This window comes from Bacteroidota bacterium (assembly GCA_016718825.1).
Lineage (GTDB): Bacteria > Bacteroidota > Bacteroidia > J057 > JADKCL01 > JADKCL01.
Genome location: JADKCL010000068.1, coordinates 1 through 57,671, shown reverse-complemented (window position 1 = coordinate 57,671; position 57,671 = coordinate 1). Strand labels below are relative to the sequence as shown.

Here is a 57,671-nt window from a genome sequence, read left to right as displayed (position 1 = left end):
GATCTCAGCCTGCAAGGCGCCTACAAGGACCTGCTCTTTTTGGGCATGACCTACCGCCACCAAGATGCCTTGGCTTGGATGGCAGGCTTTAGGTTCAATCAAAATTTCCGGTTGGACTATGCTTATGATTACACGACCACGAGCCTTGGCAAATTCAATTCAGGTAGCCACAGCATCGTCTTGTCAGTTTGCCCGGGCTATGGGAAAACAGGTGGAAGGAGGTATTTCTGGTGATGAATACAAACACGATGAATCCGCTTCGAATGATCAGAATAGGCCTCTTCCTTGCCTTCTGTTTGCCGATCCTTGGAATGGCGCAAGGCACGTTCAAGGGCACTGCCCTGCCGGCATCGGTCAATTCGGCCTACGATGAACTCGTTCCAAGGCTTTCTCCGGATGATCAGACGCTCTATTTTGTGCGCCATCAGCACCCCGGCAACCAAGGCGGCCGCGGGGGAGGACAAGATATTTGGTACACCCGACGCGACGCCAACGGGACTTGGGAACCCGCTCAAAATGCCGGCGCCCTCCTCAACAATGTACACCACAATTTTGTGGGTGGTGTTGCAAACGAAGGCAAAACGCTGGTTTTGGGGAACACTTATGGCACCACGCCACAAGAAATCAGTCCAGGATTTGCATTTAGCAAGTTTGTCGGTGGCAGTTGGAGTAAGCCGCTCACCATTGAATCCACGACCAATGACCCGATCGGAGGTCGCTATTTGGATTTTTACTGCACCATGGATATGCAATGGATGATCGTCTCCAAATTGGCAGACGATGGGCTACATGAAGACCTTTACGTTTGCCATCTTATCAAGAATTCAGTCTGGTCGGAGCCCAAATCCCTAGGCAGCATCATCAATACCAAGGGATTCGAAACCGGTCCGTTTCTTTCTGCGGATACGAAACGCTTGTTTTTTACCAGCAATGGCCATGGCGGACAAGGAGATGCGGATATTTTTATGTCCGAACGACTCGACGATTCCTGGACCAATTGGACCGATCCCGTCAATTTGGGAACCGAATTGAACACAGCAGGTTTTGACGGGCACCTGATCCTGGACAGCAAGGAAGATAAGGCCTATTTCGTCTCCGGACCGAGTCCGACGGCGCTCGGCGACATTTATGAGATTCCGGTTGCAGAGATTCCTGCCTTGCGGAAGCCCGCGCCTGACACGCTGCGCATCTTTGCACTCGCAGGCGTGCCTGTGAATTTGCAGCTTGATCCTTATGGCGTCAACACGGAGAATGCCACGTTTGTCTCCACCAAACCAATTGACGGGCCGGGAATCGTCACCAAAGAAAATGGCAAGCCCCAATTTGTCTATCAGCCGGATGTGAATTTCCAAGGCGTCGAACACCATCAATTTACCCTCTGCGATCCGCCGCAAAGCGACAATTGCCGCAAGGTGATTCTCGAGGCAACCGTCACGGCGCCCAACAAGCCGGTGGTGCAGCGATTCGAATTGCGCACGCCCAAAAACAAGCCGGTGGACTTCAACTACATGGTCGATGGCTTGTCGTTGCCGGAGACCAAGCGGAATTACAGGCTGCAACCCGGACCTAAAGGCGAAGTTGTCGTTCCAGAAGGAAGCAATGCCGTGTTCGTTTACCGCCCCGCAAAGGACTTCGTGGGCACTGATTCCATTCCGGTTTACGGCGTATGCCCCAATGGCGAGACCTCCAATTGCCTCAGGGCGGTGGTAAAAGTCATCGTTTATGACGAGCAGCCGGTGGTGGTGGCCGTTGACACCCCAAAAGTTGTGGTGGTTGTCGATACGCCCAAGGTCGTGGTCGTAGACATTCCGAAAGTCGTGGTCGCCGATACACCTAAAGTCAAGGACGTCGTCGTCTCCGGCATTGTCACGGACGAAAAGACCGGCAACCCGCTTGGAGCTGAGTTGACATTTTTCGTCAAAGGAAAAGAAGTCAAGAAGGTGGAAAGCGATCCCAAAACCGGAGCCTATTCCGTGACGCTCCCTGCCGGTGTTGAATATTCCTTCGAAGGGAAACAGCCTTATTACTTCCCGGTCAGCGATTTGGTCTCTACTGCTGGAAAGCCGACGATCACTGGCCAATTGACCAAAAACGTTGCCATGAGTCCGATTCCGATGGAAGCCGGACAGACATTCGTCTTGAAAAACATCTATTTTGACCTCGACAAGTCGATCTTGAAGCCTGAGAGCAAGGAAGAACTCACGCGATTGTATGACCTGCTCAAAAATTATCCGACGATGGAAATTGAGGTTCGTGGGCATACCGACAGTCAGGCGAGCGACGATTACAACCAAAAATTGTCGGAATCGCGGGCATTTGCCGTGGTCAATTATCTGAAATACAAAGGTGTGATGGGCTACAGGCTGGGTAGCAAAGGCTTCGGCGAAAAGGTCCCGGTTGCCACCAACGAAACAGAAGAAGGCCGCGCCCTCAACCGCCGCGTCGAATTTACCATCCTGAAAATGTAAGGCCAATAGCGAAGGGGGCGCTCACAACGCATTTTGTGAGCGCCCCCTTCGCGAATTTCTTCACACTCACACTCCGCACTCACACTGAAAAGGGGGGCAATTGCCCCCGATAAAACGGCTGTTGGAAGAAAAAATAGAAACTACTGGAATATCCTGGCAGACATGACCTTGTCGGTCCAATGTCGTTTATTCTTGTGTGAAGGAGAGTGCAACCATCGGTTCGCCCTGCCGATTGGGGATGAAAAACGCTTTCAACCGCGTTTTTACCGCCGTGTTGAGGTCGGCGGCCAAATCAAAAACGGGTGCCATGGCCTCCTCTAATCCGGCATCTTGGGTTGATTTGGAGACTTTTCCGCCTTCAGAATCCTTGAAAAAAGGATAAGACAGGCCATAAAAAGTACGCACCAAATAATCGTGATTGCGCTCAAGGCTCTCCTTGCTCAATTCGGCAAACATGGGGTGCAGGTGCAATTGCTTGGAATCTTGTTGGGTCATTTTCTGACCGCGAAAGAAATTGGGTTGGATCAAGGAGAGCTCATGCGCATCCAGTCCATTTTTGCCCAACCATTCCCGCAATTCCAAAATGCCTTGTGCATCCAAAGAAAGGATACTGCTCGCCTTACGTACTTTTTCTGCAAGTGCTGCGCTTGAGGTGCGTTCGAAGAGATAAACCAAATACTTGAATTCCAGAGCGGGATCCCAGTTTTTGGGCAAATCAGAACCGCCCTCCTGTGCCCGTTGCACATCAGGCAACAGGCACAGGACGCGTAACATGTCTAGCACAAACCGACGACCGCTCTTTTGGGTTTCAGAGAGGTGCTGCGGCTCATGCAGCCTCAAAAGCTGCTCCAGATAAACGATTTTGTTGTTTTCGGGTGAAAAGGATTCGGTATCAATCTCGGAAAAGCAGTCAATCGACGCCTCCAGATTCTGCGCAGCCAATGCCGATTCTAGTCCGCTTTCATTTTGGGGATGAGAAGCAGAGGCAAGGTGAGCGATCTCCGGGTGGCGAGAATTCATCTTGGGTTCAACAATCAATTAATTCGGTAAAACAACAAAGATCATTTTCAGAAGCGCTCCGGCTGCATGTGACCACGGTTGCGAAGGCATTCTAATTGGGTAGATACCTGTATGCTGCCATAGGTTGCAAGCGGGGAAAAAATAATCAAAAAGCTGAAGGGGTTTTGGTTCAGAATTGATCTGAAGGGGATGCTACAAGCTTCAGAAATGGTAGCTCAGACCGCTGAGCAGGCTCGTCGAAACTGGTCGACGCTGCGAAAATGCATATTCGTTGCGCATCACGCCATAGCGCAGACCTGGCTCAAGCTGCATGCTGAGGCGGTCATGCAGGCGATAGCGCAACCCCGTGCTCAGCAGCAGGCTTGCCTGCGAAGGCTTCAGAATATCATCTGTGCCGGAACTGCGGCGACCGGCGATGCTACCGTCTGCTGTCTGCAAATAATTGTCGTAGTGCAGGAAAAAGCTTCCCGAAACGCCAGTTGTGACGTAATAGTCATAGTTTTTGGCATGGATCACGTTGTACTTCAGCGAAACCGGAACCTCCAGCGAATAAAGGTCGAGATTACTCTGATAAGCAGTCGCATCCTTTCCAAAGGTGTTCACCGAAGCAAAGGTGGTGCTTTGACGGTTGATGCAAGAAAGTCCGGCACGCAACGAAAAACGTTCGTCAAATTCGTAGGAGGCACGCAAAACTCCAGCGTAGGCCACGACCGGCGAAAGGCGATTGGTTTGGGCTTGGGCAGGATCATCGGCCAAACCGCGTGTGCTTCTCGAGCCCTGACCGAGTGGCGTTGTGCTGGCAAATGCCATGTCGGGGGCAAAACCTGCACCAACTTCCCAGCGTCCCACAGGCTTTTCATCATCCTCGGACTCGAAAGCTGTGAAACTGTATTCCTTGTCCTTCTTTTTATCGGAAAGAAGGTTGCTCAGACCACCGTTTGATTCCGAAAAAGCACCAGCAGAAACATCTTGAACGCTGCGATGATCACGCAAAGACAATGGATCGGACAATGCAGGCTTCCGGGACATGATCGCAAACCGGATCATGTCCGTGTTTTTGGGAATTTGCTCCAGCACTTTCTTCAAGTCAGGAATAGCAATCGTATTACCGTCAGTGGTGGTCACCTTTTCGTTGGAGGAGGCGGCAAAATTCAAGTTCGAATTCAGCTTTGACCGCACGCGGGTCGGCTTGGTCAAACCATCCGTCATCAAAACGGGTGAATTGGATTCGATGCATTCGAGTTCTGCAAAAGTCGGCATTTGAACTTGCGACTTCAATTTGCGTGCAGACATCCAAACGCGATCTTGTGTTCCTTGGAAAACAAACATCCACGTGCTCAAACCAAAGAGGAGCAAGATGGAGGCCGCAGCGATACTTCTGTAAAAGAAGACCTTGCGACGGAGCTGATCCTTTTCCAACTCCGAATTGATACCTGCCCAGACTTTTGCCGAGACTGGCATTTCCGCGCCTTGAAGCCCTTCTTCAAACGCACGATCTACGATATGTTGGCCTAATTTACGCATGGCCAATCTCCCTTCTGATGAATATTTGCTCGGGTTCCAGCATGCGCTGAAGCGATTTGCGGGCCCTTGCAAGCTGTGATTTTGATGTTCCGATGGAAATGCCGAGTTGTTCGGCGATTTCTTCATGACTGTAACCTTCGATCGCATACAGGTTGAAAACCATCCTGTAGCCATCAGGAAGCGACTGAACCATTTTCATCAGGTCTTCGGCTTCGAAGTAGTGGTCCAACAAATCATCGCTGGGTTCTTCCTCGAGGTCATCAATTCCTGAAACGATATGGAGCCGCGAATTTTTCTGGTATTGGCGAATCGCAACGTTGGTAAACACCTTGCGAATCCAGCCTTCAAATGATCCTGTACCTTGATACGTCTCGATTTTCCTGAAAACGCGCAGAAAACCTTCTTGGAGAATGTCCTCCGCTTCTTCGCGGTTTTTGGCGTATCGGTAGCAAACAGCCATCATTTTGCCTGAATACAGATCAAATAGCTGTTGCTGGGCCTCCGGCTTTCCAGCCATGAGTCCTTTGAGCAATCGCTTCTCGTCGTTTTGAAATGTAAACAGCATTCAACTACGAAGATACGTCATTTACTGAAAAGGTTGCATCGGGGTGGAGAAACGAAGAATGTATAATGGAAAATGGAAAATTTAGAACTACGTAGTACATCACGAAGACCTTGGAAAATAGACAGCACTGAGCCCATCACGAAGACCTTTGAAGACGGACAAACCTAAGTACATCACGAAGGCCTTTGAAGGCGGACAAACATGAGTACATCAGCGAAGCGAATGGAAAGCTGTCTGCGCAGGTGTGGCGTCCTTAAAAAAAGCCTCAAATGTTTCAGATACACTCTGAATCGCTTTTCCAACCTTCAAAGTGCGACTTGAGCAGCGAAGAAACGCAAGACAGCGGAAAATAGGAATTTGCGCCGCTGCCACTGCGGTCAGTGGATGTCAGGTGATCGCAGCCTTGTCCACGGATCCAAAGCGAATTGAAGCTGTATAGTAAGGTGTCAGAAAAATCGCGTCTTTGCGGGTTTGGATTAGGTTTGGCCCGTTTTTTGATTAGATTCGCTTAGATTAAAATGTCTGAATTGATGCGAAAGTCACATATCCACTTCCTCTGGGCCCTCCTGATCTTCGCTTTGGGTACGGCAAAAACCTCCGCACAGGTGGCTTTTACCACGACAAATCCAGCCGAATACAGCAATTACATCGTCGCAGAACAGGAGAAAATCGGGGAGCAATTCATTGAATTCAGCAACTTGCTTCTCAGCTCCAATGATCTGAAAGTCAATGAAGACAAGCGCATGGAGGTCGTTCGGCAGATTGAGTTGAGCCTGCGACGCCTGCGCAACATGGCCCCCTTTAAGAATGGCGCCAAACTTCGGGACGAGTCGGTCGCCGTATTTGAAGCCTACAGGGATCTGCATATCAACGACTACGCCAAAATCGCCATCCTCGTCAGCAATAAAGAGAGTTCGTTAGCAGCATTGGAAGACTATTTCCAAATGCAGGTCAAAGCCGAAAAGAAGATGCTGGACTTTGCCGTGCGGCTGCGAACTGCCCAAAACGAATTTGCCAAGCTCAACAGCCTGACTTTGTTGCACAATGGCATGCAAGACCAATTTGACCGCATTCTAGAATGCAACATTTACAGCCGCGAAGTTTTCTTGCAATACATCGCCATTGCCAAAGTCAATGAAATGTGGTGGGATGCGATGGAAAAAAACGATTTCGAGGGAATGAAAAAGCAGCGCACGGCCTTGTTGGCTGCTGCTCAGACGAGCCAATTGGCTGGAATGAAGGATTTTCACGGAGATACTGGCTTTCGGGATGCTGCAAAAGGCCGTGTCGACTTTTTTGTGAACATGGCCAACAAGGAGTACCTGGAAATCACACGGATTTTGGAAAGCACGCAACGCACCCAAGAGGACGTCGACTACGTCAACAACACCATCGATGCCTACAACAGCAAAAATCTAGCACTCAACGACAGCTTCAACGCAGCCCACCGCGATTTGAAACTTAAATCACTCCCTGCCCCAAGCGGAGCGGGAAGTGAGAAGTGAAAAGTTATAAGTGAAAAGTGAAAAGTTCCCGTAGCGCGGTGAAACGATGTTTTCAGGCGACTGCAACCAACTTTTCACTTTTAGTTATTCACTTTTCACTTTTAGTTATTCACTTTTCACTTCCTCAGGATAACTGTGAGGATGATCACGCGATTCGAGCCATTCATTTCAAAATCCGTATGCGTGCTCACGATGTCGAAGCCGTCCATCAAGTGATTGGCAATGTCTTGTTCCGCCAGAAGCCGCTGATTGGTGTCGACGATGTTGTGGACCAGTATCTTGACCGTGTTTTTCATAAAAATCGCATTTGAATGCAAGTTAGGCAATTCAAAACAACACCTTTGCCTTTCGAAATCTTCCGTTCCCGATTTTTGTGATGAAATTTGGAAACTGAAAATCAATTGGTTACATTCAACCTTGGTAATTAAGTTTCTGTCCTATGAAATCAAGTTTCCTGCTTCTATTAGGCGTGCTCTGCATTTTTATCAGCATGCAAGCACAGGTAATCAATTCCTGTACTCCCAACTCGGCCGTCACCGGCCAAGTGTTGACGGTCAGCATCATGGGGCAGGGCACCAATTTTACAAGTGCCACCAACACCAGTCTCAGGTTTGGCCAAAATAGCATTAACGCCACTGCCTTTAATGCCAACAGCAATACGCAGATCACGGCCACTTTTGTCATTCCTCCAAATACCCTCCTAGGAAATTGGGACGTCGTCGTCGATGGTAACCCCAATTTGGTAACCCTCCCTGCCGGATTCACGATTGGAATCGGCAGCCCTAACGGGAACTATGGAAGGGTGATGGGAAGCATCTACCGAGACGATAATGTGGACTGCATTAAAAATGTCGGCGAACCGGGCACCGCCTACCGTTCCGTCACCATCACGCCGGGGCCCTTTCAAACATTGACGGATGCCAATGGGAATTATAGCATTTGGCTTCCCTTGGGAAACTACAATTTGGACTACCATCCCTCCTTCCCTTCCTCAAGCACCTGTCCGACAACAGGGCAACGCGCGATTTCCTTGACAACCAATGGGCAGGCGCTCTTCAACGAGGATTTCGCGACCGAGGTATTCCTGTACACAGATGCAAGGGTTTCCCTGTCAGGATTGCCCCTGCGGCCTGGTTTTTCGGCAAATTCCAGCGTTTTTGTTCGGAATGACGGGAATACTGTGATTCCCAATACCCTCCTCAAGGTCATCAAGCCGTCGTTTGCCAACTTCGGATCGGTATTTAGTCAAGCACCTGCCTATATTTCGGGCGACACCGTCGCTTGGAACCTCCCCAACATCTCCAATCCTGTTCAGATCAACTATCAACTTTATTGTCCGCCGGGAGTGACAATTGGCACGCCCTACACCTTATCCGCATCGGTGACGCCATCCCCCATGGACTACTTCACAGCCAACAATACTTTTGACAATCAACGGGTTGTCGTCGGAGCCTGGGACCCCAACGACAAACGTGTTTTTACCCCAAGTGGCGCAAATGCCGATGGTGACATCCTGCAAACCGACACCCTCCTCACTTACATTGTGCGATTTCAAAATACCGGTACAGACACCGCTTTCAATATTTATGTGCGGGATACGCTTGACCTCCCCAACCTGGACATGAATGGGTTTCGGATCCTTGGGGCCACACACCCCTATCAAGTGACCATGTCTCCCGGTGGTCAGTTGGAATTTGCATTCCCCAACATCCTACTGCCTGACAGTGGCGCCAACCAAGTGGGCAGCAACGGTGCTTTGACCTACGAAGTCAGGCCAAAAGCCGGATTGCCACTGGGGACGGTCATTCACAACAGTGCTTCGATCTACTTCGATTTCAACCCGCCGGTCAAGACCAATATCACCCAATCGCGCCTCTGTGACGTGCTCAACGCGGACTTTGTTACGGTTCCCAACGGCCTTACCGTTCAATTTAACGATCTCTCTACGGGCACCATCCAGAGTTACGCTTGGGATTTTGGCGATGGCAACACCTCTACACTTCAAAATCCGATCCATACCTATGCCAATGCTGGCAGCTATACGGCTTGTTTGGTCACCAACGGCATTTGCAGGTCCGATACCAATTGCCAAAACGCCACCTTGGTTGCAATTTCGGAAGCGCTCCCCGGATTTTCGATTTCGGTGATCCCGAATCCGATGGGCCAAGAAGCAACGATTTTGGTGACCAATCCGGGACAAAACGATGCATTTGAATTGGTCTTGTACAATGCCTCCGGGCAACAAATCCGTCAGTTGGAGGGCAGGATGAATACCCGGCTTTCGCTCCAAAGGGAGGGCTTGGCCCAAGGCTTGTACCTCTACCGCATTCGCCAAGGAAGCCTCAACATCGGTACGGGTCACTTGCTCGTTGCTGGAGAATAGCCATTCCAACTTTCGGTCCAATGACGCCTTATCTGCAGCGATCAGCATCGGAAACAAGGTGTAGGATTCATTGCCTTTGAAAGCTTTGAGTTACACAAAGCTTCGATAACACAGCGAAAACTTCGACGGAAATCCGCCAAAAATCATCCTCACTCCTGCTGCAAGATTTTCTATCTTTGGGAGAATCCCATCGTGGATGTAATTTAAAGGATGTTCAACATGGCAGAGCCAGTATTCCGAAACCCCGAATTGCAGCAACAATTTGATGCTGACGGGTATATTTTTTTGAAGCATTTTCTGAGCAAAAACGAGGTCGAGCAGCTCAAACAAGCCTATTTTGACCTTTTGCCGGAAAGCGGCGGGGCGATGTCGGGCGATGAAACGGATTTCAAAAGTGAAAGTGAAATCACGTATGACTTCACATTCATAGATCGCAATTCGGCATATAAGCAAAAGGTGTTTGACGTGATCCATGCGGCCTTTGCGCAGCATTACGAGCCGATTTTGGCCGATTACACGCCGATCATTGCCAATTTCATCCGCAAGGGTGAAGACGGCGGCGAAGTGCCATTGCATCAAAATTGGGCCTTTGCCGACGAAATCAAGTATTCGACGGTGTCGATTTGGGTGCCCTTGGTCGACAGCAGCCGCATCAATGGAACCCTGGAAATCACGCCGGGATCGCACAAACGTTTCGGACAATTCCGCGGGCCGATGGTGCCTTGGGAATGCGAAAAAATCAAGGAGGAGATCATCCGCGACTACATGGTGCCAATGGACGCTGAGGCCGGTGACTGCGTGATCCTCGACGACAGCGTGGTGCATTACAGCAACATCAACCGCACGAGCGGATTGCGCCTCACGATCCAATTGATCTTGGTTCCGAAGGCGACGAAGAGCATTCACTACCACCTCGACCGCACCGAAGCGCCCGATGAGGTGCGCATTCTGGAGGTGGACCGCGATTTTTACATGAAATTCCATCCTTGGAAACGCCCCGAAGGCAAGGAAATCGGTCGGCAAAAAGTGGATTTGCGCTACATCGACCTCGCGGAATGGAATGCCCGCTTGAAAGGCCCTGAATTCGGGGATCCGAACTACGCTGCCTTCATGCGCGACTTGCGTGCAACGCAGGAAGCTGCTGCCAAGGTGCAGGTTCCCGAGCCGGCCGTGGCGGTACAGGCAAGTACCCAAGTGGCAAATCCGGGCGAATCCGGATTTTTCTCCCGCCTCAAGAAGATATTTTCCTGATGTTCAGCATCTTTCGCGATCCCGAATTATGCGCGCAATTTGCCCGTGACGGCTATGTGACGATGCCTTTTCTTGGTGAATCGGCTTTGATCGAATTGCGAAGGCTGTTTGCCGAAATCAAGCCGAAAGTGACTTTGCAGGGTTTTGCGACCACCACGACTTCGCCCGACTTGGCGCTCAAGCAGGAGATGTTTGCACGCATCGCCCCGCTGTATGCCGACAAGGTCAACCACATTTTCCAAGACTTCAAAAACCTCGGCGTCAGCTTTTTACAGAAGGATTCCGGGCAACCCGGCAGCCTTCCCTTGCACCAAGATTGGACGGTGACCGAAGAAGACCATTTCCGAACGATTACGATTTGGATTCCGCTAGAAGACAACAACATCGAAAACGGTGCAATCCAAATGTTGCCTGGCAGTCATCGCTGGACCAACCTCTTGCGCGGTCCAAACCTGCCGATTGCCATCAAGGACATTGCCGCTGAATTAATGGAAGGCTTGGTCACATTGCCCTTGAAAGCTGGCGAGGCCATCATTTTTGATCACAGCATCCTGCACACGTCCACGCTCAACACCAGCGGACGCCCACGCGTGGCGCTCACCTACGGGCTCACGCACAAGGACACGCCCCTGCGCTTTTGGTACGCGCACCCGGGTGACGCCGTGGACCGTTTTGAGCAGCTTGCCGTCCCCGACGACTTCTTTTTGCAGTACCATGAAATCGGCAAACGGCCTTCTATGGGCAAAAGCCTGGGCTTTTACCGTCACGATTTGAGCCGACTCAATTCGGCCGATGCTACGGATTTAAAGGCTGGAAAAGCCATTCGCAGACCGATTTACCGGGATTTGAGCGCAAAAAACTGCCTGCTGAATGCGCCCGAATATTCGATTACCCGCAATCCTTCGTGGAACAAGGAGCTTGCTGAAAAGGGATTTGTGCTGATTCCGTTGTTGGATGCAGCGAAGGTGGCGCATCTGAAGGCTTTTTTCGAGGCGCATCAAGCGGCCAAAGTCGAGCGGTTTTATGCGAGCGTCCACAATCCGGATGTTGATTTCCGGCTGCGGATGGACGCTGAGATTCAGCGGGTTTTGTCGCCTTTGTTGGCGGAATTGCTGGAGGAGGCCGAGGCTTTGGGCGGATCGTTTATTGCAAAACCCAAGGGAAATTCGGGGATTTTGCCGCCGCATGCGGACTGGAACATTGTGGACGAGCGTATTTGGCGAAGCTACAACCTGTGGATTCCGCTGGTGGATACGACAGTTGCCAATGGCGCGGTGCATGTCATTCCGGGGAGCCACAATTGGTTGGATTTTTACCGTGGTCCGGGCATTGGAAATCCATTCGAAGGCGTCAAAAACGAGATTTGGTCAGCCATGCAAGCCCTTGAAATGCAAGCTGGAACGGCCTTGTTGTATGACCATCGACTGCTGCATGCTTCGCCGGTCAATACGACGGAAACCTTGCGGCTTGCTTGCGTGACGGGCATCAAACCCAAGGCGGCCGCGATGCGGTATTACCATGGAAAGGAAGGTATTGTGAATGAATATGCGGCCAATCCGGCGTTTTTCATGACGCAAAATCCGGAAAATGGGCCGGCGGATTTGCCGTTTTTGGGCGGGGTGACGGATCAGTTTCCGGTGATTTCCGGGGAGGATTTGCGGAAGTTTTTGGGGATTGTGGAAGAGCCGGTTTTGGAAGCGGCGGTACCAGCAAAAGGATTTTGGGAGACTTATACGCCGGTGAATGTCTGGCGGGAAATCAAGTGGCGGATTTTGGGGAAGGGGTAGGTTTGCCGGATCTTGGCGCTTTTGAAATTCTGGGTCGGGGTAAGCTTGAAACATGGGTTCCTTGAGGAGGGTTTGCACTGGTCTGGAACTTTCGATATGGATAAGGCTGACAAGGCTGAACCGCCGGAGGCGGGCTGTCGATCGGCGTGTGGCGGGACGCCACCGCCTCTTCATCGCCACCGCCTCGAAAATTTTCGCTAACTTCGGGTCAATGGTCGCCAAAGCCGTTGTTCAAATTCATGCGTTGATTATCAAGCCAATTTTGGCCCTAGGATGGCTTTTGATGTTGTTTTTTGCTTCGAATGCATCCTTTGCGCAGATCCAAATGCCACGGTATGATTGGGTGTATACAGCAGGGCTAGACTCCAATTGCAATGTCAATGCGATCACCGTCGATCCAGACGACAATGGATATGTCGTCAGCTTTTTTCAAGGTACGATCGATGCCGATCCCGGTCCTGGAACCTTAAATTTTACCGCTGCGAATGGCGGTTCGGCCTTGCTTCAAAAGATCAGTGCCTACGGCAATTTGATCTGGGCCAAACAATATGGCGGGCTTGGCAAAACCGGGACGAATGCCATTGCGCTCGATGGGCAACGCAACGTCTATATTTCAGGCGCTTACGAAGGAATTACAGATTTTGACCCGGGTCTTGCGGTACAAAACCGAAGTCCGGCTGGCGCTTGGGATGCGTATGTGCTGAAATTGGATACCGCGGGAAATTTCCTTTGGGTGGCCACCGCGGGCGCGCCCGCAGGCGACGAATGGGCATTCGCGCTCGAAGTCGATGCCGCAGGAAATGCTGTCGCGACGGGAATTCTGAACGGTCCGACGGATTTTGATCCGGGACCGGGCACGGCGGTGCTGACGCCCAGCGGATTGCAAAGTGCTTTTGTCTGGAAGCTGAATGCAAATGGCAGCCTCGGATGGATTCGGCAAATCGACGGCAGTGGCAGCGCTGCGGGCAGGGGAATCGACTTGGATGCTGCCGGCAACGTTTGGGCCTGCGGCTTTTTTGAAGGGACAATGGACTTCGATCCCGGTTCGGCGGTGTTGCAGCAGACCTCAGCAGGCTTGCAGGACGGATATTTGGTGAAGCTGGATGCCGGCGGGAATCTGCTTTGGGCGCAATATTATGGCGGCAACAGCAGCGACCGTGTTGAGAATGTGGAAGTTGGCCCCTTGGGGAATGTATTTTTGGCAGGTAATTTTCAGGATACCGTTGATTTTGACCCTTCGCCAGGGAGTAGCTTTCCGTTGGCTTCTCCCTTGTACGAAAGTGCCTTTCTTGCACAAATTGATGTCAATGGTGCCTTTCGTTGGGCCGTGAACATTCCTCAAAGCAATGTCGCGGATGGCAAAATCTTAGCGGTGGATTCAATGGGTGGCGCCTACGTTACTGGAACCTATTGGGGTGCGATTGATTTCGATCCTTCTTCGAATGGGTTTTTTAATTCGGTGACGGCCGGCACTCCTGACGCTTATGTCCTCAAAATCAATGCCAACGGCGGATTTGAATGGGCGGGAACCATTGACGGTTCGGCCAATGAAAACCCGCATGCGATCGCATTGGATCCCAATGCGGCAATCTGGATTGGCGGAAACTTTGCAGCTGTCACGGATTTTCAGCCCGGGCCGGGCGTTCATTCGCTCGGTCCCAATGACGGAAGGTTGTTTCTCGTGCAATGGAGTCAATGTGCGCCGCCGGTCATCAGCATTGTCGATACTCCCTGCGTCAATTATTCCAATCACGGCTACAATTTCTACCAAACAGGCCATTATCTCGTGCGAATTCCCGGACTTCCCGGCCTCTGCGACAGCTTGTTGAACTTGAACCTGACCTTCAACTACGACGTCACCCATATTTATCAGACATTTTGCACACCTGACACCATCAACGGGCAGATCTACAACCACCCGGGCACGTTTGTGCAAGTGATGCAAAACATTCATCAATGCGACAGCGTGCTGTATTACCATTACACGGGAAATCCCTACTACCGCTACCTTGTGCCGGTAATCGCCTGTGATCAATTTACCCATCGCAATGTCAACCACGCGAGTTCCGGAACCTATTATTATTCCTTGCCGGGGCCATTTTCGAGCTGCGATACGGTGGAAGTTCTGCTGCTCACGATTCACCGAAATTCGCATACCACGCTCAATGTCAGCAGTTGCGGGGCCATTGTCATCAATGACAGCACCTATTCATCCACAGGAGCTTATACACAAACACTTACCAATGCTGAAGGATGTGATTCGATCGTTCACTTGAACTTTACGCTTCTGCCTGCCACTTCCCAATTGCTGATCGACACCGCTTGCAACAGCCTTTCGCTCAATGGTCAAACGTACACGGCAAGCGGGACGTATTCGCAACAACTGACCAACGCCAATGGATGCGATTCCACGCTCACACTTTCCCTGACGCTGCGTTCCTCGACCTTGGATTTGTACCAAAATGCCTGCGACAGCTTTACGCTGAATGGCACCACGTATTTCGGAAGCGGACATTACCTTCAACAACTGACGAATGTCCAGGGTTGCGATTCAACGATACAACTACATCTCACTGTAAATCAACCGAGTTCGTCGGCCATGACGGTCTCGACCTGCCAAAGTTATTCCCTGAATTCGCAGGTGTATCTCAGTTCGGGGACCTATACGCAAGTCCTTGCCAATGCAGCAGGCTGCGATTCGATTCTTTCTTTGTTTTTGACTTTGTGGCCCAATACGAGTGCCTATGTGATCGACAGCGCATGTGACAGCTTCAGCCTCAATGGCTTTACTTATTATGCGAGCGGGGTGTTCACGCAATCAATGGTGAATGCACAGGGTTGCGACAGCATTCTGAACATCTATCTGACGATCGATTCCTTGAATCCGGCCATCGCACAAAACGGAAATTCGTTGAGTGCAGTACAATCAGGCGGCACCTATCAATGGTTCCGCTGTGACAATGGATTTGTGCCGATTCAAGGTGCGACCGGGCAATCGATTCTTGCTCCTTCGAATGGATTTTATGCCGTCGTCGTGAGCTTCGACGGTTGTCAAGATACCAGCGAATGCGTACAAGTCACGGGGGTTTTCCAAGAACTTCAGCACGAAAATGGGCAAATGCAGGCTTATCCCAATCCGACGGATGGCCCAATTTGGATCTCGGCGACGAATGACCTTGGACCTGGAGAATTACAGGCATACGACGCTTATGGGCGAATGATTTTGGCGCAAGATTGGGATGGCGCAACCTTGCAGCAGCTCAATTTCGACAAATTCTCAGCCGGTGTATATCATTTGCGCTTGGACCGCGCCGGATTTCCGTTGCAAGTCTTGCGCATTGTCAAGTGGTAGTTCCCTACCTGACCATCAACCGCTGCACGTGCCTACGGCCTGCAGTTTCAAACACCAACAAATAGACCCCTGCAACAAGGTTTTGCGTGTCTATAAAGTAATTTTTTTCGCCAGCAGGCATCCATCCGTCCGCGATCATAGCCACTTTCCGACCCACAACGTCGGTCAGCTCCAATTGCCCATGGCCTTCCTCACCGACTGCAACAGGAATGCAAGTGATGCCTTTGCTCGGATTGGGAAAAGCAGGTTTCATTGCCGATTCAGCAAGCACCGCAGGTTCTGTTCCGACAAATTGCAGGACTTCAAAACTCCAATAACCCGCCGGAGCAGGCATCGGCCGCACTTGGGCCTTCCCCGAATTGGCTACGGCGGAAACATAGTAGTCGATTTTGGTACCGGGCGCTTGCGCGGGAATCGCGGCCGTCCAAGTATGTGTCAACGCATTCGAAAGCGTCATGGGCAGGGCTTGATAGGGCAACAGGGTGTCGGTGCGGTAGTACAATTCGGCGACGGCGATGCCTGACCGGTGTTGGATGCGGGCATCGACCGGATAGGGATTTTGCGCGTCGTAAGTATCTGCCAAGGGCTGATGTGAAATGAGCAACGGATCGCGCGTAGCGACCTCCTTGGTAATGCAATGCAAAGCTCCCAAGGCCGTGATGATGCTGTTGCAATTGATGAATTGCACGTTGTAGCCGGGCATGGCCTCCTCCCAAATACGTTGGGCGGTAGTGTCGTAGCGGGTTTCATATCCCGGGACAAGAATGGTCTTGTTCACAAAAACGGCGTTGGTATAGGTGCGGTAATCGCCATTGTTGTTGGGGTAGCGCCCAGCAGCGTCGGGGGGCATTGGGATGCGCACCACTTTGTAAGGCGTGCCATAAATCGAATTGTAATTGCTCAGAATGTACTGCAAATTGGCCTCGATTTGGGGACCATCTGCGACGCCCTGCGGATATTCGCCGACCAGCAAAGTCTCCTCGTCCAACAATTTCAGGTGCATGTCGATGTGGTGGATCACATCAAAAGGCAGCGTGGACATCTTCACAAAGCGGTTGATGCCCATGAACTTGGCCAAAATCGTATCGATTTCGGCGGCGGTATGGCTGGGATTTTCATTCAGGACAAGATTCGAAGAAAAGCCTGTCCCGAAGCCATCGGTCATGAAATTGCCACCGGTATGGATGAGGTCATAGGGTGCTTGGATGGTTTGGTACATGGGCAAGAGCTCGTTACGGGCAATCGAACTCGGCACGGTATCGTCTTTGGGACGGGGCCGATTGTAGATCCAGTCGATCAATGCGAGGGAATCAACATCGTGGGTGTAGATGTTCCATTGCCCATAATCGCGGCACCAAATCGAATTGTAGGGGGCCACAAGAAAGTCGATGTTGGTGAGGGGAATGCCATTGTTCGTGAGATAGGACTGTACGGAGAGCGAATCGGCGCAAACGATGATGACCTTGGTTTCTAGGCTCGCAAACCGCACAATTTCCTTGAGTACGGCGGTGTAGCCGGTCCATGTAATGTTCAAGGCATCGATTTCTTCCCATTCCGCGGGGGCCCGCACGGGCGATACGGGCGGGCTCGTGATGCCGGTGCTCGTACGCGCCTGCAGGTAGGACGGCATTGCAGCCTGCTCTGCAGGAGACATGCGATGGTCATCTACCTGCCCCAATGCCACCGAAATGGTTACAAAGCCAAATGAAAGAAATGCCATCAATCGCTTGATCCCGAAAACGCTAGAAACTGCACTCATAGGGAGCAAGTTAGCAGTTTCACCGAATTTCCGGCACAACAAAAGCAGGAAAGGTCACCGAGGAGTCTCGGAATTGTGCATCCGATACTCCCAGGTGACCTCACCTGCCGCTGATGGAATGAAATCCAGTCTTATTCGCCGTCTGGCGCTGGCTCGCAATCGACTTGCTTCAGCGTTTGGCGACCGTTGTCGAGGGTTTTACCGTCCCAAGTCCATTCGGCTGCTTCTTCTTGGACATCGCCTTCGATTTCCGTTTTTGATTTGACTTTCAAGACATTGCCGTCTTTGGTCCCATCAAATGAAGTGGTATAGGAGGTAAAATAGCCTTCTGCTTTGTCGTGAATATCTCCATAGAGATTCCCGACGACCTTGGCAGCTCCGTCATATTCCATGACGGCAGTGAGGTGCAGCGTTTCGTCTTCGTAGTCGTAGCACCATTGTCCTGCGATCAAGGCATCGCCGGGCTTGGGCTTGGATGCAGGCGCGTCGCCGAGGCCGATTTCACCATTGGTCGCAGGGGCTGCGGTTTTGTCGGCACAACCGGCAAAAAAGCCAAACGCCATCACTAGGCCTGAAAACACAAATTTTGTTGCGTTCATCTTAAAAATCAGAATGAGATTAAAGTTGCCAAAATTGAAGTGCGCAAGGTAGGGAGAATTTCCTATTCCCTTATTCTTTGCTGAGAATCTCCAATTGGCTCGCCATGTCGGCGATCTTCTTGTTTTGGGCATCGATTTGTGCCTGCTGCTCCTGAATGGCGTTGATGAGTACAGGTACCAAGCTGCTGTAATCCAGACCCAAGCAAAGTCCGTCTTCTACAGCGACGGCCTCAGGCACAAGCTTCAAAACTTCTTCTGCGATAAGGCCGATATGTTTCTTCTGGGTATCGTCTTTCTCAAAATTGTAGTGATACGACATCGGCTGCATTTGCTTTACCTGCTCCAATCCATAGGAAAGGGGGGCAATATTGTGTTTGTACCTCTGTGAACTCACATTGACGAAGCCCGTCGCGTGGATGGGCAGTGTTCCCGCTGCGCCACCGCAAACGATTTTGTTGGTATTGCTGTAAAATGCGGATGGATTGTTCACGTTGTATCCTCCCAAAAATACCGCGCCTTGATCCCAACCCATGTAGGTTCCGATCATTTGGTGGGAACGTGCCTGGGCAGTACTTCTACTGACAAGCACGTTGTCAAATGCATCCATGATTTCAATGGAGCCTTGGACGGAGAGCCTTTGGTTGGGTGCACTCGTTCCCATTCCCGTCAAACCCGCGATGATGGCCCCACTCGCTGGAGGAGTTGCACCTGCATAACCGATGGTCAATCCGCCTTGTGCACCCAAAAGTCCGGTATTGGTCCAGATATTTTTATCATTGTAGGTGCGAATCCAAGTGGCATCGGACATGTAAAATCCTCCGCCCCAGGTTTCCCAATACAAGCCTTGATTGCCTGAAACCCGAAACCATCCGCCATTTGCATAGATGTCTCCCACGGTATGAAGCTTGTAAACGGGCGCGGCTGTACCGATTCCGACGTTTTGACTGATTGCCGTGAGTGACATTCCCAAAACAAAGGCAAATACAAACCCTGCTTTTTGAAGTAGATTCCTGAATTCCATTACCTTGACCGAATTAATTTAACGCTTACCAACGCGGTGCAACGATTCATCGCCCACTCTGAGTCCAATTTAGTGAATTTAACCCGACTGACAAGCTTCGATACGGAATACAAACCAACCGTACATGGAAATGGGGCATAATGTAATCGGTATTTGCCAACGAATCCGGTTGAAGCGGGCGAAAATCAAGCGTCCCGCAACCCGAAAGACCTTGAAAAATCATCGCTTCAAAACGCTCTTCAGACGACCTAAGGTACGAGCATGCGTATCTACCGCCAAAAGTTGTGACAGGGCCCCAAGGAAAAGGCGATCCATTGACCAGTACCGTTGCTGATTCATCTTGCTCGGAATTGGAAAAATTCAATCGGAATGCTAGCTTGCTGATCTTTCTATAAACATCAATGATACAATAGCTTGCAAAAAATCAGAGCAATCATCTTCTTGCTTCTTTGTTGTGTTCCGTTTTGGATTGTTGGGCAGAATGTCATCGTTTCCGGTGCCTTGACGGGGAATGGATCGTACCCTACAGTCGGAGCGGCATTTTCAGCGATCAATGCCGGAGCGCAGAATGGCGCCAATATCGTCGTTGAAGTTTCCGCGAATACAACTGAACCATCTTCGGCTGTATTGAATCAAGGCACATGGCTGCATTTAGCGTTGAGACCTTCTGGCGGGGTGGCCCGCAGTATCACAGGTAACCTCGCCGGCCCGTTGGTCGATCTGAATGGCGCTGATCGTGTGACCATTGACGGTTTGAACAGTGGCGGAAACGCGCTGACGATTGAGAACCAAAATACGACAACTGCCTCTACCCTTCGTTTTATCAACGATGCCCGGAATGTCCTTGTTCAGAATTGCTCCTTGTTGGGTGCCAATACAGATGCGAACATGGGTACAGTGTTTTTGTCGACAAGTGCAGGCAATGGAGGCAATGACAGCATCACCGTGAGCAATTGCATCATCAGCGCAAGTGGAGCCAACTTTCCCATCAACGGCATCCTTTCCATCGGCACGGCAACCGCGGGACAGGAAAACAGCGCCGTGAGTATCCTCAACACACAAATCCGCGATTTTTTTCATCCCAGCCTCGGCACAAATGGGCTTTGGGCAGCGGATGGGAATACAAGGTGGACCGTGTCGGGCTGTCGCTTTTTCCAATCTGCCTACCGCACCTATACCATTGGGGAACAGCATCGTGCCATCCGGATCACGGCGGGTGACGGGCACCTCATCTCCGCAAATGTTATTGGATACCGCACTGCTACAGGAACTGGCTCCTACCGCATGTACGGGAATGTTTCCACAGAATTTCGGGCGATCGACCTTGCCGTAGGGAGTAATGTAGCGACGAGCGTGCAAGGGAATCAAATCAAATCCTTCCAGATGACGACAGCAAGCTTGGACTCTTCGCAGGTAGGAGCTTTTTGCGGGATCAACTTAGCAGTAGGAAAATTTCTCGTGGGCACGATTACTGGGAATACAATTGGCACACCCGCCGTGGCTCCCATTGGCATCCCAGACACGATTCATGTATCCTCTGTGGCTGGCCCTACCCTGACAACCGGAATTCATTGTGCGTCTGAAGACAGTGTGATCCTGCAGAACAACCGCATTACGGGTATCATGAGCTTCACCTTCACGCCCCATATTGGTGGCGCATTCACTGGCATCGCGGTGGACAGCACTGCACCTTATCTGAAGATCCAAGGCAATATGATCGGTGATACCGTAATCTACAATACATTTGCAGGAGGGAATGGCCCTACGATCGCCAGCACATATACTTACGGAATCCACCTTCGGACCATGCCCGAGGAATTGCTGATTGACAACAATAACATTCGAGGTCTTGGTTCATTTGGGATAGGGGCAAAATCCTTCTTGTACGGAATTTCCACGCCTTTGTCTGCTGACACCAGTACTGTGACTATTTCTAACAATCAAGTCCAGAACCTATATTCCACGAGTGGAAACGATTCCTATTTGAATGGTTTGGCCTCGCTTGTTGCCATTTACCTTGGCACGGGGAACAATCCCATCGTGCGCAACAACCGGATACGTTGGTTGCAATGTGGCGGGTCTGGCAACGGAAACTCGGGCTCGGCGATAGGTATCGCAGTAGCAGGGGGCATTCAACCTCAGATTTATAGCAACGTGATCGACTATTTCCGCAACGATGCTGCAATCGGACTCAGCTGGTCTCCTTCGGTAGTTGCAGGAATCATGGTGGGCGCCAATACGGTCGATCCTTCCATCTTGAACAATATGATTTGCTTCGGCTATTTTGGATGGAATGACATGCACCATGTTGGAATTTGGATGCCTCAAAATTTCGTCCAAGGAAATTCGACCGCTCATATTCTACACAATACCGTTTACATCACACAGTTTACCAATTTTGTTGCGACACTCCCTTCTTTTGGTTTTTTGAGAGGGAATTTGATCCCGGGCAACACCATCACAGCGCGCGTCGATTTCCGAAACAACCTCATCCACAATACCCGTAACGCAGGATCCACCTCCAACTATGCCATCGCTGACAATTTTGACGGAACTTCCTCTGCAATAGGCTGGATTTCAAGCGCATCAGACAACAATGTACTGAACGTCACGAATCCCACACAGGTTGGCTGGTGGAATGGGGATCGAACCTTGGCTGACTGGCGAGGTTACTCCAACGGGGATTTCCATAGCGTTTCTGCCACTCCCGTAAATTTTGTGAGTCTCACAGGTAATTGGCACTTGAATATGGGCACCACACCCACCCCCATTGAATCTGGCGGCCAATTGATCTCCAGCGTTTTGGTCGATATCGACACGCAAACACGGCCGGGCCCATCAGTCTCAGTCAACGGAGGAGGATTGTTTCCAGACATTGGAGCTGACGAAATCGATGGTGTATATTCTGACGCAAGCCCGCCTTCCATCAGCCACACTCCCATCACGCGTATCTGCAATACGGCCGACTACACCTTTCAAGCCACGATTTCAGATGTAACTGGCGTGCCAACTGCCGGAGGATTGCGCCCAAAAGTTTACTTCAGAAAAAATGCTGGTGCTTATGTTTCCGCTCCCGGAACTTTGGTTAGTGGCAATGGCATCAATGGTACTTGGAGTTTTACGATTTCCAATTCCGCAATGGGCGGTGTCGTCATTGCGGACAGTATTTCCTACTTTGTCATCGCCCAAGACCTTGCGACGATACCCAATCTGATCGCAAAACCAGCGCTCGGCTTCGTTGCAACCAACGTCAATACCGTGTCTTCGCCACCCTCCTCACCTTACAAATACGTCATCGGCGACAATCTGAGTGGCACCTACTCGATAGGCGTCGGGGGAGATTTTACGACGCTCACAGCGGCAGTGAATCGTTACAATATCAGTTGTCTTAACGGGCCCATCCTATTCAGCCTCATTGATGCGAGCTATCCTGCAGAAACTTTCCCCATAACCGTTCTAAACAATGTGGATGCAAGTACGATGAACACGCTCACGATTAAGCCCGCGACAGGGGTGTCTCCGAGTATTGTAGGAAGCAACGCGCAAGCCATCCTCAGATTCCACTTGGCCAGATATGTCACGCTAGATGGTAGCAATTCTCCCAATGGCAGTACCCGCGACCTTACCGTCCGCAATAACAGTACTGGCCTGTCCAATGCTGTCATTTGGCTTTCATCTCCTGAACCCGTGGACGGTACTGACCATATTACGATCAAAAACTGCACCGTCAGAGGAAGTAGTCCAACCACCTCTAGGGTATGCATTGTGAGTTCGGGAATCTACGTTGGAAGTCTAGGGGGACGGCACATCAATACCGTCATTGAAAACAACCATTTGTTTGCTGCACAGTTTGGGGTCACTACTGGCCAAATCAATATTGGCAACCCAGGCGTGGTGATCACAAGAAATCAAATCGGTTCGACCAATTTGGCTGAATCGATCTCAGGCACAGGCATCAATGTGTATGATCTAGATGGAGGTCTTGTCACCGACAATAACATCTTCAATATCGGAGGCCCAACATCCTATCCACCGAAAGGTATCGACATCAATGGGAGAATGATGAATACGCGTATTGAACGCAATCGCATCAGTGGTATTAAAAGTACCCAAGTCAATGGACCTGGAGCAATCGGAATACTTGTAAATAACAATCTTGACGTGCCAAATTTTGTCATTGCCAACAATTTTATTTCCGACATTACCTGCTTTGGAAAGACCACAATGGGCTATCAGGACAATAGCTATGGAATTTGTAGTTATGGCGGAAGAAGCGCCGACATTGTGCACAATACCATCTTAATGAATACGAATCAGACGTCGCCAACTTCCAATTCTGCGGGAATTTGGAATTTCACTACCTTTGGTTCTCAGCCCGTAAACATTCACAACAATATCATTGTATCCACGCAAACAGTTGGTGCACAGCGGTATGCCTTATACTCCTTTTCCCCCGTTCCTCCTGCATTCGGCACCATGGACAACAATTGTCTTTCAACCTTGGGACCCAATCTTGCACGCAAAAACAGTACCAACTATGTGGATCTTGCAGCGACGCAAATAGGATTTGGGGGAAATGCGAATTCGATTACAGCGGTCCCAGTGTTCCTCAACAGTCCACCCGACCTTCACCTCCTTCAAGGTTCTAATCCTGGCATCACCAATGGGGGCGCCTATCTGCCCGCAGTGCCGTACGATATCGATGGGGAAACGAGAAACACACTTGCCCCCAATATCGGTGCCGATGAATTTCCCATTTTAGGCCCAGAGATCAATATTTTGGGGAATAACATCAGCATCCTTGATGGCGACAACAGCCCGAGCTTGAGTGACTCCACGGATTTTGGAGACATTTTGACCTGCACGCCATTTGCAACGCGCACCTTTACCGTTCAAAATTTAAGTAACAATGTGCTGAATATCAGCAGCACCAACATCACTGGTCCACATGCCAGTGACTTTGGGCTCATCGTTCCACTGCCCAGCAGCATCGCCAGCAACGCGAGCGCAAACTTCTCGATTCGATTTACCCCTTCAGCATTAGGCATTCGCACCGCAACCATTACCGTATCTTCGGACGATGTAGATGAAGGCAGCTATGATTTTGCAATCCAAGGCACCCAGATTGCCGACACCACCGCACCTACCGCAATCTGCCAAGCTGTTACCGTCAATCTCGACTCTTCTGGCAATGGTGCCACCACGGCTGCAGCAGTCAACAATGGCAGCACTGACGATTGTGCAATATCCAGCACCAGCCTCAGTCAGACCAGCTTTTCTTGTTCCCAAGTCGGTCCCAATACGGTAACGCTCATCGTCACTGACGCTACTGGCAACAGCAGCTCTTGCTCAGCGATAGTCCACGTCGTGGCGGCAGCGGTCACCGGGAGCATTCAGGCAGACACCGCCCAATGCGGCTACAACATCTCTTGCGCAGGTGCCAACGATGGTGTTGCACATGCGACAGGCATTGGCGGATGCCCCGGCTATACTTACCTGTGGAGTACAGGCGCGACGACAAGTACGGCAACGGGTTTGGGGCCGGGGACGGTGACGGTGACCATTACCGATGCCGCAGGTGGCACAAGTGTCCAAACCGTCAATTTGACAACGCCATCCACTTTGCAGGCCGGAGCCAACACTTGGATGAGCTGCTTTACAAATCCAACTGGCGAAATCGACATTACCCCGCAAGGAGGAAACAGTTGCCAGCCGTATGGTTACCTTTGGAGCAATGGCGATACCACTGAAGATCTATTCAATGTTGCGGCAGGAAATTACACGCTTACGATCTCAGATGCTGCAGGCTGTTTTTTCACCAGCACGGTAACAGTAGCTGCATTTCCAGCCCTCAACCCGATGGTCTCACAGGCCGGCAATACATTGACCGCTGTGCTCACTTGGACCACCTACCAGTGGCTCCTCAACGGCAACACGATCCTTGGCGCCACCGCGAATTCCTTCACCCCAACGGTATCGGGCAGCTACAGCCTCCAAGTCACCGACACCAATGGTTGCAGTGGCGTGAGTGATACGACCAATATCACGATCGTCGGCATTGCAGACCACATGGGCGATTGGGAGGAACTCACGATTTTCCCTAACCCCACGAGAAACGAATTCAGGTTACTCACCATGACACCGATTGGTGGCGCCATCACCTTGGACATCCAAGACATGTATGGCAGGCACATCTTTAGTCGGGCCCTATCTGGTTTGGCAAGCGAGGTGGCCTTCGACATCAAAGCCTTATCTGCTGGCACCTACATGGTCCAAGTGACTTCCGAGACCGGACAACGCAAGTTGTTCAGGTTAGTGGTACAGTAGGTGCAGGTTTGAGTGCGAATGATAAGTACGTAAAGGTTTTTGAATTGAGGTTGACTAAACCAGGCGGCTCTTTGAAATATCATCGGAACAAATCCGCCTCAAGGCAACGAGCAAGGCCCTTTTCTCCATGAACAACCCATTTTTGCGGAGAAAGCGCCAAGTAATGGAACATCAAAAGGTCTCCCGTTGCTGCGATTACGTGACTATAGTCAGTTTGCCACGTCAACAATTTCCGTACCTTGCTCCCATTACCGCTTTTACCACCTTATCAATGAAATTTGTTTTATGAAAACAGTTTACAATGCCAAATTGGGGCGTTTGCTTAGGAACTTCGGACTTGCATTCGTCCTGACGGCGTCGGCAAACCTTGGCCTTCAAGCGCAAGGAAATCACGCAGCAGAGGCCAACCCTGACTATGCAGGCCCTACCAATGAGCCCTTCGCACAGCCTGATGCGCAGTGGTCGATTCAGTTGGACGTCAATGCTACCGCGCCAACGAGCAGCGTAGGAATGGCAGGTGCACATTTTGTAAAAAACAGTCAAATCACTGCAGGTGAATTCTGGACCTCTAAATGGGCATCCGACACCTTGCTCCTCTGGGATGCCGCCGGGGTATTTCAGCAGAAGTTCACCATCGCCGGCTTGACCGGCGTGCGTTCGTTGGCATTTGACGGCACCTACATTTATGCCGGAACCAATACGACGACGATCTACCGAATCGATCCTGTAACCAGGCTGTTGGCTCCTCCTCACATCAACTCTGGCAGCGTAAACAACGTGCGTCATTGCTCTTATGACGCCACCCTTGACGGCGGCAACGGCGGATTTTGGGTCGGCAACTTTGGTACGGACGTGGATGCCATCAGCATGTCTGGAGCAGTGCTGAGCAGTATTCCTGCCGCCACGCACGGTCTACTCGGCATGTATGGTTCTGCCTATGATGGCTTTACCGCCGGTGGCCCATATCTTTGGATCTTTGACCAAAGCGGTGCCAACACCACGCAAATCGAACGCATTACCCTTGCGACCGGCGCCACGTACGGGCTGGCAAGCCACGATGTATTTACCGATTTTTCCGGAACCAATGGCCTCACAAGCGGCTTGGCAGGTGGTCTTTTCATCACCGATCAACTCGTCAGTGGTCAGTTTTCGATCGGCGGCATGATTCAGGGCACACCCAACAACGTGCTGTTCTCCTACGAATTGGCCGATATCGCCCTTCGTTTTGAAGAAGGCATTTCGGGCGTGAAAGTGTTCCCAAATCCGAGCCAAGGAAAATTCACCGTCCAATTGACCGACAATACTGCTGCAGCATCGACCATTACGGTGCGCAATGCTGTCGGACAGGAAATTCGCAAAATCGAGGTGAACCCAAGTGCACAGCCGATGACCGAGATCGATCTCGGTGATGCAGGTCAAGGCATCTACTTCATCCACATCCAAAACGGAGAGAAGTCCACCACCCGCAAAATGGTTGTGGCCAACTAATTCGTTTTGTATTGCTTGAAAAGCGGGGCTACCTTTCAAAGTGGTCCCGCTTTTTTTGTGGACGAAGGATCGTGGCGCTGATGCGTTGGACTCAGTGAAACAAATTCTTCCCTGCCGGATCACACCACACCGTTGATGGTGATGCGGTTTTTGGGATCTGCGGGATCGTATTTCAACGTCACTCTCCGGCCAATGCTGTATTTGGCCAGGTTGTTGGACGCCACCACGCCTTTGATTTCTGTCTTGAAGGGGAGTTCTCCAGGAATTTCGACTTCGACCAAGAACTCCATCCCGACAGCATCATTGTTCACGGTCACATCCAAAGGCCATGAACTCACGATGGTGCCGACTGCGCTTTTGGAAGTTGGCGAATCGAGCACTTCGGTGCGGATCTTATTGGCCTCTGCGATCAATTCAGACATGGCTTCGTTGCGTCTGCTATCGACATGCTGTCCGGAAAATCCGCTCGCGCCACCGGCGATACCCATGGCTGTTGCTTGGGGGTCAATCACGATCTGCATGGAATCCCTCGGATCAATTTTGACCGCAACGATGGTACCGGGGCCATACATCATGGGATTCAAGCGCGAAACGAGTACGCGTGTCGTGGTGACATAGGTCGAGCCGCGCTGTGGCGTGACTTCGACTTCAAGTTTAACCATGGGACTGTCATTGACCGTCACGCCTGTTTCAAACATTTGCAATACCCGCGCAGAGGCCGATTCGCCAGTTTTCAAAATCCGACGGTTGCGCAACATCGGCCCGAAAATGGTTACCCAAAGAATGGAAAATGTCAGCGATGTAATGCCGATCGGTAGCCAAAATGCATCGTTGGGGTTTTGCGTGATCGCAAAAATCCCGTAGCCCAGCAAACCAACGGAAATGACAATGGGGATGATCCAAGCTTTCTTTTGCATTTGATTCCTTTTGGGTGAAGATACGAAGGGAATGGAGAATTGAGAATTGAGAATCGAAGATCGGCGCAGCCAATTGCGAAGCAACTGCGAAGCACATCACGAAACGGTGTCTCTTGGACGTAGTTCGCGCAAGCAATGCCTTTGAAAAAGGAACGCCAATGAGTAATCAGCGAAGCTAATGGAGAATCGCCGCAGGTTTCAGCCTAACTAATTGGAACCTGAATACGGGATGATGCAAGAGGATCGCAACGACGGGTTGAATATTCCGTTTGCATTTTCCAAGTCCGGATGGATTGGCTATCTTGGTAGGAATCTTGATCTGCATTTTTCACGAGGCACTTTCAAAATTAGCAACATCATGGCGGAATTTTCATACAAAGTCACATTCGTCGGGCGCAACATGGCGCTGAGTTTCTCGGAAGTCAGCGGCTTGACGGCTGAGTACCTGATCACTGCACCGCGATCCGGCAACCCGCCAAAGCCCGGCTTCCCCAATGTGACCTTCCGCAGCGGTTCGGTTTTGTGCAACAATGAAGTGCTGGATAGCATCAAAGCTGCGAAAGCCAATGCCGCCTTGCCCGGCACGGTTCAAATCCAGCAGCTCAACGAAAAAGGCGCGGTCGTGCAAGAATGGAAATTGCAGGATGCCCAAATCGCAAAATTCGTCCATACGGGCGTACCGACCGTCGGCAAAGCACTCACCGTCAACGAATTGGGACTTGTCTTCAAAGGCGTTGGCAGTGAAGCCCGCAAAGGCGGCGGCTCGCATTGGTGAGGGATTTGGAGATGCCCTTCTAATCAGATTCCCTCTATTGCAGCTGAGAAAATAGCGTCATTGGCGCTCAAATCGCGCTTTGGGTAGCGCCAACGACGCTTGTACCGCATTTTCTCGCTCTCACGCTCCTACTCACGCTGTTCATTGACGCTCCCACTCACACTCTTCTCGGGTCGCCTAAGTAGCCCATTCTTCTGATTTCCTCCACTTCCAGTGTGGCCACCCCAAAATCGTCGCTGACTTTGCCGGTCATGCGGTAGACGCCGATTCCGAGAATCGGGTATTTCATAAAGGTGTCGGGGAACATCGTGGCATCAAAACAGTCACCTTTTACGTCGATAAAATCCACAAATCCCATCATATCGCCCTTGCTCGTACGCACTTGTTTGGTGCTGATGAGATAGCCGGTAATGGTCACCCTTTGTCCATGGCGCACTGTGGTTCCATTGCGGCCCTCCAAGTCGGCGGCAAATACTTCGTCGGAACGCATTTTTTCGCTGAGCATTTCGAAAGGGGAACAAATCGGAAAACCCAGGATTTCGATTTGGTCGTAGGCATCCTCGACAGGGTCATCGGGCAGGTCGGGCAAAGCCCATTCCTTGGTTTCGATCGCAAACAAAGTGGTCTTCTGCTTGTGTTCGGGGGCCTTGGCGAAATGCATATTCGCCTCCCAGAGCAGCTTTTTCTTGCTTCTGCCCGTAAATCGCAACGCGCCGATGCGAATGAGCAGCGTGATTTGCTCCAAGCCCATGGGAACGCGCCGCAAGAGGTCGGCGAGGTGCAAAAAAGGTCCATTCTCCTGCCTTGATGCACACAATTCCTCCGCAATATCCCGCGACAAGCCCGCCATGTGCACAAATCCCATCCACAAATTTTGCCCGTCGATGCGGGTCATGAACGTCGAATGGTTCACGCAAGGCGCAAGCACATTTGCCCCCGCCATCCGCGCCTCGTGCAAATACACCTCCGTGCGGTAAAATCCGCCGAAGTTATTGATCACCCCGACCATAAATTCCAGCGGATAATGGGCCTTGAAAAACAGGCTTTGGTAGCTTTCGACGGCATAACTCGCACTGTGGGCCTTGCAAAACGAATAGCCGGAAAAGCTTTCCATCTGCCGCCAAACCTCACCTGTCAGAAATTCGGAAATGCCCTTTCCCGTGCAATTCGCAAAGAATTTCTCCCGCAACAAGTTGAATTGGTTGGCCGAGCGGTATTTGCCGCTCATGGCACGGCGCAGAATGTCGGCTTCACCCAAATCAACCCCGCCAAAATAATGCGCGACCTTGATCACATCCTCCTGATAGACCATTACGCCATAAGTTTCGCCCAGATAATCGGCCATGCTGGGGTGGAGGTACCATTGCGAAGCCTTTAGGCGCAGCTCCTCCTCGGTCGCCTGCGGCGAAGTGTGAGCAACAGTGTGAGTGTGCGAAGCCTTTAGGCGCAGCTCCTCCTCACTCACACTCGAACTCACACTGGAACTCAAACTTGCCCAAACCGTTTCCGCTCAAACCACTGCTCGCACCGTTCTTGCTCGCTCCGGTTTTCCGCACGGCCGTTCCGCGTGTTGTAATCAAATGCCGCTCAATGTATTGCCGCATCATCCCGCTTTTGGCGACACCCGGTCTGATTACCGAACTTGCCGCAACGAGGATGACATAGTCGTCGCAACGCAACTTCCTGAGCAACTGACGCATGGCGGGCGATTCGACGTAAAAACAGCCGATGGTTTTGCCTGTGCGCAGCAACTCCGCAATCTTCGGATCCTTTTTGAAGGCCTTGACATCGTGTACATCGACGGAGATGCCGCGATTTTGCCGCACGACTTCGGCCGAGGTTTTGATATGCCCCAATCCCCGCTGACTCAGGACATCATATTTATAGAGTCCCGCTTCTTCGGCCACAAACATATCAAATTGCACGATCGGGAAGCCCTTGGGCGGCACCGAGGTCGCGCTGAAACAATGCACAGGATCCTCGGTGATCAAAATCCCGCCGGGGTGGATGCCGAGGTGATTGGGAAGGCCCTCCAATTCGCGGCCATAACGGTAGATGTGTTGCACGATGCGGTCGTCGAGATTCGGAGAATGCCGGTTGGCCACCAAATGGTCGATTTCCTCCTTGGGCAAACCAAAAACCTTCCCCAATTCCCGCAAAATGGAGCGCCCCTTGAAGGTATTGTAGGTGGCCATCAGCGAAGTATGGGCATGGCCGTAGCGCTTGAATACATAATCAATCACTTCGTCGCGGTCGGTCCAACTGAAGTCAATGTCAAAATCCGGCGGCGATGTGCGGTGCGGATTGAGAAAGCGTTCGAAATAAAGGTCCAGGTCAATCGGATCGACGTCCGTAATTCCCATGCAATAAGCGACGATGCTGTTGGCTCCCGAACCGCGGCCGACATGGAAAAAGCCGCGCAATTGTCCGTAGCGGATGAAGTCCCAAGTAATGAGAAAATACGCGCTGAATCCCAACCTGTCAATCACTTGCAGCTCATTCTCAACACGTTCCCGCGCCTTCTTATTGCCGGATCCGTAGCGGTAATGCAGGCCGTCGTAAGCCAATTTTTCGAGCAGGTGGCGGTCATCGCTCTTTGAACCCGTGAAATGGAGCTTGTTTTTGGGCCGATCGAACGTCATTTCGAATCCGCATTGCTCGAGCAGGCGCATCGTGTTGGTGACCATGTAGGAATGGTCTTTGTAGAATCCCAAAAAGTCGGTCATGCTGTACATCATTTCGTCGGCAGCGGCCACGTCGGCGGGGTCTTGACGGCTCAGGAGAATGTTGCGGTCGATGGCCCTGAGCAGGCGATGGGTATTGTAGCCCACGCGATTGGGGAAGGTGACGGGCAAAAAAGTGAGCAGCTTCTGCGGATGGTGCTTGAGCGGCGATGAAAAAAGGCGGTTGAGCTGGGCGGGTTTGATCCCTACGAATTCATTTTCACGCAGGTCCTCGGGGCCGGACAATTTTCAAACGGGTAAATGAAAAAGTGTCGGGCAATTGCGGGGCGCGCTGGGGGAAATTCAAGTTGCGGAGGTTGCTCAGCAATACCGAACCCGGACCGTCCGGGATCAATTCGTCGCTGCGCTCGGTGGGGCCACTGTGTTCGGCGCGCATCGCAACTTTGCGTTTGTCACTTTGCATGCCATTTTGGCCCGGTTCGGCCAATGCTGCGCGGTGCAGATGCTCGGAGAGGAAGGTGTTGAGCTGAAAAAAGCCATTCGCATTGCGGGCCAATCCGATGTAATTCAGATGATTGTCGGTTCTGAATTCGATTCCGACGACAGGGCGCAGCCCTTTTTCGCGCGCTTTCATCACAAAATCCAAGGCGGCCGAAGTGTTGTTGATATCGGTCACAGCGAGGGTGTCGTGGCCCTTGTCGAGGGCCTCGGCGATGAGCTTTTCGACGGTGAAAACACCGTAACGTAAGCTGAAGCATGTGTGGCAGTTGGAATTGGGAATGGAGAATTGAGAGTTGAGAGTTGAGAGTTGAGAACTGCGAAGCACATCACGTAAGTAAACCCGAAGGGTTCGCGCAAGAATTGAGAGTTGAGAGTCACTAGATAACAAATGCGCAATTATCTATAAATGAACATCTTGCAAGCATTGGTTTTCCGCCCGCTGTGGCGGGGCCGTCTATCGGTACTGCGTTCCGCGCAGCGGAAGCCCGAGGCGGCCGTGTGCCGCGCAACGGTGTAGCCTCGGGTGTTGCGGATCCTCCAAAGTTTGCGGCTCGCCTTGGCGGGGCGCTTATGAAATAGGCTAACCCATGGATTGTTAGCTGCCCCGAAGCTGAAGCGCGAGATGCCCAATGCTATCGGGATGAGAGTTCAGAGCTGATTGGGCCCGAAAGCCACGCAGACAAAGCCGACAACCGTTGCATCAGCGCAAGCGCTGCCCATTTGGCGGGAAAGCCACGCCACCCAGTCAAAAGCCCGCAATCCAAAGAACAAGCCGCAACCATGTCAGCTCCAGCAAAAGCCTCGTCCAAGCCGCCTCCGGCGGCGGGCAAGTACTCAAGTACCGTCAAAGACAGCCTGACCGCCTACCCGCTCCACCATCGACTCAGTTGATTGACTTTTCACTTTTCGTCTTTCACTTTTCACTTCACAAGACAGCCTGACACCTACCCTTCCACCATCAAATCAGTTGATCGACTTTTCACTTTTCACTTTTAGTTTTTCACTTTTCACTTCAAAAGCCATCGTTGGTAGGTTGCCAAAGACTGCCATGCGGTACATGCTCGGGCAATTCGCGGCGCGAGGCCCGTACTTGTGGTTGGATACGGTTCCCGTGGCCGGACTTTGCCGCCGATTCATTGCCATGGCTTTCGCGCTGCTCGCGGCCGCGACTGATGCCCCCGAATGCGCCCGCACTCATGAGGGCATCCGCGCCAAAGCGGAACTTGATCTTGTCAATCGCCTCGTAGAGCCGCAGTTGCTTTTGCGTGTCTTCAAACAAATTAATCTGATAGCCGCCAGAAATCAAGTGCGAAAACCGCAATCCGATCAGTCGAAGGCGCTGCCGACGGTCATACAACTGCTCAAAAAGATCCTGCGCCTTCTGCCCCAGCTCCCGGTCGCTCGCCGTGTAGGCAATCCGTGCCTGCTTGGTGACCGTGTTGAAGTCGGCATAACGGATCTTGACCGTGATGCAAGCCGTGAGCTTTTCGGTTTCCCGCAACGAAAACGCGAGCCGCTCCGTCATCCTTGCCAATGTCGCCCGCAAACCCACGATGTCGATCGTATCCTCGGCAAATGTCTGCTCCGAAGAGATGCTTTTGCGTTCACTATAAGGCTCCACCGGCGTATCGTCGATGCCATGGGCACGCTGCCAGAGCGTGATGCCGGGCTTTCCCATGATGCGCTGCAGGAATTCCTGCGGGATTTCCCGCAAGGTGCGCACCTGTCGCACGCCCAGATTGCTCAGAAACTGCGACGTCTTCTCCCCCACCATCGGAATCTTGCCCACCGGCAGCGGATCGAGAAATGGCTGTTCGGTGCCCCTTGACACCTCCATTTGGCCGTTGGGCTTGATCTCGCCCGTCGCAACCTTGGCGACCATCTTATTGCCAGCCAATCCCATCGACATCGGGAGCCCCGTCTCCTTTGCAATGCGGCTCCGCAAGTCCGCCGCCCAGCGATAAGCCCCAAAAAAGCGCTCCATGCCCGTCATGTCCACATAAAATTCATCAATCGAGGCCTTTTCAAAGACTGGCGAATGGGTCCGCACAATCTCCGTGACATCGTCGGAGTACTTGCTGTAGAGTTCGAAGTCACCCGAGATCACGGTCGCCGCCGGACAAAGCCGCCGCGCCAATTTCATGGGCATTCCGCTCCGCACACCAAACGTGCGGGTTTCATAACTACAGCTCGAGACCACACCGCGCCCGCCGGTGCCGCCGATGATCAGCGGACGCGCTTGTAACCGCGTATCACGCAGGCGCTCCACACTCACAAAAAAGGTATCCAAGTCCATATGCACCACTGCACGTCTGTCGTCAAGAAACATACTCCCTCCTTGCGGCCCGCATTTTACACGACCGCCATTTCTATGGTTGATTCCGTAAAAAACCAGCCCCCGCCGGGTATGCAGGGTTCGGCCGCGCATGCATTCGCGACCTTTATTGGTACATTAATTTCCGTAGCGGCTCTAGAAACCGCACCCGTATATTCACTCCACGCCAGCCTTTGTCAAGCCTACAAAACCCAACTTCTTGCCAGACTACTACAAAAACTAGCGTGGAAATTCAAAAAAACTTGTATCAAACTGACAATCTTCTTAGCTTTACGCTAATTCCACGGAGCAAATATGCTCACAACTTTGGCTATTTCAAAATATATTTGCAAAAATAATTAGCTTATGAGTCTCATTAATTCGAATATCAAGTATTTGCGCAAGCAAAAAGGCCTTACACAGGATTCTTTTGCCAACGAAATTGGTGTTACGCGTTCGGTGATTGGTGCCTACGAGGAGGGTCGTGCAGAGCCGAAGATCAAAACAATGCAGGTCATGGCCGATTATTTTGGCATTTCGATGGATCAGCTCATCGGCGTGGATTTGGCAGAGGCGGCTGCGAGCCATATCCGTGGCAATGACAACGAAAAACCCGATACCAGTGGCAAGCGCTTGCGCGTACTTTCGATCACCGTGGATCCGCAAGACCGTGAAAACATCGAATTGGTTCGCCAAAAAGCCGCTGCCGGCTACCTCAACGGTTATGCTGATCCTGAATACATCGAGGAATTGCCCCGTTTTCAGTTGCCCAACCTGACCCAAGGCACCTACCGCGCCTTCGAAATCAGCGGCGACTCCATGTTGCCCCTCGAACCCGGCACCATCGTCGTCGGCGAATACATTGAAAATTGGGAAGTCCTGAAGGACGGACATTGTTATGTGCTCGTGACCGCCACCGAAGGTGTGGTCTATAAAAGGGTGTACAACAAGCTCGACGAAAGCAAAACCCTTCGCCTGCACAGCGACAACACCGCTTATCCCGACTACAGCGTCAACATTTCCGACGTCGTCGAAGTCTGGAAAGCCAAATGCTTCATCAGCTCCGCCTTCCCCGATCCTGAAATGAGCATCACCAAACTCGCGAGCATCGTCATGGACCTGCAAAGCCAGGTGATGAAGCTGAGGGGGTGAGATTTTGAGTTTGAGGCGGGAGTTAGTAGTACGAATCCCCACCTTGCACTTCTCCCCACAATTCCCTATATTACAGACAGTTTCACCTTCTAAAACTGCTGTGTATGCGGAAATTGCCAGTCCTTTTTCTATTGCTCTTCTTGTTTGCACAAGCTCAAACGCAAAATGTCGGCATTGGGCAAGCCACCCCGGTGAGTAAGCTGGACATCAACGGTGGACTCGCAGTGGGATCCGCCTATTCGGGGGTCAGTGCTGCACCCGCAAACGGGGCCATCGTGCAAGGGAATGTTGGCATCGGAACTGCGACGCCTGGCTACCGACTGCATGTGGTCGGAGATGTGCGCTTTGAAGGCGATTTCATCAACCAAGAAGTCGCCGGTGTGCATGCGAATGCCGTACAAAATGTGCCCTTCACCAATGGTGTCTTCAATCCCATCAATGGTTCGGTGGTCTCCATCACCATTCCCGATGGCAACGGAGTCAACAACAGCGGTCTGCTCGTTACTGGATTTGCCAGAATTTTTGGCGGCGCCCTCAATGGCGGCAGTTCGTCGATGGGTGGCTATTTTGTGATTTTGCAACGCGACGTTTCGCCTGCATTTGCCGCGCCTACCAACCTCACCTTACACATCCGGCAGTTGTTATCTCAAGACCCCCAATGGATTGTCCACTGCAGCAATCGGTTTTGGCGGCGGCGGAGCAGTGAGTTTTGTCGACAACGCCTTGACCGCGGGCACCACATATTATTACCGATTGGTCCTTTATCCCAACGGCGTGGGCATCACGAGTGGTACGTATGATGTCTATGAACGGGATTTGGCTGTGATTCAAATTAAACGCTGAGGAAATGCGCTACCTGATTGTCTCTCTTTTACTTTTCTCTTGCGGAATAGGAACCTTGTTGGGGCAGCAATTGAGCACTGCACAGCAGACTGCGCTCGGTTTGGGCGAACCCGTACAGGCACTGCCCGCAGTTCCGGCAGCGGCAGGCACGCATTCGGTAACCGCAACAAAGCTTGGCGAACAAGTGGTCGAGGCACCCTCATCGCCAGCTACCAACGAAATCCGACAGAACACAGCCCCTAGCTTGGCTCCAACATCCACAAAGGCAGAGGAGGAAGATGCAAAAGATCGGAAATAGGGCCGCATTACGTTTATTCCTCGTTTTTCTGGGACTGTGGTTCTTTGGACTTCAGACGAAGGCCCAATCGTCGGATTCGACCGTGACGATACTGCGGCCCCTTACGATAGACGAACTCAACGCAGAACAATATCGGCAATTGAGCCCCGACGGCATCGTGTACGCACGCGCAAGCGCATTGGGCGACGATCCAACGGCGATTGTGGCACTCCATTATCTGTTGGCAGCGGACCCTGGGAATCCCTTTTTACAAGACAGCTTAGCCGCACTTTATTGGCGTGTCGGGAACCTTACCGCCTGCCATCGTTGGTGCCTGGAACTGCTCAAAACGCGGCCGAATGCGGGCTTTGTCTTGCAATTGGCGGCAGGAATCGAAGAGCAGCGGGGAGATTTTGCTGCCGCACTGGAACATTTTGAACACGTCTATCAGCTTGCAGGCGGATATTTCTGGCGTTACAAAGTAGCAGGATTGCAATTTCAGCTCGGACGTTACGGCGAATGCGGCAGCAACATCGAATCCATGTTGACCGACACTGCCATTGACGACGAATTGGTGCATATCGACTGGGGAACCGGCAATGGGGATGTTCCGTTGCGAAGTGCCTTGCTAAACCTGCGCGGCAACCTTGAATTGGCCCTCAACAAGGAAGGACTTGCTCGTAAAAGCTTCAAAGAAGCCCTGAAACTCGCACCTGGATTTGGCCTAGCCCGTCAGAATTTGGATGCACTCATCGCCAAAAACCAACCGCAGCCGCACGAAGGTGGCGGAGGATAAGCGTGCTTGCTTGGTCCTCGAAGCCCTACAACGTCCGCCATAAGGACCGAAAACCATTCGTCCGAGCGGCTTAAATCCGATTATTTTTCGTAGCTTGAATCTTCATCCGTTACGGAATCGGATATGAAACTAAGATTTTTGCTTGTCTTGACCCTTTTGGGACTCTTTTCTGCTGCCTGCTTTGGGCAAGTGGAAAAGGGGAAGGCATCCTATTATTCCGAGCATTTCAAGGGGCGAAAAACTGCAAGTGGGGAACGCTATCATCCTGACAGTCTGACTTGTGCCCATCGTACGCAACCCTTTGGAACGCTTTTATTGGTGAGTTGCGCTTCCAAAGGAACTTCGGTGGTGGTGCGCGTGAATGACCGTGGCCCATTTGGCAAAGGGCGTGTCGTGGACCTTTCCACGGAAGCTGCCCGCAAGCTGGGGATCATCTTGGCCGGCGTGGCCGAGGTCGAAGTGCAAGTCTATCTCCCTCAAATGATGGCCCCCCTGTTTCCGCAGCCGTCTGTGCCTGATCCGCTGACCCGACGAGAAGTCGTCAACATTACCGAATTGAATCCCAAGCCTTGGTCGCCCAACCCATATTTCCCTCAACAACAGCCTGCTCCCACCGATAAGGGATTGGCAAAAGGGAAACCCAAGGCAAAAACAGCCAAAAGAAGCCATTCGTCTTCTCAGCGGTGACGGGAAAAGCTCCATCGCCGGCTCCTGAATCCGCATTGTAGGAAAATCACCTCTTCCTGAATTCTTTAAAAGCCCTGCTAACGTGCTTTTGCCGGCACTGTAGCGACCTTTTTCCCGGAGATTCGGCCACTGATTTCCTTTCCGATTCCTATGAAGCTCTGATGATTGAGCGGGAATTCGAGCATGACGTGGAGGAAGCTGAGGAGGAACAGCCAACGGAAACCAATGTTGTATTCGGTGAGGTAGAGCGCGACGGAAGCGATCCAGGCCACGATCACGATGGCAAACCGCAGCTTTGGAACTTGATGCCAACGAATCACGGAAGTTTTGCTGAACCAGTTGAGGTAGTGATAGGTATAGGCAAATGCGATAAAACGCGCAAACATGATGGCGAGCGAAGAATCGATAGTGGTGGTTTGCCCAAAGACAGCCTGCTTGGCGATTGCTACAGTTTCAGGCTGATAAAAATTGGAGAAGGTACTGTGAACCAACAACGAATCATGGGCCTTGCTTCCAAAATCCTGCATCAAGTGCATGCTCAGCTGCGAAAATGTATCAGCGTAATTGTCTTTTGCCCAATTGCTCGGCAAAATGCCCGTGTAGTTTGGGAGGATCAAAAAGCAGGCAGCAGCACAGAGGAAAAATACGCCAAAGGAAATGTAACCGGATTTACTGCGACTTTTAAGGGCGCCAAACAGGATGAATGCTCCGGTAAAAAGGTAGACGTGGATCAAAGTCGGCACATAAACACCAAAAATTTTGAAGACTGGATTCCCCCACTTGGCGTCGTAGTTGCTGATGATTTTCCGCTCGTACATATTCGCGGAAATCGATTCCCCGCCATATACCGGGTCGGGCAAATGAAACAAATAAGCACCAAAAAGGAGCACAACGATGGCGGCGCCCCGGTAGCCCCAATCCTTGAATACGACAAATATCAGCGCCAATCCAAAGGCCACAAATGTGATGTCATAGCCATAGTCACCGAGGAATCGCACGACTTTTTCCATGCCCAAGTTCTCCATCACCCCATAGAGATCATCGCCCATGATGCTGCGTGCGCCAAGCAAAATCAGCAATCCAAGCACCGCCAAAGGGATCCAATCCAGTTTTTTGGGAGAAAAATACTGCCGGTCATGGAGCCACGAAATTTCGGTGAGGTAATGCAACGGTCCCAAAATCGCATAGGACAGCAAAAAAACCTCAAAAGGCAGAATAAAGGCTGCGATCAAAGAGATCAGCATGAGCCCGATATTCAGATAGTTGATGCGGTCTAAAGTCACTCTTTACCCATTATTTAGGGGTGAAATTTCCTCAATTCCGAGGAAGGTTGCAAATCCAATTCTGCCCGAGATAAAGATTCAATGATGTGCCCGAGGTGTTTTGGTGAATCCAAAACGGAAAAAAAGTGAAAAACGTCCACCGTTTGAAACATATCCGGGTACATCTCGTAAGCAGCGCTGTGGAAAGCTCCGATTTTCATTGAGCGTTATTCTTCGTTGATTCGCAAACCATCCCCATTAGATACATGGCTTCTGAAAGCAAAGCGGTAAAACCCAACTCCAAGCGTAAGAAATACCTGCGTTGGGCCATTTTAGGTTTATTCGGTATCTTTTTCGTAAGCGTTGTCGTCACCATTCTCTTGGTGGTCAACAACTTGCCTCCGATGAACGACATCGAGAATCCGAAGCTGGACATCTCCACGCAGATTTATTCGGCAGATGGACAGAAGCTTGGCAGCCTCCACAACGGCGAGGACCGTGATTACATGGCGACTGACAGCATGTCGCATTGGATCAAGGATGCCCTGCTGGCGACGGAGGATGTGCGGTTTTACAAACATTCGGGCATCGACCCACGTTCGCCGTTCACGATCGTCAAAGACATGTTCATTCACTTCCGACTCCGGGGGGGCAGTTCGATCAGTCAGCAATTGGCGAGAAATCTCTATGACCAGGTTGGTCGAGAAAATTCAGTGGTACGCAAGATCAAGGAGGCGATCGTCGCGGTGGTTTTGGAATCACGGTTTACCAAAGACGAAATTATTGCCGCCTATTTGAACACGACCACATTCCACGGAAACTCATTCGGCATCGAAAACGGCACACAGACACTGTTTTCAAAGTCTTGCCGCGATTTGGAGCTGCACGAGGCGGCCTTGATGATCGGTTTGCTCAAGGGCCCTGGTTATTACAACCCGCGTCGTCATCCTGAGCGTGCCCTTTCGCGTCGCAACACGGTCCTCGATCAAATGGAGAAGTACGACTTCATCACCTCTGAGGAAGCCGAGGACGCAAAAGCGAAGGATTTGGGCATCAAATACCGCTCCGGAGGCACCTCCACCGCCATGGCAGGCTACTTCAAGGACCAAGTCAAAGCCGAATTGATCGCCTGGAAATCAGAGTCCGGCAAGGATGTCGACCTCTACCGCGACGGCTTGAAAGTGCATACGACTTTGGATGGCCGCATGCAAAAGTATGCCGAGCGTGCCGTCAAAGAGCACTTGCAGCAATTGCAGGTGACATTCGATAAGGAAATGAAAAAGGGCAAGGATCCCTTCAAAGAAAATCCGACGATTCTGACGACGGAAATGAAGCGGTCTTGGCGTTGGAAATCTTCGGAGGAGGCTGGAATGAGCGATGCCGAGATCAAGTCCTCCTTTAATGTGCCGGTCGAAATGGATGTTTTCACTTGGGACCGAGGAATGGTCGATACGGTGATGTCGCCTATGGATTCGATCAAACATTCGATCAGGCATTTGCAGACGGGTTTCATGAGCATGGATCCGCATACCGGCGAAGTGAAGGCGTGGGTCGGCGGCATTGGTTATGATGCATTTAAGTACGATCACGTCAAACAAGGCAAACGTCAGGTGGGTTCGACCTTCAAGCCATTTGTTTACACCGCGTTGTTTGAAAGTGGATTGGCTGGACCTTGTGACAAGGTTTTGGATGCAGACATCGCGATCGACTTGCCCGATGGTCAGCAATGGCGTCCACAGAACTCGGGTGGCGCTGATATGGGCTTGATTACCTACTACGAAGGCCTTGCGCGCTCCATCAACAAGGCAACCGCTGCCGCGATGAAAAAGTGGGTCCTGAGGCAGTTTGCCGTGTCGCAAAACGTTTGGGGATCGACAGCCCGCTTGAATGTGTATACGCACTTGCGCTAGGTACAAGTGATGTGAGTGTGTACGAGATGGTCGGTGCCTACAGCGCCCTCGCCAACAACGGCACCTATACCAAACCCTACGTCATCAGCCGCATCGAAGACAAAAATGGCAACATCCTCTTTGAAAACAAGCCGCAGTCCCGTGAAGCAGTGAGTGCGAATACCGCCTTTACCGTGATCAGGATGATGCAAGGTGTGGTGGACCATTATGGTGGTACGGCAGGCCGTTTGCGTGGTACCTATCAATTCCGCGGTCAAATCGCAGGAAAAACGGGAACGACCCAAAACAATAGTGATGGTTGGTTTATCGGGATCACGCCGAATCTCGTTTCAGGGGTTTGGGTAGGATGTGATGACCGCCGCCTACGCTTTACACGCACACTTTATGGTCAAGGCGCCAACATGGCGTTGCCGATTTGGGCGATTTACATGAAGTATGTCTATGCCGACAAAAATATCGATCTCCCCGAAGGCGCTTTTATCCCACCGGCTGGATACGTCGAATTTTCATGCCCTTCCAAGGATCAGCTGGTAAACAGTGACAGTACAAGCACAGGGAGCAGCATTTTTGGCCTTGATGATTGATGTCAAGCGAAATGCACCCCTTAAAATCGACCAAAGCCACTGTCGTTTGACAGCGGCCTGGTCTTCAAGCTGGGTGGTGGAAAACATTTTCAGAGCACAATCCTGAATCCGAGGCCACTTTCGATGCCTGGGACGTAGTTGTTGTGCGGTTCGTTGAAATATTTCACGTGCAAGTCTGCAAACAGCTCCACGGATTCAGAAAATTCGATTTGGATACCGATTCCGCCCAGGACCTCCGGCGTGATTTTGGGCCCAAACTCCCGTGAGCTGATCAAGCGATAGTGGTGATAATTGAGCCTGGCACCGATATCAGCGGTCAAAGCCACGCCCAAATTGCCTTCACTCATCAAAAAGAACGGCGCAAAACTTGCTCCGACAAAGGAGTTGCCCTTTTTAAGCATTGGAAGATCGGCGTGACGTCCGTACTTCTGGTTGTAACCTGCAACAAATTCGAAGGCAACGCCATTTGTAACTACCCGTCGCACCGTGAGACCATTGGGAGCGCCGACCCATCCGAGGCGCAAACCAACGGAGGTATGGTCTCCGCCGCCCCTGCTGTAACGCGTGGGTTCGGCCGAGAGTGACAAAGCGCTGCACAAAAGCAGCATCAGCAACACGACGGTGTAGTTTTTCATAACGTAGTTGGAATTGATCAAACGAGCAGAAAAAATCCGGCTTAGCATCCGAATTGTTATCTTTCTACGCCCCGAATTGTAATTTGTTTAGAAAATTAATGACTTCATTGACAGTTTTGATAACATGCAGATTCTACCACAAGTGTGTGATAGAATTCTCGACGAATCACTGTACGAATGAAAAAATCCCGCATTGCCCTTCCCAACTGCGTCACTTGGCGAGCGTTTCCTTACATGTGCGTTTTCATGGGGTTGGGGATTTCGTTAACTTCGGGGCATGGCGGAACAGAAAATCCATCGACTTTGGAAACCCATCACATTCGGGGATGAATGGCGGATCGCAGATACGTCCATCTTGGACGACCTGTCGAGTGCCTGGTTTGCAAGGCGGGCAAGGCTCAGATTGGATTCCGCTGAATTTCAGGGCTTTTTGGGGAAACTAAAACGTGAACATGCCATTGAAACGGGTGTCGTGGAGCGTTTGTATGACATCGAACGGGGTGTCACCGAGACGTTGATCGAAAAAGGCTTCATTGACGGTCTGCTCAGTCATGGCGATTCAAATATCCCATCGGATCAACTGATGCGGCACTTGAACGATCATTTGGAGGCGATGGATTTTGTTTTTGACCTGATCAAGGAAGACCGCCCTTTGACAGTTGGCTTTATTCGCGACCTCCATCAATTGGTCACACGCAGCCAAGAATCCGCCGAGGGACGTGATTCGCAGGGAAACAAAACCAAAATCAAGCTCGTCAAAGGCAAGTACAAGGAATGGGAAAACAATCCAACCCGCTCCGATGGTACGATCATTATGTATTGTCCTCCGATCCATGTCTCTGCCGAGATGGAGCAGTTGGTGAATATTTATCATGCCTTGGAGGAGGACAAAATTCATCCGCTGATCATTGCAGGGTGGGTTCACCATGCATTCACCACGATTCATCCCTTTCAAGATGGGAACGGACGCGTCGTCAGGCTTTTGGCTTCCTTGATTTTGATCAAACACGAACTGTTTCCGATCACGGTTTTGCGGGAGGAAGCCAAGGTAAAGTACATTCTGGCCTTGGAAAAGGCAGATGCTGGCCAACCGTCGGATTTGGTGAGCTACTTTGCGGTTATCCAGAAACGGCAGATTGAGCGGGCGTTGAATGTGGCCGAGGTGGGATCGGAGTCGTTGGAAGTAGTTCAGAATCTGCTGGCGAAGAAGCTATTCGAGAAGCGAAACATCGTTTTGGAGGATATACGGCAGCGAGATGAGTACGAAAACATTTTAAAGGTTCGAAGAAGCCAAATTGTCAAAATATGCGAGAAATATCTGCTTGAACGGAAGGCCTCATTACAGGAGTTATTCGGTCAAAATGCAGAAGTTACTTTTCAAGGCAACGGGATGGATCCAGGATATCTACCAAACAGCGTTTGGGGTCTGGGAAAGTATGCAGAACGTTATCAGTATTCGTTGCTCAAGAATAGTAGAACAGGGTACTTAGACGTTTCCATTTTCGCAATGGAATTGAATTTACGCTACAACATTAGAGTTGTTCTTCATGAATACGATCCAGAAATGGTGGTCCTGGCGATCGCAATGTATCATTATGAACCTTCAAGCAATCACGCATTTATTATTGCAACGCAACCGTTCCATTCATTACCGCCGCATTTAGTTTCAATCCAAGACGAAAACATTGATGCCAAAGCGAAGAATATTGAAGCCCATCTTGAAAATGGACTGACTCTTGCACTCGCTCAAATTTACAAACTGATCAATTGACCCCGGTTTTCCCATGCCCCTACCCCTTCCCTCCTATTTTGTCGAACGCATGAAGCAACAGCTGGGTGCTGAATTTGAGGCCTTTATCGAGGCTTTGAATGGTACGCCCCCCACTTCGTTGCGTCTGAATCCCGCCAAGGCGGGGGCTTCGTTTGAGGGAACAAGTCCGATTCCTTGGGCCAAGGATGGTCTTTATCTCGACGAAAGGCCGTCTTTTTTCAAGGACCCGCTGATCTATGCCGGGGCATTTTATGTGCAGGAGGCGAGTTCGATGCTGATCGGTGCGGCAGCGGATTTTTCCAAGGACCTGCGGATTCTCGACCTCTGTGCCGCGCCCGGCGGGAAAAGTACTTTGCTCGCTGCGAATATGTCAGCCGCTAGCACGCTGGTTTCCAACGAGATCGTGCGCAACCGGGCACAGATTCTCGAGGAAAATCTCAGCCGTTGGGGCAATCCGAATGTTTTGGTCACCTGCAATCATCCGCGGGATTTTGCGGGCATTCACAATGCCTTTGACCTGATCGTGATCGACGCGCCATGTTCGGGCGAAGGCATGTTTCGCAAGGACCCCAAGGTCATCGGCCATTGGTCGCCCAAAATGGTGCAGGAATGCGCCAACCGGCAACGCGAGATTCTTGAATACGTCATGGATGCCCTCGCGCCCGGCGGACGGCTGATTTACAGCACCTGCACATACAATCCGACGGAAAATGAAGCGGTGATTCAGTGGCTGCTCAATGAAGTCCCAGGGATGTTCCGGATCGTGCCTTTGGGGCTTCCTGCCGAATGGGGTCTCACGCCGGGTACCACGGAAGGTTATTCCCCCGAAATGCGTCATACCTACCATTGTTATCCGCACAAGGTCAAAGGCGAAGGGTTTTTCTTGGCCTGTCTGGAGAAAATGGCCCCCGGCAAACAACAAGTTGCTCCACCGGCCAACAGTAAAAAAGCGAAAAAGCAGCATGCCGCCGCACGCGAGCGCGAAGGATTGGTGGCGGCCACCCGCAAACAAAAAGAGTACCTTGGATCATGGCTCGATCAGCCCGAAAACTACGCGTTTTACCTCCTTGGAGAAACCGCTTTTGCGATTCCAATTGAGCACGAAGACGTACTCACGAGCGCCGCAGGCCAACTGAATACCATCAAAATCGGTATCAAACTCGGCGAATTCAAGCGCGACAACCTCGTGCCCGACCACGACCTCGCCATGAGTGAATGCCAAAGCAAGGACATTCCGACATCGGATTTGGACCTTGAGCAAGCCCTTCGCTTCCTGAAACGTACGGAATTGCACCAAGACCATCCCGGCTGGATCGGCTGGGGAATTGTGCGCTACAAAGGTCGCAACTTGGGATGGATCAAGGCCTTACAAGGGCGCATCAACAACCACTTTCCCAAGGAAATGCGCATTCGCTCGGATTTGGGACTGGATTGATGCCATTTATTTTTGAATCGTATTATCTTTGAATACCGCCAAGGTCAACAGGACAATGGCTCTCCCTACATGATTGAAAAATCGACATTGATGAAAAAGTCACCCTGGATACTTGCATTTGCTTTCGGTTTGATAGCCAACTTTCTGGTTGCACAAGGCAATGCCGGTCTTGACGATTTTGGAAAGAATTTCGTGCAGGCAATTGCAGAGAAAAGTCAAACTGCACTTGAACCCTTGATGATCAGCGAGGAAGCAGCGCGGGCGACGATGGCGGCAACCGGACTCGACACCGCGGAACAACGACTGGAAATCGAAAGGTTCAATGCGGCAATGCCCAAAATGAAAGCCAATTTTGACCGGGCGTATGCAGCGTTGATGGAAGGCTTGCAAAAGGAAGATTTGTCGAAAATCAAATTTGTGAGCATCAAAAAACAGGATGAATCCGAAACGCAGTTGGTCGAAAAATCTGACCTCTTGGTTCGTTTCAAAATCAAACGCAAGGAATTTGTCCTGGACATCGACGACTGCGTCAACACCGTTCAGGGATGGCGGTTCACGGCGAAATTCCATTTGGAGACTGCAGAATAGCCGGGTTGTCGCAGTTCGGCTACTCTTCCGGTTTCCTTCGCAGGGAAGGAATCTTGCGATTGGCTTCTGAACATTCGATCAAAATGGCCAATCGCTTTTCCTGTGTCGCCACTTGTTTAGCGCTCATCACCCACCACATCGCAGGCTTTTTGTAGCTGGGAATCATCCGGTTAAAATTCGCCCAAGCATCTGCATTCGCCTGAAATTGAGCCTCGTACTGCGGACTCAGTCCATGACTCTGCTGCTCAAATGAATAGACTTCGCACTTCTCCGGATTTCGTTCCTCCCAAACCTTCCTCCCGGCGTCCGTCAACAATCCCATCTCGTCCAATTCGACGATGCGTTTGAGATTTACCGAACTCCAGATGCTGTTTTTTCTTCTGGGGGTGAAGCGAATGCTGTAGCGGTTGGCGTCGACGGACCTGCGTACACCATCGATCCACCCGAAGCAAAGCGCCTGATCGACCGACTGTGGCCAATCGATACTCTGAATCTTGCTGCCTTTTTTGTAGTAGCCGACCACAAGTTCCTTTGCATGCAAATGATTGGCCAAAAACCAATTGCGAAAGTCCTCCGGGGTTGCGAAATACGTGGGTTCCATTCTTTTTTCTGGGTAAAGGGATCAGTTTGGCTTGCTCCCAACCAATCCCGAGGCACAGCCATAAAAATACGCTTGATGTTCTACTTGCAAACCATGTTCCCGGAAAATTCTGGCAAATTTCTCGGCATTGCCAAACCGTTCGCTGTAAATGCCCAACATGCGGTAATTTTCCGGATTGCCAATGAACAACCATCCCAAGACCGGAATGACCCGCTTCAGATAGAAGAAATACGGCCATCGCAGCAGCTTGTTATTCGGCACTGAGACATCCATGAAGCTCAATTTCCCGCCCGGTTTCAACATGCGATAGACTTCTTTGGCGAAGGAATGAATTTGGGCTTCGGAAAATGTCTTCATGCCAAACCCCGAAATCACGCGGTCCACGGATTGATTGGGGATGCTGTTTTCAAAAAGGTCTTCTTGAAGTATCTGAATATCCGCTCCGGGAAATTTCTGTTGGTAGGCGCGTGCAAAGCGCAGCATCCCTTCAGAAAAATCGAGTGCAATGAGCTTCCCCTGAGGACCGACTTGTTTCAGAATCGGCTTCCAACATTCGCCCATGCCGGTGAGCAAATCGGCGACAACCTGTCCTTCCTGCAGTTTCGCCTGCTCGACCAATTGCCTTCGCCAGCGCGCACTGAATCCGAAGGATGTGATATAGTTCATCCTTTCGTAGGAGCCGCTCATTTCGTCAAAAAGCTCCTCGACAAATTTGGGGTCATAAATATCTTGCATTACTTCAGATCTCATTCGGAACCAATTTGGCAAATTCTAACGGAACGACATGAAAAAAGGCCGCCCCATTCAGGGCAGCCTTTTTCTTTTCCGATCCCGCAGGATTAGTTTTTGCAGAGGAACCACCACAAAGCCACATGCACGGGCTTCGGATTGGAAACACCCAATGCACGCGAAACATCGCTCAAGGTTGCGATGGAGCTGTTGCTGCTGTTGCGAATGGTATTTCCATCAACTTTCAACACGGTTGAATTGCTGCTGTTGCGAATGGTCACACCATCGCTGTCGACGCGGCCGACGGAGCTGTTGCTGCTGTTGCGGATGGTTACCCCATCGCTGTCGATTCGCCCGATGGACGAATTGCTGGAATTGCGAAGCGTACGGCCATCGCTGTCCATTTTACACTGAGCAAATCCGACAAATGCTGCAAGCATCAACGCGACTGACAAGACTACTTTTTTCATGTTTTTGACTTTGTTAGAGATTTTGACACTACGAATGTAATCCCCTTTCTGAAAGCAAACAAACTTGGTTGTCAACAGCTTCTTTGTTTTTTGGCTGCTCAGGAAAATGGATGCTGTTTTTTGTATTTTGCAGTGTTTTTCATCCCCATGTCAGAAAAGAAAAAGAAACGGCCCCTGCATCATCGGCTTGCCTACAACTACTTTTTAAAGTTGCAGGCCGACAAACCATTTCCCGAGGATGCCCACCATATCCTCAACGAAAAGGAGCTTGCATGGATGGCACGGGTACGCCGCACAACCTTGCTGACCGCAGGTGCCTACGGCGCCTTTTTTGTCCTGATCTACTACGTCCCCATCTATATCTGGCCGGAATGGTGGAAAACATTGGTGCTACCTTGGGAACTGCCCTTGCTCGGCAAATTCAATTGGGGGAAGCAGCTTTGGAGTATCATTTTGGTGCTCATGGAATTGTTTTTCCTGACCCGACTCAACATCTGGGCTGTGGCCGACACCGCCAATGCGTGCGGATTTCCCGATCGCCGCGATCCCAACTACGACTTGCATGTAGAGCAGCTGTTTACCGTGGGGCTGGAAAGCAAAAACAAAGAGACGCTGCAGTTTGGGATTGACCCCTACGAAGACACTCCGCGGTTTTATCTGTTAATTTTCACTTTGTGGAACTTGTTTCGGGCGACGTTGGCGAGTTTTCTCCTTCGGTTTGTGGTCGTGAAGGCCTTTGTTCGCAATGAAGCGCGTCAATATGCCAGCGTGGTGGGCGATTCGGCGGGAATTCCGCTGTTTTTTGTCTGGAATGCCTGGGCTTCATGGAAGGTGATCCGCGCTGCGGAGGTCTATATCATGGCGCCGGGCTTAATCCAACAACTCTGCAAGGAGGTGGATTCCCTTTATGAGGACCGCAACTTCCGGCAGAACATTTTTGATGCCATGCAGTACGTGGTGACGGTGAAACGCAGCTTTCATCACAACCATTATCTTTTGGTCAAGCGGTTGGTAGAAGTATTTGACCTCAAGCACTTTAAGGATATGGAATCAGATCGGATGGCCTTCTTGAAAAAAATCAAGGACAGCGAGCCTGAGATCAAATCCGCGTATTCCAAGTTGATCGTCATGGGGATGATCATCGACGGAGGCATTTCCCGACGGGAGAAAAAAGCGTTGCAATACCTCTGGGATGAAGGTATTATCAGCTTCAATCCCGAACAGGCAAGCCAATGGTGTCAAGACTTCCGCAAGGGACGCGGTCTTGATTCGCTGGTCTACATGAAACCAACAATCTCAAGGAAGTGACCAAATTTCCCCGTTGAGTTTTTGGTAACGCAACACACCTTGTTGTGTGCTGTACCAAACAATGTGGGCTTGGGATGAATCGGCATTTGACCGATGCAATTCAATGACATTCAAATAGTTTTGATTGCCGACAACCAAAGAATTGTGCGAAATGGCGCCGGAGGATGTCCCCGTTTTGAGTGCGCCCAAAGAATCAAGGTCAGCCGAAAAACAAGCCGATTCAATACAAACCGTCAAGCGCGATCCAGCACCTTCGCTTTCCTTCCCCATCTGCTGCAAGGAGACCGTTAATGCATTTGCGGTAAGATTTTGGTTCATACCCACTTGCAGTTTGTCCATGGTTTCCAAGGCGCTGCACTCGTTTTCTCGTTCCTCGACGGGCGCGATGCCGCGGGTCATCACCGCATAAGTAAGCTGATTACCAACGGAGTCCAGCATCACAAAGCTATCACCAATGGCATACGGCACGTATCCTTGGGCCCTGCTTGACAGTTCGTAGACATAGTTCTTGTCTGCCTCGGGACCGCAGTCGTCGCATCCTGTCCAAAGGATTGACAAAGCAATGATTGCCAAGAAGTAAGATGCAATTGTTTTCTTCATAAACGGAATATCGCAATCAATCTGGAGGAATGCAAAAACGGCCAGAAGTATCTTATTCTTTGATCCACAAGACTGCTTTTGATTCGGTAACAGAGCGAATACGAAGAATGTAGCAGCCTTTGGCAAATTCCGCAACGTTGATGTCGGCTTCCGTTTCAAACTCCCAATTGCCGAGCAACTGCCCAGCGAGATTGGAGAGTTCACAATGCAAGTTTTCTCCTTGCGCACCCCGTACACGCAGGCGATCCCGGCCTGGATTTGGGAAAACCGTGACCTGGAAACTTTGGGCTTCCGCTACCGCAACAAATCCGGGAGGGCCGACATAGACGATCAGGTAATTTCCATTCGCAACTTTCAATGCGCTCGGGTCCCCTCCCACCAAATTGGTGGTTTGATAGGGTGCCCAACCCGTGCCGTCCAGGGTCGAACGGTACCAAATATTGGGTCCGCTGCCGTAGAAGCGCATTTGTGTCGCATTTTCCAGCATCAGGTTTCCGGTCCAATTGTGGGTTGCATCGCTGGAAATGTGGCCGACATTACTGAAATTCAGGCCATTGGACGCTGTGCAATGGTATGCACCGTCTTGTGGAGCCCCTGCGGGGGCGGTGTAATGCCAAATACCATTAAAAATTGCGACAGCAGGATCAATCAATTTTTCGTGCAGCCGATCATATCTCGGCCCCGGTTCGAAGGCGTAATTCAAACCATCGGTACTCACTGCAGAATAACAGTTGATCGTGCTGTCAAGTCCCATTTGAGGAATCCCTTCGCTGCTGGAAAAGAAGATACGGATACTGTCCGTGCCGGGAATGGCGACCAAAGTGGGATCAAACGGCCGCTGGTAGTTGCCGGGCAAGCCGTTGACCACTATGGGCGTGGGTGCCGTCCATGACAAACCTGCATCGTAGGAATATTTCACAGCAACACGGTCCCACGACGGAGAACCCATGGGTTGGCGGAACCATTGAAAGGCACATATCAGGGTATCGCCTTTCCATCTTATCACCGAGGGTACGCCGGAGGAATCCTGAAACATGGTAGGCGGTGAAAAGACAAGCCCGTCGCTCGACGTCGCGATCAACAGCGGATTTTCCCATGGCGGATTCCCCTGTGCCAACACCGAACAGGCTGTGGCAACGATTCCCAAAATCAAAATGGTGATCTTTTTCATCTCTTTTGAAAAGTGTATATTCAGCCTCCAGCGTGGAAAATGCGTTTTTCGAAGACTTTCTGCTGTTTCTTTTCTTCGAATCCATTTTTCAAATAAAACCCATGGGCACGGTTGCGCATGACATTCGACCGGACGACCAATCGCTCAAATCCGTTCTCCTTTCCAAAATCCGTCACCAATGCCAGCATTTTGCCTCCGACGCCGCGGCTGCGCTGCGTTTCATCGACGACAAAACCCGTGATCTCCAGAAATCGCCCGCTCTCCAAGCGGGCCATCGCGGTCGCCTGCATCCACGCGACCACTTGCCCATTCGATTCGGCCACCCACAGCCAATCCGTACTCGAAGTCAGCATTTCGGAGAGTCGCATTTGCATCTCCTCCTTCGTCACAGGATAACCAAACTGCCCCGAAAGCCTTGCGACTTCCGCGGCGTCTTGCATTTCTATCGGCCGAAGGATGATTTCCATTCCTCAATTTGCTCAAGGAAAACGAGAAACAAAAATGGGAGCCCAAGGACCCCCATTTTTGCAATGACATTCAGTTGGGAAACCCCAAACGGATCATTCATTCTTCTTTTTCTTCTCTTTTTTGCCTTTTGGCTCCTCCTGAATCGGCTCCTCATCCGTCTTATTGCATTCGGAGATGAAATAATCGTTGGGTTCGGATCCCCAATGCGGGATCAAAACGGAGCCCTTATTTTCCTTGGCAAACAAAGGTTTGGCTTGCTCGAAGAATGGCAAAGCAACCTTCTTCCCGCCGCCAAACATCTCCGGTGTATAAAACAAGGACGTGCCTTTGAGATAATAAATCCGTGGGTTGTCAGCATTGAGTGCTTTGGCCTTCTCCAAATTTTCGGAAAATAGTGCGCCATACTTCTGCCAACGGTTTTGCCCATCGACCGCCAAACGCGCATTGGCGACCATGGCGGCTACCACAAAGGTCTCCGAGTTATTGGCACCCAATTCGATCGCTTTGGCAACGTATACATCCGCCTCATCGAGCAGCATGTCACGTTGTGCGGCTTCCTTGACGACGTAGGAAACGGTTGCCTTTGCAAATGCTGCGTAATAGTTGGCCGCCCATTCCTCCGGATATTGCCCCACTGCCAAGTCGAACTGCGCCATGGTACCCATGAGTTCGTTCAGGGGCTTTTCCATCCCGAGGTTGGGGAGATTTTTTGCAATGGTCTCTTCCAGCGTTTGAGCCTTGGCAGCAAAAAAACCAAAGGCCATCAGGGCAATCAAAAGGGTGAATTTCAAGTTGATCTTCTTCATGTAATTACAATTCATCTTTATTGAATTTGGACAAGGAGAAATTGGCTCCTACGAATACAGAGCGGTACAAGGGTGGCAAAATCGGATAACGTTCCAATCCAGTTGACGAGTAACGATAGCCCAATACGTTCTTTTGGTTCAATACGTTGTCCAGACCTCCATAAAACACAGCAAAAATCTTCTTGAGCGAGCGCAAATGTGCCACGCTCAAAGACACGTTGTGGAAATCGGGCGCATTGTCAGACAAGAATGAAGTTGCCAGCGGATCGTAATAAGGTCTGCCGCTTGCGTAATTGTAGCTGACGTTGATGCTGATCTGCGGCTTGTTCCACCAATATTTCGTGATCACATTGAGGTTGTGGGTCGAGACGAAATCCGGGGTGGCCTGCTCGGGATAATTTTGGTATTGACGCTCGGTGTCAATGAAGCTGTAAGAAATCCAATAATCAAAGTTTTTGATGGACTTCCGGTCGCGCCAGAATACGTCGATGCCGCGTGCGTAGCCGCTGCCGCCATTGTCCACTTGGCCGTAGTAAAAGCGGAATTGATTGGGCGAATAGGGAATTCCATTCTCCAAAATCAGGTTGTTGTAGAGCTTCCAATAGGCTTCGACGCGAATCGTGCGGTCATCGCGCATCCATTGGTAGTTGAGCAGGCTGTGAATGCTGTGTTGAAAGTCCGGGCGATAGCCGAAAAGCAGGTAATTGGGTTGCGGAGCTTGGTAAAAATAGCCTCCTGCCATCGAAATCTGGCTGTTCGCGCCCGTTTTCACAGCCAACGAAGCTCTTGGCGCGACATTGCCTTTGGCAAGCAATTGGCTGTATTCCGCGCGGACACCTGCTTTGAATCCAAGCCAACTTTTGGGTTTCCATTGTGCTTCGAAATAACCGGCCGGGATAAATTCGTCGAATCCACCCAAGAGCGTATCAAAGCGTTGGGTGTACCGATACCGCTGCAAATCGGTCCCGAGCAAGAAACTGAGGCGGGCTTTGGGGAGCCAAAGCAGTTCGCCACGCGCTTGCGTGCGGTTGTCTGCGCGCTGCGAGGGGAAAGTGCCCCATTCGATGTCGTCGGTATTGTCGCTGTAAGCCACTGCGGTGAAGACTTTCCACGTCGGACGGAGCCAATAGGAGAAGCTGGCATTGAAAAAGGTGTATTCGTTTTTGATCAAGAAATTGATCTTTTCGCCGGGCGATGCCGGATCGGGAATTTCAATGCCGACTTTGCTGAAGGTCTGATTGAAATTCATCTTGAAAATGCCCTTGTCTCCGCCGACCTTGCTCACCCATCGACCGGAAAATCCAGCGCCTGTTGGTGGCGCATAAAAATCGACATTCGCAGCGGCAAGCAGGAAAAACGGTGCCACGTTGGTGTAATTCGCAGCAAATTCAACCGCGCTGTTTTCAAACTTTTTGGCACCGGAGAAATAAACGCCCGCCATGTTCAAGCCGAAATTGATGGTGCTTTCGTCGGGCATGTCATTGGTTTGCAAATCCAACACCGAAGACATTGCTTGGCCGTAGCGCACACTGTATCCACCTGAGCTGAAGGCCGTTCCCTTAAACTGAAATGGGCTGAATCGGCTTCTTGCACCCACGCCAGGCACTGCGGGGCCGAATGCATTTTGGGCAATTGTCCCATCCACGATCACGGCTGTTTCGCTCACATCACCGCCACGCACCATGAGTCCGGTTTGGTCGCCACCGTTGCGCTGCACGCCGGGAAGGGTTTGGATCGCGCCGGCGATATCGCCTTGGCTACCTGCAGTCGTCACAATGTCAAGCGGCTTGAGGACGGCCACATTGCTTTCGTTGCTCGCCTCAATCATGCCGGCTGTGATGACCACATCGTTGATGGTGCTCTCGACCTCCTTCATTTTGAGGTTCAGGTTGCTGGCATCCGCCCCCGCAGCGACCGGAAAATTGAGGGTCGTGTAGCCCAGGTAAGAAACGACGAGGGTGTCGGGACCGTTGCCCTTGGACTTGAGGTTAAATTTTCCCAGCGTATCGGTGACTGTACCCACCGTGGTACTTTTGATCATCACGCGGGCGTAGGCGATGCCTTTGCCCTTTTCGTCCTTGACGGTGCCGGAGATTGGGCGCTGGGCGAATAAATGTCCTGACAGTGTCATCAGAATGACCAACCAAACCCACTGGAAACCGATAATTTTGATTTTCATTTTGACTCCTTCCTGCAACTAGATTGTCTCTCGACGCGGCAAAATTCGCAAAATTCTCGAGTTCCAATTTAATTTGAAATCATGTGATTGCGGATGGCATTTGGCCCAAGGCATTCCGTGGTAAGTATCCTATCGTTTCTCCCAAGTCTTGGCGCCTGTTGGTGGACGAAGGAGATTTTCTTTGCAAATTGCCTATTCAACTACAATTGCAGCCATGATTGGAAAACTCCTTCAAGCGATCATCAACCTCTGGATTGCCACAACGGGAAGGCGGATTGACCTGTCGAAGATGGGCTGGCTCGATGGTCCGACCGCAGACAATCATTTGGTGGGCGAGAATTTCTACAAGGACTATGCCGCAAAGGAGGGCTTACAAGTCACAGAAAATGATCCTTCGATTGGCCTTTTGCAGGACTTTCGCATCCTTCTGGACCCTGCTGATCCAAAGTCACAACTGCTGAATCCCAAAATAGCGGAGTTTTATGAGCATACCGGCCAATACAAATTGGAGGTTTGGTCGCAATGGTACAGCTTCATACGACCCTTTGCACGTTTGCTCATCCAACTTGTCAGCACACGGATGAATCAACTCAACATTCCATTGGAACCACTGGAAACAAGTCGCGGCATGGGAAGCGAAATCATCCGGCTCAGAGACCAAAACGAGGCCAACCAGTTGACTTGCTGGCTTCGCAAAACGCTCAAAACGAACCGCGTAGTTTATGCGGGATTCTATCCGCCTGCTTTATCCCAGAATTGAACCGCCATTTTGTAAGGGTTGTTTTTCCACTCCCCAAAGGCAATGTCACCGTCATCTTGCGCCTGGATATGCAAGCAGATGGTTCCATCCAACTCGTATCGCACGGCAAAAGATTGGCGAACCCGGTTATTATCGACTCCGAAAATCAAAATCAGGGTCGATCCGGCAAAATACATCTCTCTCAAGGGGGTGATCCAAGTGACCGAAGACCCATTGGTGCAACCACGATCATATTTTCTCATTGGGGCATCAAATTTCTCCATCTCCACTAACATTCTGGACAATTGAGTTGTTGAAACAGCAAGTTTATCCCGCTATCTGGCAAAGCCTTCCAATAGCCCCCGTAGCGTCATCGGCGCTCACAACGCATTGCGGGTAGCGCCGAAGACGCAAACCCTCCCTCGAACTGTTTCCTCGAACTCAAACTCCCACGGGGTGCCAAGTTGTCTTGACTTCCTGTGCCTCGGCGATGAGGTAAGGGCTTTGTGCGGCATCGGCAAACCAATCCTCGGTTTTGTTCACGAGGATGCGCTTGACGTTGTTGGTTGCATTTTTCTGAAGGGTGGCGATCATCGCGGTGTCTTTGCCGGCATAGACCATTCCATTGACATCCATGTGGGTCGAGAAATGGTCTTTCAGTTCGGATTGGAGGCCCGTTAGGATGTTGACGACCCCGCCGGGCACGTCGCTGCTGTTGATGACCTCCGCGAATGTGATCGCGGTGAGCGGGAATTGCTCGGAAGCCAAGACAATGACCGTGTTGCCACCCGCAATCAGCGGCGCTACCACGGAAACGAGTCCGAGCAAACCATGTTCCTTCGGCGCAAACACCGAAATCACGCCCATCGCCTCCTGCATCGAGAAGTCAAAATGGCTCGACGAGACGGCATTCACCGAACTGAAAATCTGCTGGTACTTGTCGCACCATCCGGCGTAGTAGACCATGCGGTCGATGGCTGCGGAAACTTCGTTTTCTGCCGCAGCGAAGGTCAAGCCTTGGTCCACGAGTTCGGCGGTGAACTGCGCCCTGCGGCCTTCCATCATCTCGGCGATGCGGTAGAGGATCTGCCCGCGGTTGAAATGGGCGCGGTTGGCCCAACCATTGAAGGCATTGCGGGCAACGACGACGGCATTGCGGAAATCCTTGCGTGAGCCACGGCAATAGTTGGCAATGAGTTCGCCGGCGGCATTCTTGGAAAGCCGATGTAGCGTCCGGATTCGGTGCGGGAAAGCCTCCGCCGATGTAGAAGCTTGTAGGTCTTTTGGACGTTCAAGCGCACGTATCTTCGGCGGGGCGGTAGCGGCTTTGGCTTCCTTGCCGTTGCTTGGAGCGGGCGGGGTCAAGGGCTTGGCTGCCGCAACGGGTTGTGTCGTCGCCTTGGCGATCGGCGGGGCCTTGGGCGTAGCCTTGGCGACCGTTTCGGCCTTGGCCGATGTCTTTGCAACAGGTGGTGCAACGGGCTTCTTGCCGTTGTTTTTGCTGCCTTCCGCTGGTGTTTTTGTCTTTGCCATTGTATTCTGTATCAATACGATGCTTTCGCAATACTCACTTCTGAATCATTGAATTAGATCAAAACCGCACATAGGCCCCCAGCCCGTGCAGTCCGCCTTCCTGCCGAAGCCGCTTTCCCTTAGCGCCAAAGGGTGATGCGGATCGAATTTGTTGTACGTATTCGCCCAGATCACCCGGCCCGCAGCTTGCTGCTGACTTGGGAAATCTTGGAGCCCTTGTCCGGTCCAAACCGGCGCTAAGGCCGTAGCTCGTATTGTTGGCCTTTTCGATCACCTCTTCGACGGTACGGAATCGGACTGCCCAAGACGGGACCAATCTCCTCTTGCACGATGCGGTGGCTCTGCGACGCATTCAAAACAACGTCGGACGGCACCAAAAGCTTTCCGGCAACGAACAGGCATTCTGGAACATTTCTGCGCCTTCCTTGCCCGATTTGATGTAATCCTGGATCGTTTGAGCTGACTTCCAGAATTAATCGCGCCGACGTCCCGTGTTTTCATCCAGCGGATCGCCCACGATCAGGGTTTTCATTCTGTCTTTGAGCTTTCGGATGACCCGTGTCGCTACCCCTCCTGCACAAACAGACGCGAACCCGCGCAGCAGACGACTTGGTGGAAATAGATGCCATTGATGATGCCTTCGACAGCTTGATCCAGCGGTGCGTCTTCGAAAATGATATTCTCAGCCTGCAGCAACTCCGAGGTCACCTTTTGTTGGTCCGGCGGTCGCCCTTTGGATGATCTTGCCGACGTCGGTCGAACCTGTAAACGCGATTTTATCCACGTCAGGGGATGGACCACTAAGTTCGGCACCCGTCGCGCCAAACCTGTGATGATGTTCACGACTCCGGGAGGCAAATCCGCTTCCTGAATCAATTCTGCCAACT

At 51.3% G+C, this 57,671-nt stretch carries 48 protein-coding genes and 1 pseudogene (1 of these 49 running past the window's edge); 24 read left to right on the top strand and 25 right to left on the bottom strand.

Annotation, left to right across the window (positions count from 1 at the left end; translation table 11 throughout):
* A protein-coding gene (locus IPN95_31275; protein ID MBK9453798.1) for a type IX secretion system membrane protein PorP/SprF crosses the window boundary here: on the top strand, positions 1-234 show its 3' portion. It extends 831 nt beyond the left edge of the window; only the last 234 of its 1,065 coding nucleotides appear in the window; its start codon lies beyond the left edge, outside the window; it ends in the stop codon at positions 232-234.
* Between the two features lie 29 nt (positions 235-263).
* On the top strand, positions 264-2,468 hold the full coding sequence (locus tag IPN95_31270) for an OmpA family protein (GenBank protein MBK9453797.1): 2,205 nt from the start codon (positions 264-266) through the stop codon (positions 2,466-2,468).
* A 186-nt stretch (positions 2,469-2,654) separates the two neighbouring features.
* Here the strand turns inward: IPN95_31270 and IPN95_31265 are convergent, their stop codons facing one another.
* From IPN95_31265 to IPN95_31255, 3 genes are all read right to left on the bottom strand, one after another.
* Complete coding sequence (locus IPN95_31265) at positions 2,655-3,488, bottom strand: hypothetical protein (protein MBK9453796.1); 834 nt, start codon at positions 3,486-3,488, stop codon at positions 2,655-2,657.
* Positions 3,489-3,689: 201 nt separating this feature from the next.
* Positions 3,690-5,012 (bottom strand): PorT family protein, encoded by a 1,323-nt coding sequence (locus IPN95_31260; GenBank protein MBK9453795.1) that lies wholly within the window; start codon positions 5,010-5,012, stop codon positions 3,690-3,692.
* Positions 5,005-5,577: an RNA polymerase sigma factor gene (locus IPN95_31255; protein MBK9453794.1), complete on the bottom strand. Its 573-nt coding sequence runs from the start codon at positions 5,575-5,577 to the stop codon at positions 5,005-5,007. The genes IPN95_31260 and IPN95_31255 overlap by 8 nt, the downstream gene beginning before the upstream one ends.
* A 530-nt stretch (positions 5,578-6,107) precedes the next feature.
* Between IPN95_31255 and IPN95_31250 the strand changes: the two genes are divergently transcribed.
* Entirely contained in the window at positions 6,108-7,082 is a 975-nt protein-coding gene (locus IPN95_31250; protein ID MBK9453793.1) for a hypothetical protein, read from the top strand.
* 116 nt (positions 7,083-7,198) lie between these two features.
* Here the strand turns inward: IPN95_31250 and IPN95_31245 are convergent, their stop codons facing one another.
* Positions 7,199-7,378, bottom strand: a complete 180-nt coding sequence (locus IPN95_31245) for a hypothetical protein (protein MBK9453792.1) — start codon at positions 7,376-7,378, stop codon at positions 7,199-7,201.
* A gap of 143 nt (positions 7,379-7,521) precedes the next feature.
* Between IPN95_31245 and IPN95_31240 the strand changes: the two genes are divergently transcribed.
* The 4 genes from IPN95_31240 to IPN95_31225 all read left to right on the top strand — a co-directional run bounded on the left by IPN95_31240 (position 7,522) and on the right by IPN95_31225 (position 15,855).
* The gene (locus IPN95_31240; GenBank protein MBK9453791.1) at positions 7,522-9,465 is read left to right on the top strand and encodes a PKD domain-containing protein; all 1,944 of its coding nucleotides are present in this window, start codon (positions 7,522-7,524) and stop codon (positions 9,463-9,465) included.
* Positions 9,466-9,684: 219 nt separating this feature from the next.
* Positions 9,685-10,716, top strand: a complete 1,032-nt coding sequence (locus IPN95_31235; protein ID MBK9453790.1) for a phytanoyl-CoA dioxygenase family protein — start codon at positions 9,685-9,687, stop codon at positions 10,714-10,716.
* Positions 10,716-12,503, top strand: a complete 1,788-nt coding sequence (locus tag IPN95_31230) for a phytanoyl-CoA dioxygenase family protein (protein ID MBK9453789.1) — start codon at positions 10,716-10,718, stop codon at positions 12,501-12,503. Before IPN95_31235 ends, IPN95_31230 begins: the two co-directional genes overlap by 1 nt.
* Positions 12,504-12,714: 211 nt before the next feature.
* Positions 12,715-15,855, top strand: a complete 3,141-nt coding sequence (locus tag IPN95_31225) for a T9SS type A sorting domain-containing protein (protein ID MBK9453788.1) — start codon at positions 12,715-12,717, stop codon at positions 15,853-15,855.
* Positions 15,856-15,859: 4 nt separating this feature from the next.
* Here the strand turns inward: IPN95_31225 and IPN95_31220 are convergent, their stop codons facing one another.
* From IPN95_31220 to IPN95_31210, 3 genes are all read right to left on the bottom strand, one after another.
* Positions 15,860-17,614: an agmatine deiminase family protein gene (locus IPN95_31220; GenBank protein MBK9453787.1), complete on the bottom strand. Its 1,755-nt coding sequence runs from the start codon at positions 17,612-17,614 to the stop codon at positions 15,860-15,862.
* A 131-nt stretch (positions 17,615-17,745) separates the two neighbouring features.
* On the bottom strand, positions 17,746-18,213 hold the full coding sequence (locus tag IPN95_31215) for a hypothetical protein (protein MBK9453786.1): 468 nt from the start codon (positions 18,211-18,213) through the stop codon (positions 17,746-17,748).
* 70 nt (positions 18,214-18,283) lie between these two features.
* Positions 18,284-19,234, bottom strand: coding sequence for a tail fiber domain-containing protein (locus IPN95_31210; protein MBK9453785.1), 951 nt, complete (start codon positions 19,232-19,234; stop codon positions 18,284-18,286).
* A gap of 414 nt (positions 19,235-19,648) precedes the next feature.
* Here IPN95_31210 and IPN95_31205 point away from each other — a divergent pair, with 414 nt between their 5' ends.
* Positions 19,649-25,561 (top strand): choice-of-anchor D domain-containing protein, encoded by a 5,913-nt coding sequence (locus IPN95_31205; GenBank protein ID MBK9453784.1) that lies wholly within the window; start codon positions 19,649-19,651, stop codon positions 25,559-25,561.
* 285 nt (positions 25,562-25,846) lie between these two features.
* The gene (locus IPN95_31200; protein ID MBK9453783.1) at positions 25,847-27,049 is read left to right on the top strand and encodes a T9SS type A sorting domain-containing protein; all 1,203 of its coding nucleotides are present in this window, start codon (positions 25,847-25,849) and stop codon (positions 27,047-27,049) included.
* A gap of 119 nt (positions 27,050-27,168) precedes the next feature.
* Here the strand turns inward: IPN95_31200 and IPN95_31195 are convergent, their stop codons facing one another.
* Positions 27,169-27,966 carry a hypothetical protein gene (locus IPN95_31195; protein ID MBK9453782.1) on the bottom strand — a complete coding sequence of 266 codons (798 nt, stop codon included), beginning with the start codon at positions 27,964-27,966 and terminating at the stop codon, positions 27,169-27,171.
* Between the two features lie 358 nt (positions 27,967-28,324).
* On the opposite strand from IPN95_31195, the gene IPN95_31190 reads away from it, so the two are divergent.
* A complete protein-coding gene (locus IPN95_31190; protein ID MBK9453781.1) occupies positions 28,325-28,741 on the top strand; it encodes a phage tail protein in 417 nt (138 codons plus the stop codon).
* 157 nt (positions 28,742-28,898) lie between these two features.
* Here the strand turns inward: IPN95_31190 and IPN95_31185 are convergent, their stop codons facing one another.
* From IPN95_31185 to dinB, 4 genes are all read right to left on the bottom strand, one after another.
* Positions 28,899-30,206 (bottom strand): hypothetical protein, encoded by a 1,308-nt coding sequence (locus IPN95_31185; GenBank protein MBK9453780.1) that lies wholly within the window; start codon positions 30,204-30,206, stop codon positions 28,899-28,901.
* Complete coding sequence (locus IPN95_31180) at positions 30,199-31,710, bottom strand: hypothetical protein (GenBank protein MBK9453779.1); 1,512 nt, start codon at positions 31,708-31,710, stop codon at positions 30,199-30,201. The genes IPN95_31185 and IPN95_31180 overlap by 8 nt, the downstream gene beginning before the upstream one ends.
* On the bottom strand, positions 31,685-32,251 hold the full coding sequence (locus IPN95_31175) for a PHP domain-containing protein (protein ID MBK9453778.1): 567 nt from the start codon (positions 32,249-32,251) through the stop codon (positions 31,685-31,687). The genes IPN95_31180 and IPN95_31175 overlap by 26 nt, the downstream gene beginning before the upstream one ends.
* 687 nt (positions 32,252-32,938) lie before the next feature.
* Positions 32,939-34,255, bottom strand: a complete 1,317-nt coding sequence (dinB, locus tag IPN95_31170) for a DNA polymerase IV (protein MBK9453777.1) — start codon at positions 34,253-34,255, stop codon at positions 32,939-32,941.
* Between the two features lie 351 nt (positions 34,256-34,606).
* Between dinB and IPN95_31165 the strand changes: the two genes are divergently transcribed.
* The 5 genes from IPN95_31165 (at position 34,607) to IPN95_31145 (ending at position 37,995) form a co-directional block, all read left to right on the top strand.
* Positions 34,607-35,392, top strand: a complete 786-nt coding sequence (locus IPN95_31165; protein ID MBK9453776.1) for a helix-turn-helix domain-containing protein — start codon at positions 34,607-34,609, stop codon at positions 35,390-35,392.
* Positions 35,393-35,496: 104 nt separating this feature from the next.
* Entirely contained in the window at positions 35,497-36,192 is a 696-nt protein-coding gene (locus tag IPN95_31160; protein MBK9453775.1) for a hypothetical protein, read from the top strand.
* Positions 36,193-36,239: 47 nt separating this feature from the next.
* Positions 36,240-36,533 (top strand): hypothetical protein, encoded by a 294-nt coding sequence (locus IPN95_31155; GenBank protein MBK9453774.1) that lies wholly within the window; start codon positions 36,240-36,242, stop codon positions 36,531-36,533.
* Positions 36,514-37,308, top strand: coding sequence for a hypothetical protein (locus tag IPN95_31150; protein MBK9453773.1), 795 nt, complete (start codon positions 36,514-36,516; stop codon positions 37,306-37,308). Before IPN95_31155 ends, IPN95_31150 begins: the two co-directional genes overlap by 20 nt.
* A 123-nt stretch (positions 37,309-37,431) precedes the next feature.
* Positions 37,432-37,995: a septal ring lytic transglycosylase RlpA family protein gene (locus tag IPN95_31145; GenBank protein MBK9453772.1), complete on the top strand. Its 564-nt coding sequence runs from the start codon at positions 37,432-37,434 to the stop codon at positions 37,993-37,995.
* 77 nt (positions 37,996-38,072) lie between these two features.
* Here IPN95_31145 and IPN95_31140 read toward each other — a convergent pair whose 3' ends face one another.
* A complete protein-coding gene (locus tag IPN95_31140; GenBank protein ID MBK9453771.1) occupies positions 38,073-39,278 on the bottom strand; it encodes a hypothetical protein in 1,206 nt (401 codons plus the stop codon).
* Between the two features lie 245 nt (positions 39,279-39,523).
* Here IPN95_31140 and IPN95_31135 point away from each other — a divergent pair, with 245 nt between their 5' ends.
* A complete protein-coding gene (locus tag IPN95_31135; protein MBK9453770.1) occupies positions 39,524-41,167 on the top strand; it encodes a transglycosylase domain-containing protein in 1,644 nt (547 codons plus the stop codon).
* Between the two features lie 11 nt (positions 41,168-41,178).
* On the top strand, positions 41,179-41,751 hold the full coding sequence (locus IPN95_31130; GenBank protein ID MBK9453769.1) for a hypothetical protein: 573 nt from the start codon (positions 41,179-41,181) through the stop codon (positions 41,749-41,751).
* An 89-nt stretch (positions 41,752-41,840) separates the two neighbouring features.
* On the opposite strand, the gene IPN95_31125 is transcribed toward IPN95_31130, so the two are convergent.
* A complete protein-coding gene (locus tag IPN95_31125; GenBank protein MBK9453768.1) occupies positions 41,841-42,386 on the bottom strand; it encodes a hypothetical protein in 546 nt (181 codons plus the stop codon).
* A 277-nt stretch (positions 42,387-42,663) separates the two neighbouring features.
* Between IPN95_31125 and IPN95_31120 the strand changes: the two genes are divergently transcribed.
* Genes IPN95_31120 through IPN95_31110 form a run of 3 tightly spaced genes read left to right on the top strand, consistent with a single transcriptional unit; the run spans position 42,664 to position 46,180 of the window.
* Entirely contained in the window at positions 42,664-44,157 is a 1,494-nt protein-coding gene (locus IPN95_31120; GenBank protein MBK9453767.1) for a Fic family protein, read from the top strand.
* A 13-nt stretch (positions 44,158-44,170) separates the two neighbouring features.
* Positions 44,171-45,592: an RNA methyltransferase gene (locus tag IPN95_31115; GenBank protein MBK9453766.1), complete on the top strand. Its 1,422-nt coding sequence runs from the start codon at positions 44,171-44,173 to the stop codon at positions 45,590-45,592.
* 12 nt (positions 45,593-45,604) lie between these two features.
* Positions 45,605-46,180, top strand: a complete 576-nt coding sequence (locus IPN95_31110; protein MBK9453765.1) for a hypothetical protein — start codon at positions 45,605-45,607, stop codon at positions 46,178-46,180.
* 19 nt (positions 46,181-46,199) lie between these two features.
* On the opposite strand, the gene IPN95_31105 is transcribed toward IPN95_31110, so the two are convergent.
* The 3 genes from IPN95_31105 to IPN95_31095 all read right to left on the bottom strand — a co-directional run bounded on the left by IPN95_31105 (position 46,200) and on the right by IPN95_31095 (position 47,980).
* On the bottom strand, positions 46,200-46,781 hold the full coding sequence (locus IPN95_31105; GenBank protein MBK9453764.1) for a YdeI/OmpD-associated family protein: 582 nt from the start codon (positions 46,779-46,781) through the stop codon (positions 46,200-46,202).
* A 21-nt stretch (positions 46,782-46,802) separates the two neighbouring features.
* Positions 46,803-47,516 carry a class I SAM-dependent methyltransferase gene (locus IPN95_31100; protein MBK9453763.1) on the bottom strand — a complete coding sequence of 238 codons (714 nt, stop codon included), beginning with the start codon at positions 47,514-47,516 and terminating at the stop codon, positions 46,803-46,805.
* Positions 47,517-47,620: 104 nt separating this feature from the next.
* Positions 47,621-47,980 carry a hypothetical protein gene (locus IPN95_31095; GenBank protein ID MBK9453762.1) on the bottom strand — a complete coding sequence of 120 codons (360 nt, stop codon included), beginning with the start codon at positions 47,978-47,980 and terminating at the stop codon, positions 47,621-47,623.
* Between the two features lie 147 nt (positions 47,981-48,127).
* Between IPN95_31095 and IPN95_31090 the strand changes: the two genes are divergently transcribed.
* Positions 48,128-49,288 carry a hypothetical protein gene (locus tag IPN95_31090; GenBank protein ID MBK9453761.1) on the top strand — a complete coding sequence of 387 codons (1,161 nt, stop codon included), beginning with the start codon at positions 48,128-48,130 and terminating at the stop codon, positions 49,286-49,288.
* On the opposite strand, the gene IPN95_31085 is transcribed toward IPN95_31090, so the two are convergent.
* The 5 genes from IPN95_31085 to IPN95_31065 all read right to left on the bottom strand — a co-directional run bounded on the left by IPN95_31085 (position 49,277) and on the right by IPN95_31065 (position 54,512).
* Positions 49,277-49,888, bottom strand: a complete 612-nt coding sequence (locus tag IPN95_31085; protein ID MBK9453760.1) for a hypothetical protein — start codon at positions 49,886-49,888, stop codon at positions 49,277-49,279. The genes IPN95_31090 and IPN95_31085 overlap by 12 nt on opposite strands.
* A 52-nt stretch (positions 49,889-49,940) precedes the next feature.
* Positions 49,941-51,059: a T9SS type A sorting domain-containing protein gene (locus tag IPN95_31080; GenBank protein ID MBK9453759.1), complete on the bottom strand. Its 1,119-nt coding sequence runs from the start codon at positions 51,057-51,059 to the stop codon at positions 49,941-49,943.
* A 20-nt stretch (positions 51,060-51,079) separates the two neighbouring features.
* Complete coding sequence (locus tag IPN95_31075; GenBank protein ID MBK9453758.1) at positions 51,080-51,526, bottom strand: GNAT family N-acetyltransferase; 447 nt, start codon at positions 51,524-51,526, stop codon at positions 51,080-51,082.
* A gap of 93 nt (positions 51,527-51,619) precedes the next feature.
* Positions 51,620-52,348 carry a hypothetical protein gene (locus IPN95_31070; protein MBK9453757.1) on the bottom strand — a complete coding sequence of 243 codons (729 nt, stop codon included), beginning with the start codon at positions 52,346-52,348 and terminating at the stop codon, positions 51,620-51,622.
* Complete coding sequence (locus tag IPN95_31065; GenBank protein MBK9453756.1) at positions 52,338-54,512, bottom strand: TonB-dependent receptor; 2,175 nt, start codon at positions 54,510-54,512, stop codon at positions 52,338-52,340. Before IPN95_31065 ends, IPN95_31070 begins: the two co-directional genes overlap by 11 nt.
* A gap of 214 nt (positions 54,513-54,726) precedes the next feature.
* Between IPN95_31065 and IPN95_31060 the strand changes: the two genes are divergently transcribed.
* Positions 54,727-55,272: a hypothetical protein gene (locus tag IPN95_31060; GenBank protein MBK9453755.1), complete on the top strand. Its 546-nt coding sequence runs from the start codon at positions 54,727-54,729 to the stop codon at positions 55,270-55,272.
* Here the strand turns inward: IPN95_31060 and IPN95_31055 are convergent.
* Both IPN95_31055 and IPN95_31050 read right to left on the bottom strand, forming a co-directional pair.
* Positions 55,245-55,547 (bottom strand): hypothetical protein, encoded by a 303-nt coding sequence (locus tag IPN95_31055; GenBank protein MBK9453754.1) that lies wholly within the window; start codon positions 55,545-55,547, stop codon positions 55,245-55,247. The two genes, IPN95_31060 and IPN95_31055, sit on opposite strands and share 28 nt — an antisense overlap.
* 145 nt (positions 55,548-55,692) lie before the next feature.
* A pseudogene (locus tag IPN95_31050) lies at positions 55,693-56,552 on the bottom strand (aldehyde dehydrogenase family protein).
* Positions 56,553-56,587: 35 nt separating this feature from the next.
* Between IPN95_31050 and IPN95_31045 the strand changes: the two are divergent.
* Together IPN95_31045 and IPN95_31040 are read left to right on the top strand one after the other, a co-directional pair.
* Positions 56,588-56,836 carry a hypothetical protein gene (locus IPN95_31045; GenBank protein MBK9453753.1) on the top strand — a complete coding sequence of 83 codons (249 nt, stop codon included), beginning with the start codon at positions 56,588-56,590 and terminating at the stop codon, positions 56,834-56,836.
* Positions 56,837-57,041: 205 nt separating this feature from the next.
* A complete protein-coding gene (locus IPN95_31040) occupies positions 57,042-57,227 on the top strand; it encodes a hypothetical protein (GenBank protein MBK9453752.1) in 186 nt (61 codons plus the stop codon).
* A gap of 121 nt (positions 57,228-57,348) precedes the next feature.
* Here the strand turns inward: IPN95_31040 and IPN95_31035 are convergent.
* A partial coding sequence (locus IPN95_31035; protein MBK9453751.1) for an aldehyde dehydrogenase family protein occupies positions 57,349-57,671 on the bottom strand: 323 nt, incomplete at its 5' end.

Coding starts and splice junctions, on each gene's coding strand:
- IPN95_31270 (MBK9453797.1), top strand. CDS start 264: ATGATCAGAATAGGCCTCTTCCTTGCCTTCTGTTTGCCGATCCTTGGA.
- IPN95_31265 (MBK9453796.1), bottom strand. CDS start 3,488: ATGAATTCTCGCCACCCGGAGATCGCTCACCTTGCCTCTGCTTCTCAT.
- IPN95_31260 (MBK9453795.1), bottom strand. CDS start 5,012: ATGCGTAAATTAGGCCAACATATCGTAGATCGTGCGTTTGAAGAAGGG.
- IPN95_31255 (MBK9453794.1), bottom strand. CDS start 5,577: ATGCTGTTTACATTTCAAAACGACGAGAAGCGATTGCTCAAAGGACTC.
- IPN95_31250 (MBK9453793.1), top strand. CDS start 6,108: ATGCGAAAGTCACATATCCACTTCCTCTGGGCCCTCCTGATCTTCGCT.
- IPN95_31245 (MBK9453792.1), bottom strand. CDS start 7,378: ATGAAAAACACGGTCAAGATACTGGTCCACAACATCGTCGACACCAAT.
- IPN95_31240 (MBK9453791.1), top strand. CDS start 7,522: ATGAAATCAAGTTTCCTGCTTCTATTAGGCGTGCTCTGCATTTTTATC.
- IPN95_31235 (MBK9453790.1), top strand. CDS start 9,685: ATGGCAGAGCCAGTATTCCGAAACCCCGAATTGCAGCAACAATTTGAT.
- IPN95_31230 (MBK9453789.1), top strand. CDS start 10,716: ATGTTCAGCATCTTTCGCGATCCCGAATTATGCGCGCAATTTGCCCGT.
- IPN95_31225 (MBK9453788.1), top strand. CDS start 12,715: ATGGTCGCCAAAGCCGTTGTTCAAATTCATGCGTTGATTATCAAGCCA.
- IPN95_31220 (MBK9453787.1), bottom strand. CDS start 17,614: ATGAGTGCAGTTTCTAGCGTTTTCGGGATCAAGCGATTGATGGCATTT.
- IPN95_31215 (MBK9453786.1), bottom strand. CDS start 18,213: ATGAACGCAACAAAATTTGTGTTTTCAGGCCTAGTGATGGCGTTTGGC.
- IPN95_31210 (MBK9453785.1), bottom strand. CDS start 19,234: ATGGAATTCAGGAATCTACTTCAAAAAGCAGGGTTTGTATTTGCCTTT.
- IPN95_31200 (MBK9453783.1), top strand. CDS start 25,847: ATGAAAACAGTTTACAATGCCAAATTGGGGCGTTTGCTTAGGAACTTC.
- IPN95_31195 (MBK9453782.1), bottom strand. CDS start 27,966: ATGCAAAAGAAAGCTTGGATCATCCCCATTGTCATTTCCGTTGGTTTG.
- IPN95_31190 (MBK9453781.1), top strand. CDS start 28,325: ATGGCGGAATTTTCATACAAAGTCACATTCGTCGGGCGCAACATGGCG.
- dinB (MBK9453777.1), bottom strand. CDS start 34,255: ATGTTTCTTGACGACAGACGTGCAGTGGTGCATATGGACTTGGATACC.
- IPN95_31165 (MBK9453776.1), top strand. CDS start 34,607: ATGAGTCTCATTAATTCGAATATCAAGTATTTGCGCAAGCAAAAAGGC.
- IPN95_31160 (MBK9453775.1), top strand. CDS start 35,497: ATGCGGAAATTGCCAGTCCTTTTTCTATTGCTCTTCTTGTTTGCACAA.
- IPN95_31155 (MBK9453774.1), top strand. CDS start 36,240: ATGCGCTACCTGATTGTCTCTCTTTTACTTTTCTCTTGCGGAATAGGA.
- IPN95_31150 (MBK9453773.1), top strand. CDS start 36,514: ATGCAAAAGATCGGAAATAGGGCCGCATTACGTTTATTCCTCGTTTTT.
- IPN95_31145 (MBK9453772.1), top strand. CDS start 37,432: ATGAAACTAAGATTTTTGCTTGTCTTGACCCTTTTGGGACTCTTTTCT.
- IPN95_31135 (MBK9453770.1), top strand. CDS start 39,524: ATGGCTTCTGAAAGCAAAGCGGTAAAACCCAACTCCAAGCGTAAGAAA.
- IPN95_31125 (MBK9453768.1), bottom strand. CDS start 42,386: ATGAAAAACTACACCGTCGTGTTGCTGATGCTGCTTTTGTGCAGCGCT.
- IPN95_31120 (MBK9453767.1), top strand. CDS start 42,664: ATGGCGGAACAGAAAATCCATCGACTTTGGAAACCCATCACATTCGGG.
- IPN95_31115 (MBK9453766.1), top strand. CDS start 44,171: ATGCCCCTACCCCTTCCCTCCTATTTTGTCGAACGCATGAAGCAACAG.
- IPN95_31105 (MBK9453764.1), bottom strand. CDS start 46,781: ATGGAACCCACGTATTTCGCAACCCCGGAGGACTTTCGCAATTGGTTT.
- IPN95_31100 (MBK9453763.1), bottom strand. CDS start 47,516: ATGCAAGATATTTATGACCCCAAATTTGTCGAGGAGCTTTTTGACGAA.
- IPN95_31095 (MBK9453762.1), bottom strand. CDS start 47,980: ATGAAAAAAGTAGTCTTGTCAGTCGCGTTGATGCTTGCAGCATTTGTC.
- IPN95_31090 (MBK9453761.1), top strand. CDS start 48,128: ATGTCAGAAAAGAAAAAGAAACGGCCCCTGCATCATCGGCTTGCCTAC.
- IPN95_31085 (MBK9453760.1), bottom strand. CDS start 49,888: ATGAAGAAAACAATTGCATCTTACTTCTTGGCAATCATTGCTTTGTCA.
- IPN95_31080 (MBK9453759.1), bottom strand. CDS start 51,059: ATGAAAAAGATCACCATTTTGATTTTGGGAATCGTTGCCACAGCCTGT.
- IPN95_31075 (MBK9453758.1), bottom strand. CDS start 51,526: ATGGAAATCATCCTTCGGCCGATAGAAATGCAAGACGCCGCGGAAGTC.
- IPN95_31070 (MBK9453757.1), bottom strand. CDS start 52,348: ATGAATTGTAATTACATGAAGAAGATCAACTTGAAATTCACCCTTTTG.
- IPN95_31065 (MBK9453756.1), bottom strand. CDS start 54,512: ATGAAAATCAAAATTATCGGTTTCCAGTGGGTTTGGTTGGTCATTCTG.
- IPN95_31060 (MBK9453755.1), top strand. CDS start 54,727: ATGATTGGAAAACTCCTTCAAGCGATCATCAACCTCTGGATTGCCACA.
- IPN95_31055 (MBK9453754.1), bottom strand. CDS start 55,547: ATGTTAGTGGAGATGGAGAAATTTGATGCCCCAATGAGAAAATATGAT.